Annotated in this window: 49 protein-coding genes, 3 tRNA genes, 2 rRNA genes and 1 pseudogene; 36 read left to right on the plus strand and 19 right to left on the minus strand. The window is 57.8% G+C overall.

All coding sequences use genetic code 11. The features are described 5' to 3' along the window. Window positions 1-45: 45 nt before the first annotated feature. The gene (gene rpmH, locus HMPREF2528_RS02950) at window positions 46-183 is read right to left on the minus strand and encodes a 50S ribosomal protein L34 (protein WP_049332235.1); all 138 of its coding nucleotides are present in this window, start codon (window positions 181-183) and stop codon (window positions 46-48) included. A gap of 569 nt (window positions 184-752) precedes the next feature. Here rpmH and dnaA point away from each other — a divergent pair. From dnaA to rrf (HMPREF2528_RS03030), 16 genes are all read left to right on the plus strand, one after another. Further along, window positions 753-2,453 (plus strand): chromosomal replication initiator protein DnaA, encoded by a 1,701-nt coding sequence (gene dnaA, locus HMPREF2528_RS02955; protein WP_049341944.1) that lies wholly within the window; start codon window positions 753-755, stop codon window positions 2,451-2,453. Window positions 2,454-3,254: 801 nt separating this feature from the next. Next, window positions 3,255-4,379, plus strand: a complete 1,125-nt coding sequence (gene dnaN, locus HMPREF2528_RS02960) for a DNA polymerase III subunit beta (protein WP_070542277.1) — start codon at window positions 3,255-3,257, stop codon at window positions 4,377-4,379. Between the two features lie 116 nt (window positions 4,380-4,495). Continuing rightward, a complete protein-coding gene (gene recF / locus HMPREF2528_RS02965) occupies window positions 4,496-5,737 on the plus strand; it encodes a DNA replication/repair protein RecF (RefSeq protein WP_049349952.1) in 1,242 nt (413 codons plus the stop codon). Then, window positions 5,730-6,425, plus strand: coding sequence for a DciA family protein (locus tag HMPREF2528_RS02970; RefSeq protein ID WP_005504102.1), 696 nt, complete (start codon window positions 5,730-5,732; stop codon window positions 6,423-6,425). Before recF ends, HMPREF2528_RS02970 begins: the two co-directional genes overlap by 8 nt. Window positions 6,426-6,839: 414 nt before the next feature. Further along, on the plus strand, window positions 6,840-8,876 hold the full coding sequence (gyrB, locus tag HMPREF2528_RS02975; RefSeq protein ID WP_049341948.1) for a DNA topoisomerase (ATP-hydrolyzing) subunit B: 2,037 nt from the start codon (window positions 6,840-6,842) through the stop codon (window positions 8,874-8,876). A 79-nt stretch (window positions 8,877-8,955) separates the two neighbouring features. Beyond that, a complete protein-coding gene (gene gyrA / locus HMPREF2528_RS02980; RefSeq protein WP_070542280.1) occupies window positions 8,956-11,586 on the plus strand; it encodes a DNA gyrase subunit A in 2,631 nt (876 codons plus the stop codon). Beyond that, entirely contained in the window at window positions 11,586-12,182 is a 597-nt protein-coding gene (locus tag HMPREF2528_RS02985) for a DUF3566 domain-containing protein (protein WP_012902635.1), read from the plus strand. The genes gyrA and HMPREF2528_RS02985 overlap by 1 nt, the downstream gene beginning before the upstream one ends. Window positions 12,183-12,380: 198 nt before the next feature. Beyond that, window positions 12,381-12,454, plus strand: a tRNA-Ile gene (locus tag HMPREF2528_RS02990). A 144-nt stretch (window positions 12,455-12,598) separates the two neighbouring features. Then, a tRNA-Ala gene (locus HMPREF2528_RS02995) sits at window positions 12,599-12,671 on the plus strand. Window positions 12,672-12,674: 3 nt separating this feature from the next. Continuing rightward, window positions 12,675-12,791, plus strand: a 5S ribosomal RNA gene (gene rrf, locus HMPREF2528_RS03000). Window positions 12,792-13,381: 590 nt separating this feature from the next. Continuing rightward, complete coding sequence (locus tag HMPREF2528_RS03005; RefSeq protein ID WP_012902636.1) at window positions 13,382-14,611, plus strand: inorganic phosphate transporter; 1,230 nt, start codon at window positions 13,382-13,384, stop codon at window positions 14,609-14,611. A 14-nt stretch (window positions 14,612-14,625) separates the two neighbouring features. After that, window positions 14,626-14,919: a hypothetical protein gene (locus tag HMPREF2528_RS03010; protein ID WP_044149971.1), complete on the plus strand. Its 294-nt coding sequence runs from the start codon at window positions 14,626-14,628 to the stop codon at window positions 14,917-14,919. 50 nt (window positions 14,920-14,969) lie between these two features. Continuing rightward, entirely contained in the window at window positions 14,970-15,422 is a 453-nt protein-coding gene (locus HMPREF2528_RS03015) for a DUF3349 domain-containing protein (RefSeq protein WP_049337595.1), read from the plus strand. A 206-nt stretch (window positions 15,423-15,628) separates the two neighbouring features. Further along, complete coding sequence (locus tag HMPREF2528_RS03020; RefSeq protein ID WP_246823859.1) at window positions 15,629-16,828, plus strand: acetamidase; 1,200 nt, start codon at window positions 15,629-15,631, stop codon at window positions 16,826-16,828. 91 nt (window positions 16,829-16,919) lie between these two features. Then, window positions 16,920-16,992 (plus strand) — tRNA-Ala (locus HMPREF2528_RS03025). Between the two features lie 3 nt (window positions 16,993-16,995). Continuing rightward, window positions 16,996-17,112 (plus strand): 5S ribosomal RNA (rrf, locus tag HMPREF2528_RS03030). Window positions 17,113-17,363: 251 nt separating this feature from the next. Here rrf (HMPREF2528_RS03030) and HMPREF2528_RS03035 read toward each other — a convergent pair. Next, window positions 17,364-17,699, minus strand: a complete 336-nt coding sequence (locus HMPREF2528_RS03035; protein ID WP_049345994.1) for a hypothetical protein — start codon at window positions 17,697-17,699, stop codon at window positions 17,364-17,366. 173 nt (window positions 17,700-17,872) lie between these two features. Here HMPREF2528_RS03035 and HMPREF2528_RS03040 point away from each other — a divergent pair, with 173 nt between their 5' ends. The 3 genes from HMPREF2528_RS03040 (at window position 17,873) to HMPREF2528_RS03050 (ending at window position 20,275) form a co-directional block, all read left to right on the plus strand. Continuing rightward, window positions 17,873-18,400, plus strand: coding sequence for a peptidylprolyl isomerase (locus HMPREF2528_RS03040; protein WP_005508008.1), 528 nt, complete (start codon window positions 17,873-17,875; stop codon window positions 18,398-18,400). A gap of 171 nt (window positions 18,401-18,571) precedes the next feature. Then, window positions 18,572-19,396 carry a rhomboid family intramembrane serine protease gene (locus tag HMPREF2528_RS03045; RefSeq protein ID WP_049338659.1) on the plus strand — a complete coding sequence of 275 codons (825 nt, stop codon included), beginning with the start codon at window positions 18,572-18,574 and terminating at the stop codon, window positions 19,394-19,396. 57 nt (window positions 19,397-19,453) lie between these two features. Next, window positions 19,454-20,275, plus strand: coding sequence for a rhomboid family intramembrane serine protease (locus HMPREF2528_RS03050; RefSeq protein WP_070542287.1), 822 nt, complete (start codon window positions 19,454-19,456; stop codon window positions 20,273-20,275). 342 nt (window positions 20,276-20,617) lie between these two features. Here the strand turns inward: HMPREF2528_RS03050 and HMPREF2528_RS03055 are convergent, their stop codons facing one another. The 5 genes from HMPREF2528_RS03055 to HMPREF2528_RS03075 all read right to left on the minus strand — a co-directional run bounded on the left by HMPREF2528_RS03055 (window position 20,618) and on the right by HMPREF2528_RS03075 (window position 25,170). After that, entirely contained in the window at window positions 20,618-21,436 is an 819-nt protein-coding gene (locus tag HMPREF2528_RS03055; RefSeq protein WP_005504124.1) for a shikimate 5-dehydrogenase, read from the minus strand. A 1-nt stretch (window position 21,437) separates the two neighbouring features. Further along, the gene (locus HMPREF2528_RS03060) at window positions 21,438-21,758 is read right to left on the minus strand and encodes a glutaredoxin domain-containing protein (RefSeq protein WP_012902647.1); all 321 of its coding nucleotides are present in this window, start codon (window positions 21,756-21,758) and stop codon (window positions 21,438-21,440) included. 554 nt (window positions 21,759-22,312) lie between these two features. Then, window positions 22,313-22,477, minus strand: a complete 165-nt coding sequence (locus tag HMPREF2528_RS03065; protein ID WP_070542290.1) for a ribosome recycling factor — start codon at window positions 22,475-22,477, stop codon at window positions 22,313-22,315. A gap of 435 nt (window positions 22,478-22,912) precedes the next feature. Further along, window positions 22,913-24,310 carry a galactokinase gene (locus HMPREF2528_RS03070; RefSeq protein WP_070542293.1) on the minus strand — a complete coding sequence of 466 codons (1,398 nt, stop codon included), beginning with the start codon at window positions 24,308-24,310 and terminating at the stop codon, window positions 22,913-22,915. A 257-nt stretch (window positions 24,311-24,567) separates the two neighbouring features. Beyond that, window positions 24,568-25,170, minus strand: a complete 603-nt coding sequence (locus HMPREF2528_RS03075) for a TetR/AcrR family transcriptional regulator (RefSeq protein ID WP_070542296.1) — start codon at window positions 25,168-25,170, stop codon at window positions 24,568-24,570. Window positions 25,171-25,461: 291 nt separating this feature from the next. Between HMPREF2528_RS03075 and HMPREF2528_RS03080 the strand changes: the two genes are divergently transcribed. From HMPREF2528_RS03080 to HMPREF2528_RS03095, 4 genes are all read left to right on the plus strand, one after another. Beyond that, window positions 25,462-26,412 carry a hypothetical protein gene (locus tag HMPREF2528_RS03080; protein ID WP_049340057.1) on the plus strand — a complete coding sequence of 317 codons (951 nt, stop codon included), beginning with the start codon at window positions 25,462-25,464 and terminating at the stop codon, window positions 26,410-26,412. Window positions 26,413-26,661: 249 nt separating this feature from the next. After that, entirely contained in the window at window positions 26,662-28,404 is a 1,743-nt protein-coding gene (locus HMPREF2528_RS03085) for a cation:proton antiporter (RefSeq protein WP_070542299.1), read from the plus strand. A 193-nt stretch (window positions 28,405-28,597) separates the two neighbouring features. Further along, window positions 28,598-29,125, plus strand: coding sequence for a hypothetical protein (locus tag HMPREF2528_RS03090; protein WP_070542303.1), 528 nt, complete (start codon window positions 28,598-28,600; stop codon window positions 29,123-29,125). 11 nt (window positions 29,126-29,136) lie between these two features. Then, window positions 29,137-29,502: a hypothetical protein gene (locus HMPREF2528_RS03095; protein ID WP_012902653.1), complete on the plus strand. Its 366-nt coding sequence runs from the start codon at window positions 29,137-29,139 to the stop codon at window positions 29,500-29,502. A gap of 184 nt (window positions 29,503-29,686) precedes the next feature. On the opposite strand, the gene HMPREF2528_RS03100 is transcribed toward HMPREF2528_RS03095, so the two are convergent. From HMPREF2528_RS03100 to HMPREF2528_RS03125, 7 genes and pseudogenes are all read right to left on the minus strand, one after another. Then, a complete protein-coding gene (locus HMPREF2528_RS03100; RefSeq protein WP_210397090.1) occupies window positions 29,687-30,196 on the minus strand; it encodes a hypothetical protein in 510 nt (169 codons plus the stop codon). A 127-nt stretch (window positions 30,197-30,323) separates the two neighbouring features. After that, window positions 30,324-31,097 (minus strand): HAD-IIB family hydrolase, encoded by a 774-nt coding sequence (locus HMPREF2528_RS03105; RefSeq protein ID WP_070542307.1) that lies wholly within the window; start codon window positions 31,095-31,097, stop codon window positions 30,324-30,326. Window positions 31,098-31,268: 171 nt separating this feature from the next. After that, window positions 31,269-32,123, minus strand: a complete 855-nt coding sequence (locus HMPREF2528_RS03110) for a PTS system mannose/fructose/sorbose family transporter subunit IID (RefSeq protein WP_012902656.1) — start codon at window positions 32,121-32,123, stop codon at window positions 31,269-31,271. A gap of 11 nt (window positions 32,124-32,134) precedes the next feature. After that, window positions 32,135-32,878, minus strand: coding sequence for a PTS mannose/fructose/sorbose transporter subunit IIC (locus HMPREF2528_RS03115; RefSeq protein WP_305793916.1), 744 nt, complete (start codon window positions 32,876-32,878; stop codon window positions 32,135-32,137). Between the two features lie 49 nt (window positions 32,879-32,927). Continuing rightward, window positions 32,928-33,002: pseudogene (locus tag HMPREF2528_RS09315) on the minus strand (hypothetical protein); the annotation flags it as partial. After that, window positions 32,999-33,979, minus strand: a complete 981-nt coding sequence (locus HMPREF2528_RS03120) for a mannose/fructose/sorbose PTS transporter subunit IIA (RefSeq protein WP_049338637.1) — start codon at window positions 33,977-33,979, stop codon at window positions 32,999-33,001. The gene HMPREF2528_RS03120 and the pseudogene HMPREF2528_RS09315, both read right to left, overlap by 4 nt. 688 nt (window positions 33,980-34,667) lie before the next feature. Continuing rightward, a complete protein-coding gene (locus HMPREF2528_RS03125; protein ID WP_049360181.1) occupies window positions 34,668-35,537 on the minus strand; it encodes a PRD domain-containing protein in 870 nt (289 codons plus the stop codon). Between the two features lie 249 nt (window positions 35,538-35,786). On the opposite strand from HMPREF2528_RS03125, the gene HMPREF2528_RS03130 reads away from it, so the two are divergent. From HMPREF2528_RS03130 to HMPREF2528_RS09125, 8 genes are all read left to right on the plus strand, one after another. After that, window positions 35,787-36,530, plus strand: a complete 744-nt coding sequence (locus HMPREF2528_RS03130; RefSeq protein ID WP_012902660.1) for a response regulator transcription factor — start codon at window positions 35,787-35,789, stop codon at window positions 36,528-36,530. Window positions 36,531-36,623: 93 nt separating this feature from the next. Beyond that, the gene (locus tag HMPREF2528_RS03135) at window positions 36,624-38,279 is read left to right on the plus strand and encodes a sensor histidine kinase (RefSeq protein ID WP_083297869.1); all 1,656 of its coding nucleotides are present in this window, start codon (window positions 36,624-36,626) and stop codon (window positions 38,277-38,279) included. Between the two features lie 264 nt (window positions 38,280-38,543). Next, complete coding sequence (locus HMPREF2528_RS03140) at window positions 38,544-39,245, plus strand: TetR/AcrR family transcriptional regulator (protein WP_049352268.1); 702 nt, start codon at window positions 38,544-38,546, stop codon at window positions 39,243-39,245. Between the two features lie 184 nt (window positions 39,246-39,429). Beyond that, on the plus strand, window positions 39,430-42,243 hold the full coding sequence (locus tag HMPREF2528_RS03145; RefSeq protein ID WP_070542311.1) for an MMPL family transporter: 2,814 nt from the start codon (window positions 39,430-39,432) through the stop codon (window positions 42,241-42,243). A gap of 124 nt (window positions 42,244-42,367) precedes the next feature. Next, the gene (locus HMPREF2528_RS03150) at window positions 42,368-42,772 is read left to right on the plus strand and encodes a fluoride efflux transporter FluC (protein ID WP_246823860.1); all 405 of its coding nucleotides are present in this window, start codon (window positions 42,368-42,370) and stop codon (window positions 42,770-42,772) included. Further along, entirely contained in the window at window positions 42,772-43,224 is a 453-nt protein-coding gene (locus HMPREF2528_RS03155; protein ID WP_070542318.1) for a fluoride efflux transporter FluC, read from the plus strand. The genes HMPREF2528_RS03150 and HMPREF2528_RS03155 overlap by 1 nt, the downstream gene beginning before the upstream one ends. Window positions 43,225-43,449: 225 nt before the next feature. Next, on the plus strand, window positions 43,450-44,088 hold the full coding sequence (locus HMPREF2528_RS03160) for a VanZ family protein (RefSeq protein ID WP_070542321.1): 639 nt from the start codon (window positions 43,450-43,452) through the stop codon (window positions 44,086-44,088). A 113-nt stretch (window positions 44,089-44,201) separates the two neighbouring features. Beyond that, window positions 44,202-44,747 carry an ArsR family transcriptional regulator gene (locus tag HMPREF2528_RS09125; RefSeq protein WP_168160857.1) on the plus strand — a complete coding sequence of 182 codons (546 nt, stop codon included), beginning with the start codon at window positions 44,202-44,204 and terminating at the stop codon, window positions 44,745-44,747. A gap of 221 nt (window positions 44,748-44,968) precedes the next feature. On the opposite strand, the gene HMPREF2528_RS03170 is transcribed toward HMPREF2528_RS09125, so the two are convergent. The 3 genes from HMPREF2528_RS03170 to HMPREF2528_RS03180 all read right to left on the minus strand — a co-directional run bounded on the left by HMPREF2528_RS03170 (window position 44,969) and on the right by HMPREF2528_RS03180 (window position 48,364). Continuing rightward, window positions 44,969-45,976, minus strand: a complete 1,008-nt coding sequence (locus HMPREF2528_RS03170; RefSeq protein ID WP_070542325.1) for an MIP/aquaporin family protein — start codon at window positions 45,974-45,976, stop codon at window positions 44,969-44,971. A gap of 495 nt (window positions 45,977-46,471) precedes the next feature. Next, window positions 46,472-47,701: an acetylornithine deacetylase gene (gene argE, locus HMPREF2528_RS03175; protein ID WP_070542329.1), complete on the minus strand. Its 1,230-nt coding sequence runs from the start codon at window positions 47,699-47,701 to the stop codon at window positions 46,472-46,474. 120 nt (window positions 47,702-47,821) lie between these two features. Further along, window positions 47,822-48,364, minus strand: a complete 543-nt coding sequence (locus tag HMPREF2528_RS03180) for a flavin reductase family protein (protein WP_049332296.1) — start codon at window positions 48,362-48,364, stop codon at window positions 47,822-47,824. Window positions 48,365-48,753: 389 nt separating this feature from the next. On the opposite strand from HMPREF2528_RS03180, the gene HMPREF2528_RS03185 reads away from it, so the two are divergent. From HMPREF2528_RS03185 to HMPREF2528_RS03205, 5 genes are all read left to right on the plus strand, one after another. Then, complete coding sequence (locus HMPREF2528_RS03185) at window positions 48,754-50,754, plus strand: DUF6541 family protein (protein WP_070542332.1); 2,001 nt, start codon at window positions 48,754-48,756, stop codon at window positions 50,752-50,754. A 196-nt stretch (window positions 50,755-50,950) separates the two neighbouring features. Further along, entirely contained in the window at window positions 50,951-51,694 is a 744-nt protein-coding gene (locus HMPREF2528_RS03190; protein WP_049340087.1) for a glycosyltransferase family 2 protein, read from the plus strand. 2 nt (window positions 51,695-51,696) lie between these two features. Continuing rightward, complete coding sequence (locus HMPREF2528_RS03195; protein ID WP_049345954.1) at window positions 51,697-52,080, plus strand: DUF2304 domain-containing protein; 384 nt, start codon at window positions 51,697-51,699, stop codon at window positions 52,078-52,080. Between the two features lie 54 nt (window positions 52,081-52,134). Continuing rightward, a complete protein-coding gene (locus HMPREF2528_RS03200; RefSeq protein ID WP_049352287.1) occupies window positions 52,135-53,010 on the plus strand; it encodes a glycosyltransferase family 2 protein in 876 nt (291 codons plus the stop codon). Window positions 53,011-53,162: 152 nt separating this feature from the next. Continuing rightward, a complete protein-coding gene (locus tag HMPREF2528_RS03205) occupies window positions 53,163-54,371 on the plus strand; it encodes a hypothetical protein (RefSeq protein WP_239665171.1) in 1,209 nt (402 codons plus the stop codon). Between the two features lie 310 nt (window positions 54,372-54,681). On the opposite strand, the gene HMPREF2528_RS03210 is transcribed toward HMPREF2528_RS03205, so the two are convergent. Together HMPREF2528_RS03210 and HMPREF2528_RS09130 are read right to left on the minus strand one after the other, a co-directional pair. Continuing rightward, window positions 54,682-54,906 carry a hypothetical protein gene (locus HMPREF2528_RS03210; protein WP_005504194.1) on the minus strand — a complete coding sequence of 75 codons (225 nt, stop codon included), beginning with the start codon at window positions 54,904-54,906 and terminating at the stop codon, window positions 54,682-54,684. Between the two features lie 194 nt (window positions 54,907-55,100). Next, a complete protein-coding gene (locus HMPREF2528_RS09130; RefSeq protein ID WP_141744688.1) occupies window positions 55,101-55,700 on the minus strand; it encodes a DUF7340 domain-containing protein in 600 nt (199 codons plus the stop codon). Window positions 55,701-56,528: the final 828 nt, after the last annotated feature.

Here is a 56,528-nt window from a genome sequence, read left to right on the forward strand (position 1 = left end):
CCCCCGCCGATGCGTGTGCATCGGCGGGCGAACTATATGCCGTGATTAGGCCGAGAGCTTTGCGCGGCCTTTACCGCGGCGGTTCGACAGAATCGCGCGGCCTGCACGGGTACGCATACGCAGACGGAAGCCGTGCTTCTTAGCGCGACGGCGGTTGTTCGGCTGGAAAGTACGCTTGCTCATACTTTGTCTCCTTGATTTTTGCGGTTCGTGCCCTCATGGGTATCGGAACCGTACGCTTCTTGGTGCACGGAGGTACCGCGACTATTCGCAGTAGGCGGTGCACACACAACAGCACAACTTTAGAAGAGTGGAGGGCGTAAATCAAGTTCTTGACGCTTTTTTCCGCGTGATTCCGGGCTCGTTTGTGGTGTGGAGGCGGTGATTGCGGCGGGTGTACAGGCCGTGGAGATACTACGTGCTCTCGGGGTGTAAACCTGGGGATATTTATGGCAGCAGGATATCCACCATGGTGCATATCCCACCCAAACCCCCTACTATCGGTGAGTTATCCACATCCTTGAGCTTTTGGAGTTTTCCGCTAAATATCAGGGAAGAAGCCCCGTTATGCACTTAAATCCACCGCTTATCCACCCCTGTAATTACAAGTTTTCCACCGTGTGGAAAACTCTTGTGGATAACTTTCTCCCCCTGTGTATTAAGCGGGTAGAATCTTAATGACCTCGCGGTGGTTTCCGGCATGATTTCTTTACTGCACCACCGCTTCACATCGAGTGAAAGTAAAGAATTCCATGACCGACTCCCTTCAGGCGCGCTGGGCGCATCTGCTCTCCATTCTTGCCGCCGATCCGGCGGTAACGGCACGTCAGCGCGGTTTCGTGAATCTTGCGCAGCCTCAGGGATTGATGGGTTCTTCTCGCCTCATCATTGAGGTGCCGAATAAGCTCACCCGTGCGGTCTTTGAGGAGCAGATTAGCGCTTCGTTCCGTGCGGCTCTGCACGAGGCATTTGGCCCGTCGACCACCGCGCTTTTCGATGTGAATGAGTCGATGATTCCGGTTGAACCTGCAAATCAGGACGTTTTCCATGGTGAGCGTGAGGTGCCTGCTGAGCAGTCGCACGCACCTGCTGTCGTTCCGGCGGCTTCTGCGCATCCTGAGGCACCCGCCGGTTCGCGCGCTTTTGAGTACTACACGGAGCCACATCCGGGTCCTGACCACTACGAGGTGCCCGCTGATGAGCAAGTCACCCGCCCCTCCCTACACGCCTTGGAGGCGGAGCGTGCAGGATTCCCCTCCGCGCAGCAGGCTGCTCCGGTGGCTCCTGTTGCGGGTGCGCCTCGCGAGTACCCGGCACCCACTTTCGTTCCGGACGCCCCGGCGGTACCGGAGGCCCAGCAGGTGCATCCGCATGAAGACCCGGAAAACGCGCCGACTTGGGATAGCTCTGCCCGACTGAACCCGAACTACACCTTCGACACCTTCGTGATTGGTCAGTCCAACCGCTTTGCGCACGCGAGCGCTTTCGCGGTGGCGGAGCAGCCCGGCATTGTCTACAACCCGCTGTTCATCTACGGCGGTTCGGGCCTGGGTAAGACTCACCTGCTGCACGCAATCGGCCACTACACCAAGTATCTGTACCCGAATTTGCGGGTGCGCTACGTGAATTCTGAGGAGTTCACGAATGACTTCATTAACTCGATCCGTGATGATGAGGGTTCGTCGTTCAAGCAGATTTACCGCAATGTTGACGTTCTTCTGATTGACGATATCCAGTTTTTGGCGGGTAAAGAGGCGACGATGGAGGAGTTCTTCCATACGTTTAACGCCCTGTACAACCACCAGAAGCAGATCGTGATTACCTCTGATTTGCCGCCGAAGCAGCTGACCGGTTTCGCTGAGCGTATGCGTTCGCGTTTCGGTTCGGGCCTGAACGTGGATGTGCAGCCTCCGGAGCTGGAGACTCGTATCGCGATTCTGCGGAAGAAGGCTCAGAACGAGATTTTGCCGGTGCGCGATGACGTCATGGAGTACATTGCTTCCCATGTCACGGCCAATATTCGCGAGTTGGAGGGCGCTCTGATTCGTGCGAGCGCTGCCGCCTCGATGAAGAAGCCGCCGGAGCCTATTACCCTGGCTGAGGCGGAGACCTATCTGAAGGATTTGCTCTCTGATACCGGTGGTGCGGAGATTACGTCGGCGCTGGTTTTGGCGACGGTGGCGAAGTATTTTGATGTGTCCATTGAGGATATGCAGTCGAAGTCTCGCACCCGTACGCTCACGAATGCGCGTCAGGTGGCGATGTATCTTCTGCGTGAGCTGACCGAGATGTCCCTACCGCGTATTGGTAACGACTTGGGCGGCCGCGACCATACGACGGTGATGCACGCGGTGCGTAAGGTGAGCGCGCAGATGGCGGAGCGTCAGACGATTTTCAATCAGGTGACTGAGCTGACGAATTTGATCCGCCAGGAGCAGCGCGCCGCTGGCTAGATGCGCTTTTATTCCTGTCCCGTAGCTTATTTTATGCCTCGACTAGGTGTTTTATAGGCTTTGGGGCGGGGGCTTCACGCTGGATTCAAGGACTTTAGCGACTCTCAACGCTGGATTTTCGGGGTGTGGATAAGCTGTGCTTTAACTCATGCGTTCATGTGGACGTTAAGTGCATGAATATTCAAAAGGTGTGGAATTGAGGAAATGTATAAATATCCATGCACAATGCATCCTCAGCACTGAGTGGATTCTTCCACTTAATGTCCACAGGCTACTTCCGCGTCATTGCAGGCAAGGAAGGGGTTTTCCACCGTTTCCACAAGCGTTAACAATACTACTGTACTTAAAGAAAAAATCCTCCCCATAACAAGTAGCTCTGCTCAACCGACCGAGCCGGTTCAGGTTTTTCTGTGCGCCCCTACTGAAAACGTAGATTTTCGCGGATTTGGATCGATAGCTGCACGCTATCTCTGGGTTTGGATTTGAAGGTTGGGTTTGAAGAAGAAACCAACACCGAACCATTACCTAATTCGAACCTGTTTTCGACTGGGTTTGCTACGCCTTCCGCCTATCTTTGTAATTACAAAAATACAGCGGCTCTGCATGCCTCATCTCACCCGATTTTTCGCTGCAGGAGCGACCTCTGTGTCTCTGTGTAATTACAAAATCCGGTAGGATGGATAGACGCGCGCGCGGAAGATTCACTGCGCATCAGAGCACGCGATATTTCCGGCTCTTTCGCCCATAAGCTTTACGTGCGCCCCAAAATGACTCTCCAATTCCGTGAAAGGCGCCTTCTCGATGAAATTCACCGTTGAACGCGATGTCCTTGCCGAAGCAGTCGGCTGGACGGCACGCTCACTTCCGCTGCGTCCCACCTCCCCCGTACTCAACGGTCTGCTGATTACCGCCTCCGCAGGTGAGGTCAGCATCGCAAGCTTCGATCACGAGACCAGCGCCCGTCAGGTCATTGCAGCCGATGTTGAAGCAGAAGGCGTTTGCCTGGTTCCCGGCAAGATCCTGGCAGAAATTTGCCGCTCCCTGCCGAATGCGCCCGTCGAGTTCACAGCAGATGAGTCCGTAATTCGTCTTCACTGCCGTTCCGCTAACTTCCAGCTGGCTGGCATGCCGGTCGTGGACTACCCCGAGCTTCCCGAGCTTCCCGAAATTTCCGGTACCGTGGACGGCGCCGAATTCGCTGAAGCCGTCAAGCAGGTTCAGATTGCGGTGTCCAAGGATGAGACCCTGCCGCTGCTGACCGGTATCCGCGTTGAAATCAATGGCGACACCATGACCCTGCTCGCCACCGACCGCTACCGCCTGGCAATGCGCGAGATTAAATGGAACCCGCGTAACCCCGATGTTCAGGCGGCTGTGCTGCTGAAGGCTAAGACCGTCTCCGAGGTCGGTAGCACCCTCTCCGGTTCCGGCGAACTGTCTATCGCCCTGCCCGCCGCCGGCGAGCTAATCGGCTTCGCAGCGGGTACCCGCCGCACCACCAGCGTCCTGATGGACGGCGACTACCCCAACATCCGTGCCCTGTTCCCCGAGCAGACCCCGATTCACGCGGTGGTTCGCACCTCCGACCTGGCCGAGGCTGCTCGCCGTATCTCCCTAGTGGCGGAGCGTAACACTCCCCTGCGTCTGAAGTTCACTCAGGGTTCGGTTGCTATTGATGCCGGCCGCGGTGATGAGGCTCAGGCTTCCGAGACTCTGCAGGCGCACCTGTCCGGTGATGACATCACCGTTGCGTACAACCCCGCCTACCTCTCGGATGGTTTGAAGGTTTTCGGTACTGAGTTCGTTCGTTTCTCCTTTACCGATGCGCCGAAGCCCGCCGTGATTTCCGGTCAGGACGAGCCTCTGGCTGAGGATGACCGCAACTACCGTTACCTGCTGATGCCGGTTCGCCTGCCGTCGAACTAGTTTCAGTGTTTGCCGCCCCGCGCGCCTCCCAAGGTTCTGCCCAAGGAAGCCCGCGGGGCTGTGCTTTCTGCCCTCCCGTACCCATCCCCAACCGAACTGCACGAAAGGAGCTTCCGGTGTATATCGACCATATTTCGTTGTTGGATTACCGCACCTACGCTCTGCTGAGCCTGCCTCTTTCGGCGGGAGTTACGGTGTTTCTTGGCTCGAATGGTGTGGGGAAAACCAATATTGTTGAGGCGATTGACTATGCGGCGTCGCTCTCTTCGCACCGTGTGAGCCATGACGGGCCGCTGGTTCGGGCGGGTGCTTCGCGCGCCTATATTCGCACCCGTACGGTGCGCGGTTCGCAGCAGACGGTGACCGAGTTTGAGATTGCTCCGGGGCAGAGCAATCGGGTGCGCATTAATCGTGCCGCGCCGGTGCGTGCCAAAGAGGCGCTGGGTATTGCCCGTACGGTGCTGTTCTCCCCGGAGGACCTTCAATTGGTGAAGGGAGACCCGGCGGGTCGTCGTCGTTTTGTGGACGATTTGGCACGCTCTTTGCGTCCGGTGGTTTCCGGGTACCGTAGCGAGTATGAGCGGATTTTGCGGCAGCGTAATTCGCTGCTGAAATCCATGCAGCGTAACGCGCGGGACGAGAACGCTTTGAGCACGCTCTCGGTATGGGATGAGCAGCTGTCGACTCTGGGCGCTCAGCTGCTTTCTGCGCGTTTTCGTCTGTTGCAGCGTTTTTTGCCGCAGCTTCGCCGCGCCTACGCGGGGCTGACGGACGGCTCTAAAGAGGTCGGTTTCAACTATGAGTCGACTGTTTTTTCGAGCATGGGCGAGCGCTCGATCGAGCATGCGGCGCTGATGCGCGTTGAGGACCTCAAGGAGGCTTTGATGCGTGGTTTTGCGGAGCGTCGACGCGATGAGATTGAGCGTGGTGTGACCCTAGTGGGTCCGCACCGTGAGGATATTACCCTGCTGCTCGGTGGTATGCCGGTGAAGTATTTTGCCTCGCACGGTGAGAGCTGGTCTTTTGCTCTGGCGCTGAAGTTGGCGTCCTGGTTTGTGCATGTTGAGGATGACTCCTCGGTGGGTTCTTCGCCGATTCTGATTCTTGATGATGTGTTTGCGGAGCTTGATTCTGCGCGCCGCCACCGCCTGGGCGCGATGGTTGCCGATGCGGAGCAGGTGCTGATTACCTGCGCGGTGCTCAGCGATATTCCGGAGGAGCTGGGCGACTACCGCCTGGTGTCGGTGACGGCGGGGCGCGCCGAGTATGTGCAGCCTGCCGCTGGTCCTGTCACTGACTCTGCGGGGCAGCCGAATTCGACCGTTTCTGCGCTCGCGGAGGGTGACGGCGATGAGTAACCCCATTCACCCTCAAAACCATGTTTCACGTGAAACATTCGATGAATTCGCGGAACCGCAGTTTGCGGAGCCCCAAAACCCGCGCGAGGTTGACGGCGTGGGTGAGTTCTACCGTGATGAGGTGGACGCCCCCTCCGCCCTACTGACCCGTATGCGAGTGGCGGCTCAAGAACGCGGCGAGGCACCTCTGAACGCCTTCTCTGCGAATAAAATCATGCGCGATTTTGGTGCGGTCATGTCCGGTGTCGCCTCGAAAAAGAAATCACGGCGAGCGCAGGGATGGGACCCCCGCATCATGGGTGGCTATAGCGGCCCCGGAGAGAGCTCTCGTGACCCCAAACCCCTTGGCGGCATTGTTAGTGCTCTGATTCGTTCTCGCGGCTGGAAAGAGCCCGTGGCAGTCTCTAGCGTGCTGGCTCGCTGGGCCGAGCTAGTGGGTCCTGAAATTGCGGCACACACCCGCCCGATCAGCTTCGAAAACTCCATTGTTGAAGTCCAGTGCGACTCTACCGCCTGGACGACTCAGTTGCGCCTGATGCACGGGCACCTCATCGAGCTTTTCCGCCGCGAACTGGGTGAGGGTGTCGTAGCTCAGGTTCGCGTACTGGGCCCGAATAACGGACGCTGGAACCAGCGAGGCTATCGGCGTGCCACCGGTATGCGCGGCGTGCGCGACACCTACGGGTAGCCTTCTGGGTGCCCCCGACCCTCGAGCACCTTCTGGTTGAACGGTGTTAGGTCAAAATAAGCCTTTTTCTGCACGCTATGAAAGCTATAGAAGCGCCGGCAACCCTCACGAGGCTGTGAACTGTACCCCCTACCTTAAGAGGGGGTTGAACCACTCTAAACCGCCTTTGCGGGCTTTTGAGCGGGTAATAGCCTGCAAAAAGCTCAATAAATGACGCCCGTAGATGGTTTTAAGCTCTCTTGCTCGGTAAAATAAAAGAGACAATGCGTAAAGTGTGCCCACCTATGGGCACCACCGGCAACGCGGGTTGTGCAGGCACTTTCTTGTGCCCCTGTGAGGCGTTCTAGGCTCCGCTCTTGGCTACCCGTAACTTTTCTTCGCCGGTTGCATCATCTACTCAAGGAGTTCTGCCTCGTGGCATCTGAACAGAATGCATCTGAACAGCAGCATGAATACGGTGCATCCGATATTACCGTGCTGGAAGGTCTGGAAGCGGTTCGCAAGCGCCCCGGTATGTACATTGGCTCGACCACTGAGCGCGGTCTGCACCACCTGGTCTACGAGGTCGTAGATAACTCGGTCGACGAAGCGCTCGCCGGCTACGCCTCCAAGATTGACGTGACCATCCAGGCTGATGGTGCTGTTCGCGTAGAGGATGACGGCCGCGGTATTCCCGTGGATGAGCACCCCACCGAGCACAAGTCCACCGTTGAGGTCGTTATGACCGTGTTGCACGCTGGCGGTAAGTTTGGCGGCGGCGGCTACTCTGTTTCTGGTGGTCTGCACGGTGTGGGTATCTCCGTGGTGAACGCGCTGTCTACCCGCGTGATTACCGAGGTGCACCGTCAGGGCTACGCATGGCATATTTCCTTCTCCAACGGTGGTGTGCCGGATGGCCCCCTGCGTAAGGGTGAGCCGTCCGATAAGACCGGCACTATCCAGACTTTCTACCCGGACCCCGAGATTTTCGAGACCGTCGAGTTCGACTTTGAGACTCTGCGCGCCCGTTTCCAGCAGATGGCGTTCCTGAACAAGGGCCTGACCATCACCCTGACCGATGAGCGCGAGAAGTTCGTCGGTGACGAGGTTGCTGAAGAGAGTGAGAAGAAGGAAAACATCCTCAACCGCGTGCACGCGAACGCTGAGGGTTTCACGACTGTCACCTACCGTTACGACAACGGCCTGTTCGACTACGTACACTTCCTCAACGCAGGCGCGAAGACCATCGTGAACGAGGAGATTGTCTCCTTTGAAGCCGAAGACACTGAGCGCAATATGAGCCTGGAAGTGGCGATGCAGTGGACTGGCGCCTACAAGGAGTCCGTCTACTCGTACGCGAACACGATTAACACCCACGAGGGCGGTACTCACGAAGAGGGTTTCCGTGCCGCTCTGACCTCGCTGGTGAACCGTTACGCGCGTGAGAACAAGCTGTTGCGCGATAAGGACGATAACCTCACCGGTGAAGACGTGCGTGAGGGCCTGACCGCGGTGATTTCGATTAAGATTTCTGAGCCGCAGTTCGAGGGTCAGACCAAGACCAAGCTGGGTAACTCGGAGGCTAAGTCCTTCACCCAGCGCGAGGTGAACGATCACCTCGGCGACTGGTTCGGTCGTAACCCCGCGGTGGCGAAGGACATCGTGCGCCGCGCAATCACCGCCGCTCAGGCGCGTATTGCAGCCCGTAAGGCACGCGAGACGACCCGCCGTAAGGGCCTGCTGGAGACTAGCTCCATGCCCGGTAAGCTTAAGGACTGCTCCTCGAAGGACCCGTCGATCTCTGAGATTTACCTGGTGGAGGGTGACTCTGCGGGTGGTTCGGCTGTTCAGGGTCGCGACCCGAACACTCAGGCTATTCTGCCGCTGCGCGGTAAGATCCTGAACGTTGAGCGCGCTCGCCTGGACCGTGCCCTGTCCAACGCTGAAATTCAGGCGATGATTACCGCTTTCGGTACCGGCATTGGTGACGACTTCGATATTGAGAAGGCACGCTACCACAAGATCGTTCTGATGGCGGATGCGGACGTCGATGGCCAGCATATTACGACTCTGCTACTGACTCTGCTCTTCCGCTTTATGCGTCCGCTGATTGAGGCGGGTTATGTGTACCTGGCTCAGCCGCCGTTGTACCGCATCAAGTGGTCGAACGCTCCGCACGATTATGTGTACTCGGACGCTGAGCGTGATGAGGCTCTGGCTCGTGGTGCTACGAAGAACCTGCGCCTGCCCAAGGATAACGGTATTCAGCGTTACAAGGGGCTGGGCGAGATGGACTACACCGAGCTGTGGGACACCACCATGGATCCGGCTCGCCGCACCCTGCTACAGGTGAAGATGGAAGACGCAGCGGCGGCTGACCAGATCTTCTCTGTTCTGATGGGCGAGGACGTTGAAGCTCGCCGTGAGTTTATCCAGCAGAACGCAAAGGACATTCGATTCCTCGATATCTAGCCCGAAACGGCATATGCCCCGTATGGAATATGCCAAATGAGCTATATAGCCGAGCGAGTCATTGAGGAATGAGAAAGTAATGAGCGAAGAACAGCAGAATAAATCCACTGAGGTTGATGTAGTTAGCAACGGTGGCGCTGAAAATGTAGACCACCACGGTCACATTGAACAGGTGGACCTGCAGACCGAAATGCAGCGTTCCTACCTGGACTACGCAATGGCGGTTATTATTGGCCGCGCCCTGCCGGATGTGCGTGACGGCCTCAAGCCCGTGCACCGCCGCGTGATCTACGCGATGTACGACGGCGGCTACCGCCCGGACCGATCCTTCAATAAGTGTGCCCGCGTGGTTGGCGACGTAATGGGTCAGTTCCACCCCCACGGCGATATCGCTATCTACGACACTCTGGTGCGTCTGATTCAGAGCTGGATTATGCGTTACCCGCTGGCCCTGGGTCAGGGTAACTTCGGCTCCCCCGGTAACGACGGTGCCGCAGCGCCTCGATACACCGAGACCAAGATGGCTCCCATCGCCCTTGAGATGGTGCGTGACATCAACGAAGACACCGTTGATTTCCAGCCCAACTACGACGGCAAGTCCCTGGAGCCTACCGTTCTGCCCGCGCGCATCCCGAACCTGCTGGTCAACGGTTCTTCGGGTATTGCTGTGGGTATGGCGACCAATATTCCGCCGCATAACCTGCGTGAGGTTGCCGAGGGTGTGGAGTGGTTCCTGAAGAACCCGCACGCCACCAATGATGAGCTGCTGAACGCTCTGATGGCGCGCATTAAGGGCCCCGATTTCCCGACCGGTGCACAGATTCTGGGCACCAAGGGCATTGAGGACGCGTACCGTACTGGCCGCGGCTCTATCACCATGCGCGCGGTGGTCAACGTGGAGGAAATCCACGGTCGTACCTGCCTGGTGGTCACCGAGCTGCCGTACCAGGCAAACCCGGATAACCTGGCGATTAAGATTGCTGAGCTCATCAAGGACGGTAAGGTCACCGGCATCGCGGATCTTCGCGATGAGACTTCGGGCCGTACCGGTCAGCGTCTGGTGATTGTGCTCAAGCGTGATGCTTCCCCGAAGGTTGTGCTGAACAACCTGTACAAGCACACCCAGTTGCAGGAGAACTTCTCCGCGAATATGCTCGCCATTGTGGATGGCGTGCCGCGTACCCTGTCCCTGGATGCGTTTGTGCGTCACTGGGTGGATCACCAGATGGACGTTATCGTTCGTCGTACCCGTTACCGTCTGCGTCAGGCGGAGGAAGAGGCGCACATCCTGCGTGGCCTGCTGAAGGCTCTGGATGCTCTGGATGAGGTTATTGCCCTGATTCGCCGCTCCCCCACCGCTGATGAGGCGCGTAGCGGCCTGATGGAGTTCCTGCAGATTGATGAGGCTCAGGCTCAGGCAATTCTGAACATGCAGCTGCGTCGTCTGGCTGCTTTGGAGCGTCAGAAGATTCAGGATCGCCACGATGAGCTGATGCGCATGATCGCTGAGTACAACGCGATTATTGCTTCGGAGACTCGCCAGCGCGAGATTATCTCTGAGGAGCTGGGCGAGATTGTGAACCGCTACGGCGATGAGCGTCGCACCCAGATTATGTACGGCTACAACGGCGACATGTCCATGGAAGACCTCATCCCCGAGGAAGAGGTCGTGGTTACGATTACTCGCGGCGGCTACATTAAGCGCACCCGCAGTGATCAGTACCGTAGCCAGCACCGCGGCGGTAAGGGCATTAAGGGTGCCTCGCTGCGCGGTGATGACGTGGTGGAGCACTTCTTTGTGACCACTACGCACAGCTGGATTCTGTTCTTCACGAACCTGGGTCGCGTGTACCGTGCGAAGGGTTACGAGCTGCAGGAAGCCGGTCGTGACGCGAAGGGTCAGCACATTGCGAACCTGCTGGAGTTCCAGGGCGGTGAGCATATTGCTCAGGTCATGGAGCTGAAGAGCTACGAGGATGCTGAGTACCTGGTGCTTGCTACTCGCGGTGGCATGGTGAAGAAGAGCCGTCTGAGCGATTACGATACGAACCGTACTGCCGGCCTGATTGCGATTAACCTGCGTGAGGGCGATGAGGTTGTTTCGGCGTTCACCGTTTCGGATAAGGACGATATTCTGCTGGTGTCGCGTAACGGTATGTCGCTGCGCTTCCACGCTGATGATGCATCGCTGCGCCCGATGGGTCGTTCGACCTCGGGTGTGACCGGTATGAAGTTCCGTGAGGGCGATGAGCTGATTTCTGCGAACGTGGTTACTGAGGGCTCCTTCGTCTTCGTGGTCACTGAGGGTGGTTACGCGAAGCGTACGAGCGTGGATGAGTACCGTGTGCAGGGCCGTAACGGCTTCGGCATTAAGGTTGCTAAGCTAGTTGAGGATCGTGGTGCCCTGGTGGGTGGCCTCATTGTGGATGAAGAGGACGAGGTGCTGGTGGTTATGGCCAGCGGCAAGGTCGTTCGTTCGAATGTGAATGAGGTTCCTGCGAAGGGACGCGATACTATGGGTGTTATCTTTGCAAAGCCCGGTAAGGGCGATTCTATTATTGGTGTTGCACGCAACCAGGATCGTCAGCTGGATGATAGCGACGATGAAACCACTGAGAACACCGAGGCTTCGGAGTCTTCTGAGGCGCCCGGTACGGACAACGAGGGTGAAGCGGCGGCTGCCGATCTCACCGCTACTGGAGGTAACTAATGAGCAGCACTCCCGCGAGCTCCTCTCCTGCGTCGGCACAGCGTTCGGCGTCGGCTGGTGCATCTAAGTCTTCGGGTGCGGCTAAGGCTGGCGCGCGTCGCCCGGCTCAGGCGCGTTCGGGCCAGGCTCGTCCTGGCGGTACCGCTAAGCGTCCTGTCGGCAAGCGCCCTGTAAACGCTAAGCGTCCGACCGGTTCGCGCCGTCAGCTGGTGCGTCCGGCGCCGCGTTCGAAGATTCGTCGTGCGCGTCTGGTGGTTCAGAAGGTTGATACGTGGTCGGTTGCTAAGCTGATCTTCCTGCTGTCTATTGCCCTGGGTATCGTGACCGTCGTGGCTTCGGTGATTCTCTGGCTGTTCCTGCAGGCTTCTGGTGCGTTTACCGGTGTGAACCAGCTGATTAGCTCGCTGGGTACCGGTTCGACCACTGTGGATATTTCGCAGATGATTTCGCTGGGTCAGGTTGCTTTGGTGACTACTATTTTTGCTGTGGTCAACACTGTGGTCTTTACTCTGCTGGGTATGATTGGCGCGATTCTGTACAACCTGGCTGCGAAGCTGGTTGGTGGCGTGACCTTGACTCTGAGTGATGAGTCCTAGTTTGTAGCTTTTGAGCTTTGTGTGCGGGCGGTTCTGTCTCTGGTGGAGGCGGTGCCGCCCGTTCTGCATGCCCCGCTCTGTATGCTCGGGAACCCCCAATATTAAAGTGTGATACAGAACATGCTTTTTCGATTTGGTGTTACCTTCAAACACCTGTATAGTTATATCTCGTTCTACGGAAGAAATTCCGCAGAAGGAGGGCGTATAGCTCAGACGGTTAGAGCGCTTCGCTGATAACGAAGAGGTCCCAAGTTCGATTCTTGGTACGCCCACTCCACACTATGAAAGGCAATAATGAAGAAATTATTGATTCTTGCTGTTCTTTCGTGTGTTACTGTGATGGTTCTGAAAAAGTACCAGAGCAATGAGGTCGTGAAGGCTTGGAAAAATAACTAAACAGTGGTTTCCGCTGAGACGGGGGCGTGGCGCAATTGGTAGCGCATCTGCTTTGCAAGCAGAGGGTTAGGGGTTCGAGTCCCCTCGCCTCCACTTTCCGGTGATTATAGCAAGAGGGAAACGCCTGGTTCCATTCCGAACCCAGAAGCTAAGACTCTTCGCGCCGATGGTACTGCACTTTTGTGGGTGTGGGAGAGTAGGTCATCGCCGGTTTATTTTTGAGAAAGACCCCGTATCGAAAGATGCGGGGTTTTTTGTTGTATTCGCTGAAGTTGTTGTATCTGCTGATGTGATGCGGGGGAATAGATGCGAATACCTCGCGAAGTTGATGTGCTGCGTGCGCCGCGGGTATAGATTCAATTCTTCGTGATATTCGAATGTGCACGGCTGTAGGAAACCCCTACTGTGGAGAATGTGCTCCGCAGAAAGCCCCGCGCCGTAAAACCCACAGGGGTGTCCCGTGTGGGTAGCTCGGTGACCTAAATGAGGTCTGAATAATAAAGGTGTGTCACAAAAAGAAAGCTGGGAGGTTCCTGAAAGTGAACACTTGGTGAACACACTTTAGCCTCTTGATGGATATAATCACCCCTCTCCCCCGCACTCTCGCATAAGCCACATAAACCAACTTAAGCATTCCGATAGGTGCACCCTTTTTTCCGCGGAATATCGGGAGAGTTTCCCCTGAAATATGGGCTCTATAGTAAAACCCTCATAAAAATCCGCTCAATGCCGTGGGTTTATCTGTTATTTCGTGTTAATTCGGAATACTTTAGATTTCGCGAAAACCGACAGATAATTTTCTTGTGACTACAGAACTCATTATTCTCGTGATCGTGGTGCTGACCGCGCTCGCCTTCGACTTTACGAATGGCTTCCACGACACCGGCAACGCGATGGCAACCTCCATCGCCACCGGTGCGCTGAAGCCTAAGACCGCCGTGGCGCTGTCTGCGTCCCTGAACCTCGTCGGCGCGTTCCTCTCTGTTGAGGTGGCACGCTCGGTTGGTAGCGGCATCGTGAACCTGGATCGTATCGATGTAACAACAGACGGCCCGGCGCTGATGCTTATCGTCTTTACCGGCCTGGTTGGCGGCATCCTCTGGAATGTTTTGACCTGGCTTCTGGGTCTTCCCTCCTCCTCATCGCACGCTCTGTTTGGTGGCCTGATTGGTTCGGCTATTGTCGCGATCGGCTTTGACGGCGTGCAGTGGATGGGCGTTCTGTCCAAGATTATTGTTCCCGCGGTCCTCTCCCCCGTCATTGCGGCTATTGTGGCGGCAACCGGCACTTGGCTGGTCTACCGTATTGCTGCCCCGGTGGCTGACGACCGTAAGCACGGCGGCTTCCGCAAGGGACAGGTTGCGACCGCATCCCTGATGTCTCTGGCGCACGGTACCAACGATGCGCAGAAGACCATGGGCGTGATCTTCCTGGCTCTGGTTGCTTCGGGCACTCTGAGCAACGATGACGCGATCCCCCTGTGGGTGAAGGCTTCCTGCGCTATTGCTATTGCTCTGGGTACTTACCTGGGCGGTTGGCGCATTATCCGCACCCTCGGTAAGGGCATCGTTGAGGTAGACACCCCGCAGGGTGTTGCTGCTGACGGTGCATCCGCTGCGATTATTCTGACCTCCTCCCACTTCGGTATGGCTCTGTCGACCACTCACGTGGCGTCCGGTTCGATTCTGGGTAGTGGCCTGGGTCGTAAGGGTGCTGAGGTTCGCTGGTCTGTTGCTGGCCGCATGGTGGTTGCTTGGCTGATTACCCTGCCGGCTGCCGCGATTGTGGGTGCTCTGACCTGGTTGATTGGTCACGGCCTGAATGCTCTGACCGGCACCCAGTTTGTTGGCGAAATGACCGTGTTCGCTCTGCTGGTGATCTTCTGCTTCCTGATGTGGCGTCATTCCCAGAAGGACAACATTGACGCTTCGAACGTGACTGGCGACTGGGATGAAAAGGAAGGCGCTGCAGTCACCAGCGCTGAGGCATCCGCAGAAGCCCAGACCCTTGCTACTGAGAAGGCAGGTTCGTAGTCGTGGAATATCTGATGGACATTGTGAACAAGGTTATTCCGGTGCTGATTGCCGGTTTGTTCTTTGGCGCGGGCCTTCCGGCGCTCTATGCGCTGGGTCTGCGTATGCTGGCTGGTCGTACCGAGTACACCGCGGACGGCAAGCTCGTTGAAATTGAGCCTCCGGGAACGGCGGCGAAGATTGCTGCGTTCTGCATTTTTGCTATTATCGTAGCAATCGTAATCATCGGTATTCTCTGGGTCGCTAAGGACTTTATCGACCACACTTTCGGCTGGAATATCTTCGGCGTAACCGGTGGAGGCCACTAATCCCGTGAACACTAAATTGCATATGATGACTGCTTCGAAGGAGGGGCTCGATGCCTGATAAGAGCATGATCTCTCGAGTAATCGACTGGCTGAGCGTCGGGTATCCCAAGGATGTTCCGGTGCAGGACCGCGCGGCAGTGATGGCTATTTTGAAGATGCGTCTGACCGATGAGCAGCTGCAGGAAGTTGTTCGCCAGCTCATGCAGTCCCGTGCTGCCCGTGGTGAGGCGTACGTGAGTGACCAGCGCATTAATGAGTACATTCGTCGAGTGGTGGATCATACCCCGACCCCGCAGGATATTGACCGCGTCGCTAAGATTCTTGGTGCGCACGGCTTCCTGATTGCAGAGAATCACGTGAACGAGGACGCTGAGCCTACGGCTGGCGGTACCGAGTACGTGACCTACGATGATCCGACGACCGGCGAGATCCGTATTGCTGAGTTGGCTGCTGAATCGGCTAATATTCCGGCTCCGAACGCTACGGCTGCGCAGGATAACTAAATAGCCTGCGGTGAGAGTTGAGAGCTCTCATGAAGTTTGTGACCTATGGGGTGGACTGAGTCCACCCCATAGGTTTTCTTTATGCCCTCCGATGGATGTGCCGCGGGTTGCCGGCCTGCGCATAGGTGCGGGCGGTATTCTAGAGGGACTTCACTCCCCTCAAACCGTTGGTGGGCTTTGTGCTCGCCCTGCATCATGGAGATTCTGTGTCTTCTTCCCCTTCTTTGGAACCCGAGAACTCTCACATTCCCGATACTTCTACCCGGGGAGCCTCTCAGGGCTCTTCTGAGGCGGCATCCGTTGCCGCTGAGGACTCTGTGGCTAAGACCCCTTCTACCCGCGTCGATGCCGCTAAAGAGGCTATTGCTGGGCAGGTGCGCCGCCTCGTGGTGCCCCGCCGTTCCCTGCTTCTGACTGGCGGCGTGGTTGCTGCCGCTGGGGTGCTTGCGGCGATGCCGCAGATTGCCGCCACCGGTGTGTTGGGTGAGGATGCGGCGGTGGTGGTTTCAAATGAGAAGCTGCTGGCGCGTCGTGAGCGTCTGGTTCGCGAGAATATTGATACCCGCTACCTGAAGATTGAGTCGCTGGGGCGTATCTATGTGGGTAAGGGGCGTGGTGAACAGGATCTGCGCCTGGTGGGTTCTTTCTCCCTCACGGAGGCGGCGCAGGCCGATTTGGCAGCGGCTGCTACAGCGCTGACGAATCTGTCCGTTTATGGCTCTTTGCATCGGCTGAGCGTCACCTACGGAGGTGTGGACTCGGCGAATGACCCGCAGAACATCGCTAATACCGCTACGGATGCGCCGGTGAGCCCGCTGCGCGTGAATGAATCGGCAACCCTGAAGGAAGAGCAGTGGCTGAAGGTGCTGACCGCTAATGCGGCGTTGGGTACCACCGCGAGCTATGCGCAGGTGGGCCTGTTGGCCGATGAGCTGCGTCTGAACGCCGTTGTGATTGATGAGAACTATGAGTCCCTGCTGAAGCGCTTCCGTACTCTGGCTGAGCTGGATTTGAAGAACGAGCGGGTGCAGCAGGTTCACCTGAATATTCAGTTGGCTCCGGAGAAGGCGCTGAGCCTGCCCTCGGGCGCGCAGTCGAAGATTTCGGTGAGTGTTGCCGAGTCTTCGCGTGTGGCAACGGTCGCTGATGTGTTGTCGAAGGCCGCCACGAAGAAGGAACTGAATACTTTGGCGTCGTTCTCGCTGGTGTGGAATGCTCGCGAGAAATATCCGTCGGCGAGCCAGTGGGATGGGTTCAAATTGGGTTTCACGGCTCCCGAGTCGAAGGAAGAGTCCGCGAAGGAGGCGCAACGCACCGCGGTTCGTAAGTATCTGCAGGAAGTGAGCGGTCCGCTGCAGGCTCTGACGAAGCGTGAGGCGACGGTGCCGGGTGAGGTTATTACCTAAACCCCTCAGTAATGTGATGGGTCTAACTAAAAAAATGTGCCTGGGGATTTGGTGAAGCCGCAAAAGGTGTTATAGACTAGTAGGGCACCGCGGGGGCGTGGCGCAATTGGTAGCGCATCTGCTTTGCAAGCAGAGGGTTAGGGGTTCGAGTCCCCTCGCCTCCACTTTCCGGTGATTATAGCAAGAGGGAAACGCCTGGTTCCATTCCGAACCCAGAAGCTAAGACTCTTCGCGCCGATGGTACTGCACTTTTGTGGGTGTGGGAGAGTAGGTCATCGCCGGTTTATTTTTGAACCGAGAACCCCATGTCGAAAGACATGGGGTTCTTTGTGTATCCGGGAAATATCAAGGGGATACCCGGGGAAGGTTAGCGCTCTAGCTACAGCCACCTCCCCCCTCCAAAACCAAGAAAAACCCAAAACAATAGCCGCCCGCCAGAGCAGAAACTCTAGCGGGCGGCTATCTTTCATAAAGCACTCCCTCACGCCGCCAGCGGCGCCTCAGAAAGCCTTAGAGAAAAAGATACAGGGAACGCTTATGCGTTCTTCCAGGGGTCCTCTACGGGACGAGCTGCGTTGTAAGCTGCTGCGCCTGCAACACCCAGAGCAACCAGCAGACCCAGGAACGCCAGGCCCTTACGGGGGCGCTTGCCGCCGTTACGCTCAATACGAGCCAGTTCCTTCTCAGCGGCGCGAACGGTCTTCGCGGTAGCCTTACGAGCCTTCTTCAGCGCCTTCTTGTTGCCGGTCAGCTTCTCAGCGAACATCTCAGCGGTCTTGCCTTCCAGCGCGGACTCAACAGCAGCCAGGGAAGAGACAACAGCCTGAGCCTTAGCAGCCTTGCGTGCCTTACGCTTCTTGCAGCAGAACATGGGGTGACCTCCATCGGTTGAAATGCGCCAGCGACCAGAAAACGCCGCCGCGCGCGTAGTGTTCACCTCTCAGGATATTCAATTCCCGCCCAAAAAGCCCGCCCAACGGTGCGCCCGGGGCGAAAAAACATGTTAGATGGCGAATGAGCGCCGCCCCGTGCCACAATAGAGCCATGACTAATGCAACTGCTAAGGCAACTATCCACACTAACTACGGTGACATCGTCGTCGAGCTCTTCGGCAACCACGCACCGCTGACTGTTGAGAACTTCATCGGCCTCGCTGACGGCTCCCGTCAGTGGAAGCACCCCCGCACCGGTGAAATCATGAACACCCCCCTGTACAAGGACGTCGTGTTCCACCGCATCATCAAGGACTTCATGATTCAGGGTGGTGACCCCCTGGGCATGGGCGTTGGTGGCCCCGGCTACCAGTTCAAGGACGAGATTCACCCCGAACTCTCCTTCTCCAAGCCCTACCTGCTGGCAATGGCTAACGCAGGCCCCGGCACCAACGGTTCTCAGTTCTTCATCACCACCGTTGAGACCCCTTGGCTGAACGGCCGCCACACCATCTTCGGTGAGGTTACCGACGAGGCATCCAAGAAGGTTGTTGACGCTATTGAGGGCGTTGAGACCGGCTTCCAGGACCGCCCGGTCAAGGACGTTGTCATCTCCTCGATCGACATCGAAAAGCTCTAATAAACCCCATCGGAAGGCTCATACGAGCATTCTGCTGAAGGTGTTGAGAAAACACGTATAGTTCAGGGGCCCGCCAGGATTCTTCCGGTGGGTCCCTGCGCTTATATGCCCGCGCGCGCCATCCCCCGCACACCACCCCGGTTGATCCGGTACACAACCCCTGGAGGTTCAGTGGAGAACTTTCCCAACTACGCAGGCTACGGGCAGACCCCAACCGTCTGCGTCAACCACCCCAACCGCGTTAGCTATGCCCAGTGCAAGCGCTGCAACCGCACCGTCTGCGGCGAATGCCAGGTGGCGCTGGATGTGGGCATGGTCTGCCCCGACTGCTACCGCGACCTCACGGGCGGCAGCTCGAAGGCGCAAGGTTCGAAAGCACAGGGCTCATTCCTGGCGCGCCACTGGCACATTACGTACACGCTCATTCTGATTAACGTCGCGATGTACGGTCTGCAGCAGATCATTCCCAATGAATGGGTGGTTAGGCACGGCAACATCTGGTGGCCCTACGTCCAGCATGGCGAGTACTACCGCATCATCAGCTACGGTTTTCTGCACATGCAGAACGACCCGATGCACCTGGTGTGGAACATGATTAACCTCTTCATCTACGGCGTGTCCCTCGAACGCATGATGGGGCGCTGGAAGTTCCTCCTCGTGTACCTGGGCTCTATCGTCTTCGGCGCCCTCGGCGTGTACGTGCTGGCATCTGACACCAGCGTGGTGGGTGCCTCCGGTGGTCTATTCGGCCTCATGGGCTCTTTCTTGACCCTGCTAATCATCAGGAAGCAGAAGGACACCGCACGAGTGTTCGTCATGATTACTGCCCCGAACATCATCTATAGCATTCTGACCCCCTCGAATATCTCCCACGCATGCCATGCGGGTGGTTTTGTCGGTGGTGTGCTGTTGACACTGCTGTTTGTCCCGCTTGTGGATAAGCCCGAGCCTCCTCAGCAGCAGAGCCCGCAGCAATGGCAAAACGGCAGGTACTAAGCCTGAAAATACGTGAAAAATCTTCGGAAAATCCGGCACACAACCCTTGGAGGGTCAGTGGAGAACTTTCCCAACTACATGAATTACGGGCAGAGCCCCACGGTCTGCGTCAACCACCCCGACCGCGTTAGCTACGCCCAGTGTGGGCGCTGCAACCGCACCGTCTGCGGCGAATGCCAGGTGGCGCTGGATGTGGGCATGGTCTGCCCCGACTGCTACCGTGACCTCAATGGAGGCGCCTCGAGCCCGAAGCGTTCCTTCATCGCCCGTCACTGGCATATTACGTACACGCTCATTCTGATTAACGTCGTGGTGTACGGTCTGCAACAGATTATTCCATTCCGTTGGGTGCACAACCTCGGCATGATGTCTGGTCCCCGTGTTCACCACGGCGAGTACTACCGCCTCATCACGCACGGGTTTGTGCACTCGCAAACTGATCCGATGCACCTGGTGTGGAACATGATTTACCTCTTCATCTTCGGTGTGTCCCTCGAGCGCATGATGGGGCGGTGGAAGTTCCTCTTCGTATATATGGCGGCTACCGTGGGTGCCGGCTGCAGCGTGTACCTCTTCTCCTACTACCGGGGTGCCGTGGGTGCGTCAGGCGGTGTGTACGGTCTCTACGGCGCGTTCTTCGTCCTTCTGCTTCTTCGGAAGCAGAAGGACACCGCGCGCCTCTTTATGCTGCTCATCGGCATTGGTGTGGTGCAGAGCCTCTTCCACCCGAATATTTCCCATGCGGGACACTTTGGCGGTCTTGTCAGCGGCGCGCTCGCGACCCTGCTGATTATTCCGTTCGTGAAGAAGCCCGAGTCATCTGAATCTTCGGAGCCGCCGCAGCAGAGCCCGCGACGGTGGTTCAAGGGTCGCTATTGAGCCTGAAACCCGCGGAAATCCGCCTCGGAGTCGGGTTATCCACAGCAGTTTTCCACATTGTGTATAACTACATTCGTGTAATTCCACGAGTGTGAGTACATGTTAAAAACCTGTGGATACAGGCTAAAACGGCCGAATCACACGGTATGAATTACACGGGTGTAAGAGTTTTCCCCAGATTTCTCCACAGATGTGGAAAACCTTAAGTACCAGGATGTGTGTAATTACAAAAAATTTCGGCGCGAAGCGCCGGATAGAACAAAAAGTGCCCGGAAGGATAAACCTTCCGGGCACTTTTGCGTATCGAGCCCCTCACGGGGCGAAGAAGCAGCGGGCGCGAACCTAGTTCGCCTGAGCCTCCGCCTCCTCAACCTCCTCGGGGGTGAGCTCCACACCGGTGTACAGGCGGAACTGCTCAGCAGCCTGCAGAGCAATCACCTCGCCACCGTGAATAACTTCCTTACCCGCCGCACGAGCCGCACGAACCAGCGGAGTCTCAACGGGCATCGCCACCACGTCAAAGACCACCTGCGCCTCAGCAATAGCCTCCTGCGGGTAGGACAGCTCCTCGCTCTCCTCACCGCCAGCCATGCCAATCGGGGTCACGTTCACCAGAATCGGCGCTCGCAGGTTGCCCACCTCCGGCGCCCAGGCGTACTCGTAACGCTCAGCCAGCGCGCGACCGGTCTCCTCGTTACGGGCAATAATCATGCCCTGCGAGAAGCCCGCATCAAAGAACGCGCCAGCCACAGCCGCAGCCATACCGCCCGAACCGCGCAGCAGGAACGGCAGAGACGGATCCACATTATGCGAACGCAACAGGGAAGCCACCGCAATCACATCCGTGTTGTACGCCTTCAAGAAGCCGTCAGTGTTCACAATCGTGTTCACCGCACCAATAACCGCAGCCGAGTGGTCCATATCGTCCATCAGCGGGATAACAGCCTGCTTAAACGGCATAGACACCGAGCAGCCACGAATACCTAGAGCACGCACGCCGGCGATAGCACCCTCAATATCGGTGGTGGTCATCGCCTTGTACAGGTAATCCAGACCGTGCTTCTCGTACAGGTAATTGTGGAACTTAATACCGTGATTCGACGGGCGACCAGACAAAGAAATGCAGACCGTCGTATCGCGGTTCAGTGCCGGGCGAGCCATCTTAAGCCTCGCCGCCAGCGTCGAGAGTGTTCTGGATCAGCTTCTTCACCTTGTTGCGGCTCACCAAGTCAGCCACCACAAAGTGAGTGTCGCCGGTATCCACAGTGGGGACGGTCGCGTTGCCGTCGTTAAGGGACTTCACGTGCGCCTCAGCCTGCGGATCCTCCCAAATGTTCACCCAGGTAGCGTGGTCGCCCAGCTCGCCCAGCTTAGAATCCAGAGCCTCGCAGTAGGGGCAGCCGGGGCGCCAATAAATGACGACGCCGCCATCCTTCATGACTTCGCGTGCCTTCTGCTGATCGGACTGCTGACGTTCAAACATAGTTCCTCCATAGACGGGGTGCTCCGCGGTCTTCAGGAGGCACTGAAACCTACCTGAGGGCGCAGCTCAATAAGTTGACATATCAAGCATAGCTGAGCGTGCAGGGGTGGGGGAGAGGTCCTCATAGGGCGAACGCCCGCGCCGCACACTCCCACAACCCGTGCAGCACTCTCGTAGAAGCCTTCACCCTGCGCTCCAGAAGCCTCCGCCCCGCCCCAGAAGCCTTCATCCCGTGCATTAACGGCATACGCCCCACACCAAGGTTGCCGGACCAATGATGCGGGGCGTATACAGTTCGCGAGAAAGCGCGAGTACTTGTGCTGAGTAAGAGTAAAAGAAGAGTGAAAACAGGCTACCATGCGGTAACCGAAGCTGAGCAATATGCCGAGTGAGTCGGTGAATGAAAGAACCCAGGCGGGGCAGAATGCCCCATTATTTGAGAGAGATGTTGAGTGAAAGCCGTTGAGTGAAAGCCTGTAATGCAAACCCAGGGAAATGGCGCCCTACCCCACGAGGAAGCGAGGCAGGGCGCCAATCCAAAGGAGGCTATCGCCTTACTTGCCGAACTTCTCGGTCAGCTTGGAGACGTTGTCGGTCACGACCTCTTCAACCTTGGCAACGTGCTCGTCGGTGACGACCTCCTTGCCAGCCTTCTCGTTGATGACTTCCTGAGCCTTGTCGAGGCCCTGCTCAACGGCGCCCTTGATATCGAAGCCCATGGGGGCCTCCTTTCTGCGCTTTCGCGCTCTAAAACCTCACCCTGGGTGAGGGGCCTGCCCGGGGCGGGCAGAAAACTGGAGTGTGATGCTTTGGTGGACGAAACCTGCAAGCTGGGCTTGTATGTGACGGTCGAACCCAGTGTAGATGCTATCCATATGCCGGACTATGCGCATCGAAACTTTACAGCTCACGGATTGCGTCCGTCGATAAGTGTACATACCCGCGAAGGCAAGAAAAACCACCCTCAGAAAACGTGGCGCCACTTTTGACCAACGACCAAAAAATTATGGCTTATCAGCGCGTTATTGCAGGGGATAACCGGAGGAAAATTGCAGAAACTCGCAGGAAACTTCCAGCTATGAATATTGTTCAAAACCCCGAAAAAACGCCCCTGTGACACCCCGCCGATTTATGACAGACCTCAGCGCCCAACCCTACAACACCGGAATATCCGTAGGATCAGCGCCCGCAGCCCAATCATGAGACGCCGCAAAACCAGCAACCATCGGCAAAAAACGAGGCGCCGCATAGCCGCGCACAGCATACGCAGTCGCCACCGCATCCGCGGCAGCCTCCATCTGAGAGGTCGGAATCAGCGCCATCACCGCGCCACCAAAACCACCACCCACAATACGGGCACCCAACGCGCCCCGATCCAGGCACACCTGCACCGCATCATCAATCTCAGGGCGAGAAACACGCAACTCATCACGCATCGACACAAACGACTCCGTGAAAATACGGCCCGCCTCCTCAAACGCCGCAAAGCCCAACTCATCAGCATGCTGCAACAGATAGCTCGCACGACCCACCAGAGTCATATCGTGGAACGCATGACGCACCCAACCACGCGGGAACGAACACGGACGACCCGCGTCCTCCAGAGCATCCAAGGCACGATTCACCGAAGAATCCACCAAATCAGCACGCCACGCCTTTGCCGCACGCGCATCCATACCCGCACACGACAAATCCTCCGGTAGGGCATCACGCAAAAAACGCAGACCCAAAGCATCAGCGCACGCCTCAGACGCCGCACGACGAGCCGCAAAACCGCCATCCGTCAGCTCATGCGGAGTGTTCGTATCAATCACCAAAAAACTCAAGCCATGCTGGGCAATATCCACCGCAACCGGCTCGATCGAAAAATCACGGAAATCAACCACCAGAGCCTGCTCCGGATACGAACGCAATGACGCCGTCTGATCCAGGCCACCCGTATGCGCGCCAGCCATCTTATTCTCAGCCGTAATACACACCTGAGCCAGACGCGCACGCAACGCATCACTATCAGCCGGGGTAGCATCCGCTTCCGGGCACTCATCACGCACCGGACACGAGAGCTCCAACAACGCCAACGCCGTCGAACACTCCAAAGCCGCCGAAGATGACAAACCGCCACCCACCGGAACACGAGAATTAATCAGCAGGTCAGCACCAAACTCATCGGGCAGCATAATATCCCTGCCACCCTCCTGATTCATCGCCCACGCAACACCCGCCACATAGGTGAACCAGCCCTTCAAATGACCCGGTTGAATATCGCGAATCACGACCGTGCGCTCATCGCCGGGCATCTGCAAAGAAGCCGCGCGCAACACGCCATCACGACGCAACGCACCCGCCACATAGGTGCGGTACGGCAACGGCATCGGCAGGCACGAGCCACCCAAAAAATCAATGTACTCGCCCAAAAGATTCAGACGCCCAGGCGCAGACCACACACCATCCGGCTCATAACCATACGCAGTAATAAACTCCTCACGCACACGCGCAATCTCCGCGCTATGGTCCGGAAGAGCCGCCCACTGGGCGGTAGCGGTCATCGACATGGAACACCTCTGATAAAGCCCAACAGGGCACTAAGACATAAACAACACCCCACCCGCACCCGATACACCCCGGATGCGAGCACGTGTCACCTCTAGACTAAAACAGAAAACCAGCAAACATCGACTCAGCCACCAAACCGCACCGGTATCAGCGCGCAGCAGAGCAGCCAGCACCAACGCACGCAAAAGCCCCGCACCCCCACAAGGGGGCACGGGGCACCATACACAACTAATAAACCAAAAGAGGAACAGGCGACTTACGCATCCTGCGTATAAGGCTCCTGCACCACCATCATCGAATCAATCGCAGAAAGCAGATCCTGACGGTAACGGTTAAACGCATTCTCAATCAGAGGAACATCGCCGCTCGCCACAGCCTCCTGCGGAGAAATCAGCGGCAGAGTCTGATACTCCTCCACCAGGCTCAACGCAATATGAGTCAACAAACGAGCACGACGTAGCGCCTCCGCATGACCCAAACCAAGCGCCTGGAACTCATGAGCCATCGCCACCACCGGCTTCAACTCACGCGGGTGCAGAGCCAAGCTCAAACGCACCACCTCAGGGCACTCACGAATCGGGTACAGCAGAGAGAACAGAAGATCACCGCGGCGAATCATCGAAGCGCGAATAGCCTCCGGATTCGGCTCAGCCTCCTCCGACATCGACTTCGGGGCACGAGCCAGAATGTAATCCGCCAACAGAATCAGAAGCTGCTGCTTATTCTTCACGTGGTAGTACAGAGCGCCGGGAGCCACGTGAAGCTCCTGAGCAAGTCGGCGCATGGAAAGGTCCGCCAAACCGTAGGTCGCCAAGACCTCGTAGGCGGTATTTAGAATCTTTTCACGGGAAAGTACCACCCTTTCATTTTAGGGTGTTCAAATCTGTTGCGGGAGCAAGATGCACCCCGTGGCAAACAAAAACCCCACAAATACGCGGTACAAACCCAAAAAGCAATGTTGATTCTCACTCACCCGGAGCGAACGGTTCGCGTTTCACGAGCACTTTTGCCACCAAAAACGCTTCAGCACACACAGAATAGGTAGCCGCCCACGCTCTCGGCATAAAATCACGTCTTAAACCGCCCAAAACCGCCAAGACAGGTAAACCTCGCGGGCGAACGCCCCAAAATCAGGTGTTTAATATTCGGTATGAGCAATGCATTTTCTGAACTAATCGAGCGCGCCACCGCAGGCGAAGGCCTCAACCGCGAAGAAATCCACACCCTCCTCGTGGACGGTGACGGACAGGACTTCACCCTTATCGAGGCAGCCTCCGTCGTGCGCCGCAACGAATTCCGCAACATGATTGCGATCCACACCGAAGATGAAGCACTCGCCGACGCCCTCGGCACCCGCTCCATCGCCGTGGACTCCTACGAAGTACTGGATATCTCCCGCGATATCGACTCCGAAGAACTCGCGGCAAGCATTGAACGTATTGCAGAATCCTCCGCCATCGGCGTGACCGTACTACTGCCCGAAAATGCAGTACCCATGATGCTCATGCGCGTGCTGTCCATCCTGCGTCTGGCAGCACCCGCCAAGGTCATCCACCTGCCCGAAGGCTACGAACAGTCCCTGCGCTCGCTGACCTCCCTCGCAATGCACGTGGTCAGCGCCATCACCATTACCGATGATATTGAGCAGTGGCCCATGGTCAACGAGGTACTCAAAGCACTGCGTCACGGCGGCATCGTCATCTCCGGCACCGGTGGACGCGACGCCCTCGCAGGCTACCTGCGTTACCTCTCCGACCTCGGCGTGGACCTCATGGGTCACCGCGACGCACGCGGCTCCGCCTGCGGTTCGGTTGACGGTGGCGGTTGTGGCTGTGGCTCGGGTGGCTGCGGTAGCCACGAGGAGCCGGCACCTTCCGCCGGTGGTTGCGGTTGCGGCTCGGGCGGATGCGGTTCCTCCGCTGAAGCTCCGGCTGAGGCTCACGGTCACTCCCACGGTGGTGGCGGTTGCTGCGGCGGCCACGACGAACCAAAGGAAGAAAAGGGTGGCTGCTGTGGTGGCCACGACGAGCCTGAACCGGTCGTGGAGGAAGCTCCCGCTGGCGGTTGTGGCTGCGGTGCTGGTGGATGCGGCTCTAAGTAATCTGCTAGAGGTAGCTACCCCAATCGATATATTCCAAATATAGAATTTTCCCCTGAATAACCTGCTGAAAAGCAGAGATATTCAGGGGAAAACTCTATATTCCGTAAAGAGCATTAGGCTTAGAGGTAAACAACACCACAATAAACGCTGCAGAACCCCCATATCCGAAAAGCGGAATGAGCCCCTCCGGTAGAGTAGAAAGACGTAGCCGACTAACCCTAGCCGCGCGAAAGGAACAACACCGGACCAATGCTTTACCTCTCCGTTATTGTCATCATCCTGATTGCGACCGTGTTTATGGTCAGCGTCGGTGATCGACTCAACCTCCCCTGGCCGGTCATGATGACCCTGCTCGGCACCGCCGCGCTCTTCATCCCCAACCGACCGGACATCACCATCGACAGTGACATCATCCTGCCAATCTTCCTTCCGCCGCTACTGTGGGCCATCGGCGTTAAATTCTCCTGGGGCACCCTGCGCCGCCGCTGGAGATCCGTACTGCTCTACTCGGTCCTTCTCACCACCGTCTCCGCCCTGGCAATTGCCAGCGCAGCCATGTGGTGGGTCCCCGGCATGACCATCGCCGTCGCCCTTGCCGTCGGTGCCGCCGTCTCCCCGCCCGACCCCGTCGCCGTGGAAGCAGTCGCTGAGCCCGTCGGCATTCCCCGCCGCCTCATCGGCACCCTGCAGACCGAAGGTAGCTTCAACGACGCTATCGCAATCGTTCTCTTCCACGCCGCAATCCACTCCATGACCAGCGGCCACCACATCGAGCCGCTCTCGGTCGCCAAGGACTTCGTGCTCGGCTCGATCCTCGCGGTCATTATTGGTTATATCTTCGGCTGGCTTGGCGGCTACGTTCGCCAGCGTGCCCACGACGTGGTCACCAGCAACGCCGTGACCCTCATGATCCCCTTCGGCGCCTACCTCGCTGCTGAAAGCGTGCACGCCTCCGGCGTTATTGCCGTGGTCATCGGCGCTATCCAGTTCACCAGCACCAAATACATGGCGGCACTCGAAGCGGAAGAACGCCTCTCCTCCACCTCCTTCTGGCAGATTATTGAGCTGCTCATGACCGGTGTCGCTTTCGGCCTCATCGGCCTGCAGGCAAGTAGTATCATCGCCACCGCCGACCCCTCCCGTATCGCAAGCCTCTTCGCTGACGGTGCCCTGGTCGCACTGGTCGCCATCCTGGTGCGCCTCATCTGGTTCACCATCGTCTGGCTGGCAGGACGCAAGAACCCCATCCACGAGGGTGCACCCGAAAGCTTTGCTGAAGTTATCGTTATGACCTGGTCCGGCATGCGAGGCCTCGTGACCCTGATTCTTGCCCTGTCCATCCCCGTGGTCAACGGCACCGAACAGGTACGCCAGGACGCCATCGTCATGATGCTCTCCGTACTCTTCTTCACCCTCGTGCTGCCCGGCCTGACCCTGCCCCTGCTCGTGAAGGTCCTTGGCGTGCAGGCTAACCATGAAGAAGAAACCGCCGTACCCGAGCTGCTCCAAATTGCGCAGGACGCCGCCCTTGAAGCGCTACAGGCTGAAGCGAAGGCAACCACCGACCCGGAAACCTACGCTCGCGTGAAGGAAATGTGCTCCGCCATTACCCGCCGAGACGAAATTAGTGAGGCACTGCCCGAAGAATACAAGCAGTACATGGAGAAACTTAAGGACAAGAGGAACGACTTTGTACGCCTGCGCGACGCCGCCCTCGTCGCCGCGCAGAATGAGGTCATTGCGGCGCAGGACCGCTACGACTCCCACGACGTGACCCGCGTGGTGCGTAAGCTGGACATCCTGGCGCAGGCTGAAAGCATCCGCTCCTCCGGCATGTTCATTCTGCCCGCCATGACCGCCGGCGCGGTCGCCATGGAACGCTACAACCTCTGGAAGAAGCACCAGGGCACCCTGAGCACCCGCGCAATCCCCGTGGTGGAGAACGCGCCCGCCTCGCCCCTGGTCACTAACGAGGTAACCCCCAAGTCCTAGCCGGTACGCCCGTGCGCGAACACTACGTTTCTGCCCCTGCCTACGCCACCGAGATAAGCCATCTGGTCTTTAGCTCACAGGCGATAGACAGGGGCAGAAGCAGATTAAGCCTCAACTATCACCTAAAATGAGACAGGAAACGTAGTGAACGTACGTTAGCTCTCTCAAACTCACGAACACATTGAAAGTAGACATGGATTTCAAGACTCTCTCGCCTGCGTACCTGACCTCCCTCGGCGTAATTTTTTGCGGCGCGCTCATGGTCGGATCCTCTAGTCCCTGGCTCATCTGGCTGGGCTGGATTCTTCTGATTCTTGCGTTGGGTCTGAACGTCCTTGCCTTTGTGCTGTCCGTGGGTAAGGCGAAGGGTGACCCGATCCCCGCACTGGTGACCAACCTGGACGGTTTCGAATCCTCCGTGGAGAACCGTATCCGCGAGCGCGCAGAGCACCGCCGTGAAGAGCGTGAAGCTGCTGAGCACGAAGCTGCTGAGCAGTCAGCGGAAGCAACCGCAGAGGCTGAGCATGAAGTGGCTCCCGTTGAAGCCGCTGAGGCTGTTGAGGCGACCGAGCACGCTGAAACTGCAGAGGCTACCGAGGTTCGTGAGGAAGAGCCCACCGAATCCCAGCCGATTGTTGAGCGTGCATCCGGCCGCATGAGCGTTCTGCCCTCGCGCCCCCGTTCGGGTCGCGCCACCAAGCCCCGCTCCAATGCGCGCTAGGTAGGTCGGTAGTGAATACGAAGTTTTTGCTCTCCCCGGCGTACCTCGCCTCTATCGCCCTGATGCTTTCCGGTGCGGTGCTTTCCGGTGGTCGGTTCATGCTGATCGGCTGGATTCTGTGCATTGTGGGTGTCTGCCTGAATGCCATGACCCTGGTGGTGCTGACGAACCGCGAGCAGCTGTACAGCCTTGACGCGAAGGCTGCCCGAGGCACCCGCCGCGGCTTTGATGACCGCCCCGCTGTAGTGCAGCGATTGGACGACGCCCCGGTCACTGACGACGCCCCGGTCACTGACGAAGCAGTCGAAGAACCTGCGGAGTCTGTCGAGGAATCCGCAGAAGAGCCCGCTGAAGCACCCGCGCAGAAGACCAACTAGGGTGTAACCCCCTAAGACGTAAAAGACCCCCGCAGAGAGTATCTGACGTGAATAAAAGACCGTAACCGCCCCCCGTACAGGGGAGTGGTTACGGTCTTTTGGGTGCCTGAACGCTCACCTCGACTAACGCTCGTCGAATACTTTTGTTTTGGAGAGGAGGGGCGAGCGCAGCGCAGCGGGGGCTTTAGCGCTGAGCACCCAGCTTCTGCGCCGCGAAATCCGCGTACTCCTGCACATGCGCGCGAGCCTGCTTGGTCAGCGCCTTATTTTCGTTCAGGATGCGCTCGGACTGCGCCGCCATGAGTTCCAGATACTGGCGATCCCGGGTCTTCTTCCATGCGGTGCGTGCCGCCTCCAGCTCCGCAAAATCCCTGAGAGCCTGACGCTGCATCGTGTAGCGCACCCACATGAGCACCAGAATCAGCACCAGCGGAATGAGGCACGCCCAGCTCTGCCACAGCCCGTACAGCGCCGCCGCAATGGCACCCAAAACAATCAGCACCGGGGAAATGGAAACGATGGGGGAGTCCGGGCGGTTCTTCTGGTTCTTCACGAGTGATTCACGCGCCATAGCGCGGAAGGTGTCAGAGAAGCTGGACGGGTCGTAGGACTGAGCAGGCTCGGCCTGCTGGCTCTTCCGGGACTGATTCTTGCTGGGCTGGTTCTTACTGGGCTGAGAAGCGGACGGGCACATGGAAAACCTGACTGGGGTAAAGAAACGTAACGGGTGTTTCACGTGAAACGGGGGAGTGGGCGGCGAGCACGCGGAAGTGGCTGGCAGGCTCAGCGCTCGCCGCGCCTAAATGCTGCCGAGAGAGCTTCTACAGGGAAGCCTCAATAAACTCGTACGCCTTATCCACACAATCGGTGGTGACGGCCTTGACTTCGTCGGGGGAGTAGCTGAACGACGCCGAACGGTCAGCGTAGCGGTGCATGTCGATATCGTTCCACGAGTCACCAATCGTGTACACCTCATAGGAGGTGCCCGGATGCTCCGACTGCAGGTACTCCACCAGATGCTGCAGACCGGTGCCCTTCGTGCAGGCGGGTGGCACGATATCCAGGAAATCCTGGTTCTTGTGGCAGTCCACCGAGTTGCCAAAACGCTCAAGAATCCAGGCGTACGCCGCCTCGCGCACCTGCGCATCCGGAATCCACAGGGGCACACCCACGTACTCGTGGTTCTGCAGGTCATCAGCCGGCAGGGGAGTGAACTCCGGCAGAATGTTCGTCGAGGAGCCCACCCGGTCGCACAGGCTGTAATCGTTATCCAGAGTGGTCGTGAACAGGGCGACACCGTCCACGGTGCTGAAATGCTCGTAGCACGCCTGCACAACACTCACCGGAAGAGGCTGATGGTAGATCACCCGGTACTCCCGGTCGGTAATCACCGCACCCGTGTACAGCACGTGATAGTCGAAGCGGATGGCGGTCGGCTCCAGCGCCAGTTGCGTGGCAAAGATGCTCTTGCCCGTGCACGAAACCGCCAGGTTCCCCTCCGCCTGCCAGCGGGCAATCGCCCGCTCATTGGCAGGCTCCACGGCTCGGTTAAACAGGATCGTGCCGTCCAAATCGAAAGCCATCAGCTTGGTCATAAAAACTCCTTCACGGAAGGGCTACGTTGCCGCGAACTGCGCGCCGCAACCCATAAAAAACGGGGCGCGGCCGGTACTTTTAAGTGTACCGACCGCACCTCCGCCACTTGAGATATAGCCCCTGAATCTCACGCTCTCATAGAAGGGTGAAAGGGTTCATCCCTCAGATTTTTAGAGGGCCAGGAATCCCAGGTAGGAACCGAGGATGCCCACGCCGAAGAGGGCGAAAATCAACCAGATGGCGTTAATCTTCTTCTTCAGAAGCCACATGCACAGGAAGCACAGACCCAGCGAGGCCAGGCCCGGCAGCAGATCGTTCAGCACGGACTGGACGGTCACATTTACCGTCTCGCCCGCCTGGTTTGTGTAGCTAGTCAGCGGCAACGGAATGTTCACGCTCGTCCAGCGGTACACCAGAGCACCCATCACGAACAGGCCCATCACGGAGGCGCCCTGAGTAATCTTCTGCAGGGTGTTGCCGCCCGCCTCGGTCACAATCTGGGTGCCCTTCTCGTAGCCGTACTTGAAGCCGTACCAGCGGGTTGCCCAACGAATTGCGGTCATGCCGAAGAAGAACAGCAGCGGGCCCAGAATATTGCCGGTCACCGCCAGGGATGCGCCCAAAGCCGCCAGCACAATACGTGCGGTACCCCAGAAAATCGGGTCGCCCACACCGGCCAGTGGGCCCATCAGGCCCACCTTAACGTTGGTGATGGCGGCTTCGTCGATATCCTTACCGGCTGCCTTCTCACGCTCCATCGCAGCGGTCACACCCATAATCGAGGATGCAACCCACGGCTGGGTGTTGAAGAACTCCAGGTGGCGGGTCAGCGCCTCCGCCTGGTCTTCTTTCTTGGTGTAGAAGCGCTTAATGGCCGGAATCATGGAAACCGCGAAACCGATGGACTGCATGCGTTCGAAGTTGAACGAACCGAGCAGGAAAGTGGAGCGGATGTAGGTGTCGACCTTATCGCGCTGGGTGAGCTCGGGAACTTCAACGAGCTCGACGTTCTTGTTTTCAGTCATGGTAATGCTCCTTATTCGAGCTCGTTGTCGAGGTCATTGGCGGCGGCCGGTGCTACGGCGGGTGCCTCACTCTTATGGAAGAGCGGGTTCAGCTGCGTGTACAGCAGACCCAGGCAGGCGCCGACCAGGCCGATAGCAACCAGGTTGAACTGTGCCGGGGTGGACAGGGTTGCGACAAGGTCCTTCGCGCCCTCGGTGCCAGCAATCGAAATCGACTGGGTTGCCGGGATAGCGGCAGCGGCAATGAAACCGAGGAAGAAGAAGGGCATGAGAGCCTTCGAACGCATCATGTTGATGACCATCGCGAAACCGACCACGGTGATCATGCCACCGGCAATACGCAGACCAACGGTCACCTCGGTGGGAATCATGTTCAGCAGGCGGGTCAGCTCTTCGGAGCTAATCAGCGCCACAATAGCGGTCGGGATAGCCACACGCAGACCCTGCAGAGCCATACCGCTAATGTGCATCAGCTCAATACCGCGGAAGTTCGCGGTTTTCGCGAAATTATCAGCCTGATGTTGGAAGAACACCGTAATGGTACGAACGAAAATGGTCAGAACCTGACCTGCCGCAGCCAGCGGCACAGCAATAGCAATACCGGTGGTGATGTCCTGGTGACCCTGAATCACAACAACAGCGGAGATGGTGGATGCCAGGGCCGAGTCGGGAGCCATAGCCGCACCGACGTTCATCCAGCCCAGGGCGATGAGCTCCAGTGCGCCACCGAGCATAATGCCGGTAGTCGGGGTCACCCAGCGCAAAACCCATCAGGGTACAAGCGACCAGGGGGCGGTGGAACTGACGCTCGTCCACCACGGATGCGACGCCCGCAATGAACGCCACGAGAACAACGAGAATAAACGTCAGGGCGCTCATGCGTCCAGGCCTTTCTGCTTGAGGATCTTTTCCAAATCAACCGGGGAGTGGTTGGGCAGCTGCTGCACCGTCAGCTTCACACCGCGCTTAATGAGTTCGCGGTAGGCTTCCAGGTGCTCCTCGGAGGCGTACACTGCGTCCGAGAGCTGAACCATGCCGGTCTTGAAGGTGACGCCACCAACGTTCACTTCGTTGATCTTGACGCCTTCGTCGAGCAGTCGCACCACGTCAACGGGGGATTCTACGACGAACATGGTCTTCATGCCGGTGTACTTGGGGTTGTTGTACACGCGGCCAGCTTTAGCGATGTCCAGGACATTGGTCTTCACGCTGGTCGGCGCGACCTGCAGCAGCAGGGACTTGCGCAGCTGATCGTGTGCCGCATTATCGGATGCCGCGATGAAGGTCTGCGGTGCGATATGCGGAACCCAGGTGCCTGCCACCTGACCGTGAATCAGGCGGGAGTCGATGCGGGTGAAGATAGCGTCCATGGTGCCGCCGGGAACCTGCTGAGCAACCGGAACCTCGACCGCCTTGGTCTCTGCGGGCTTCGCCTCGGCGGGCTTGGCGGCTGCGGGCTGATTCGCCTCCTGGAAGGAGCGAATACCCTTAGTGCCAGCTTTGTGCGCCTTAGCGACCAGGGACTTGAGGGTTGCGTTCTTACGGCCTGCGCCGGAGATGACCTCAATAAGCATCGGTACGTTGACACCGGAGACGACGTCGACGCCCTCGCGGGTGGCTGCGAACTGCGCACCGGCGTTGTAGGGGCTACCGCCGAAGAGATCGACCAGCAGCAGGGTTTCTTCTGCTTCAGACGCCTCAACGATGCGGGTGTACTCTTCGACGAGATCTTCGGGGCCCTGACCCGGCAGGAACGTGACCGGGTGGACGTTTTCGAAGTTACCGAGGATCATGCCGGCGGTCTTCAGCAGAGCCGGAGCCGACTCGCCGTGTGCCGCCACAATGATAGTGACCATAGTGGTCCTCTCGTGTTCGTGACATGGTGTGTAGTGGCCCCGTGAGGAGCCTCATAATTCTCAGATAGTAACACGTTGTTTTTGTGTTTTGTGGGTTTTTTCTGAGCATGCACACTTTAGGTTCTTGTGACATTTTTTCAAGTGTTGGAATATGGGTTTTTGATGTCAAAACACGTATTTATTGCCAGGGTGTAAAAAATTTAAACAGAACACCGAAAAATGCTTGTCTGCGCGAAGGGGTTAGCGTTACTCTCGCGAAAATTCGGGAGTATTGGCGTCTTGCTGATGGACTGGCGAGGTGTTTGACGTGGAATATGTGGAGCGCACGAGTGCGAGAAAATGATTTACAAAGAAAATACCGAGCAAAAAATGAGTGTGCGAATCAAAAGATGTGGGATTAATAAAAAACCCACATTTTCCTGCGGTCTGTCCACAGAATGGTATTTCTGGAATACGCCGCTATAAACCGTCATTTCAAAATTTAAATCGACGCGCTAACGCGCGAAGGAAAACCCGGGAAAACGACAATTTAGTGACAGGTTGTATATATAAATAGCAACCCACCTTTAACGGCCACGTTCCGCCCGGCGCGCCCCCAAACCTGGATACAGAAAAGCGGCGGATACAGAAAAGCGGCCGGAGTACCCTCCAACCGCTTTCGCCCCTGCATTTTTTGGAAGCACCAACGCTAGGCGTTAATGCCCCACATATCCCGCGCCAGGCGCGCAATATGAATCGTCAAATACGTCAACTCATCACGAGTCAGGGTCTGCTTCAACTGCATCTGCAGCACCAACAAAACCTTCTGTGCACACGCGTAGGCGCGCGGTGCATCCGCACGAAGAGCAGCCAACAAACTCGGCTGCGACACCTCATCAACATCCTCCGCACGATTTGCGGAGGCGCGGCTCGCCCGCACAAACAGGTACCGCAGGTGCGTCACAAAACGTGCCGCACTCATGGAATCCGGGTCGAGCTTGCGCTCGTAGCTTGCCTCAATAATTTCAAAAACCTGCGCGAAAACCTCAGTCATGCGGAATGCCTGAGACATGTCTGCCGTCGCAAATTGTGCATTGACCAGGTGCAACGCGAGGGGGATAGCCTCGTTCGGGTCCAGCTCAACCTGCAGGCGCTCGCGAACCATCGCCAACACTGCGCGGCCGTACTCCACCTCGCGTGGGTAGAGAACAGTCACCTCCGGGGCGAGCGGATACTGCACCCGCACCCCGTCACGCGCACGAACCACCGCATAGTGCAGGTGATCAGCCAGCGGAAGAATAAACGAGTTCGACAGCTCCAGCGCACCCTCGGCGCGCACCTTCGACTCCAAAAGCGTGGCAATCGACAGAATCTCCGCCGGAATCTCAGACAGAGTCATACTCAAACGCTCACCCGACATGCCCTGCTCCGGCACAAACGTCTGCTCCACCGCAGACGGGTCAATCAGCTGACCCTTACGCTTACCAAAGGCAATGCCGCGACCAATCATCACGGACTCCTTGCCCAAATGATCCACAGTGAGGACAACATTATTGTTATAGATACGGCTAATGCGCATGTGTCCTCCTTTGCGGGTGTTGGTCGCCGGAACAGAAACGGCAAATTCAAAAGATACGCAAAGGTGATTGAGCGTTACCTAAGCTAGTACAAATTCTACCGAAAGTTTGAAGCTGTCATGAAGGGTTGACGCGCAAATGCGGGGTAAAGCTGTGCCCCAGCTGTGACGCGGGCAAGCATTCCATAAGTTTGCGGCTGAAAACCGGCTCCCGCCTCACCGCGAACCCTAAATCGCGATACCCTTAATCACATGAGCAGCAAAGCAACCGAAATCGCAAAGAACCTTCCCACACTAGAGCATCCGGACGGTAGCCCCATCCGCGCCCTCGTTGTTGATGATGAGGAGATGCTCAAAGAACTCGTCAGCATGGGTCTGAAAATGATCGGCTGGGAGGTGCAGTCCGCAGGCGACGGCCCCTCCGCGCTCGCGATTGCGCGCGATTGGCGCCCCGACGTGCTTGTGCTGGATATTATGATGCCCGGCTTCGACGGCCTGGAGTTGCTCTCCCGTATCCGCAAGTTCTACCCCGAGGTTCCCTGCCTCTTTCTGACCGCTAAGGATTCGGTTGATAACCGTATCGAGGGCCTTGCCGCCGGTGCGGACGACTACGTGACTAAGCCCTTCTCCATGGAAGAGGTCATGATCCGTTTGCACCGCCTGGTGCAGCGCTCCGGTGTTGCCTCCATTGATGATGCTGAGCTGGTCGTTGGCGACCTGGTGCTGAACCAGGACACCCGCGAGGTGACCCGCGGTGGCGAGCAGATTAACCTCACTGCAACCCAGTTCGACCTGCTGCGCTACCTCATGGAGAACGCGAAGCGCGTGGTCTCCAAGAGCCAGATTCTTGATAACGTCTGGAACTACGATTTTGGTGGTCAGGCAAATATTGTGGAGCTGTACATCTCGTACCTGCGTAAGAAGATTGATGTGGGTCGCGAACCGATGATTCACACCGTGCGCGGTGCCGGTTACGTGCTGCGTCCCGCCGTCTAAGTTTATTCTCTGCTCTTCATATGGCGCGGTATAACACCCGGTTATACCGCGCCATATCAGTTATATTCTGTATTTCGAATATAGAAAGAAAGGATGTTCGTGGGCTCCTACTCACCCGGTGAAACCGCCTCCCCGGATAACGAAGCAACCCGCCCCCTACGTGCGGGTTCCCCCGCGCAGGATGGTTCCGCACCCTCCCCGGGGAACTTCTTTGTGCGCCTACGCGCAGCCTGGAAGAGCATGAGGAACCCCGAGGCATCCCCCGAAGAGCTCGGGTACGTACCCCACCTGCGTTCGCGCCTTATCGCCATCCTCGTGACAGCCCTCGGCATTGCATGCCTCATCATTGGCCTGTCCACCTACGTGACCCTGCAGAACTCCCTCTACCAGCAGGCACAAAGCGACCTCAAAGAAACCAGCCACCGCGTAGTGCAGCCGACCTCCCGAGACGGCAAGCGAGAAGAAGTGGACTGCAGCGACCTGCAGAAGAGCAGCTCCCTCTTTGCGCCCGGTCAGGCGTCCGGAACTATCATCACCTGCGTGGAATCCGAAGGTGCCGTAGAAATCGCCAGCAAGCTCACCAAGGAGGGCACCGTACAAACCCTTTCCGCCAACGACCAGGTAACCCTCGGAACCATGGCACTGAATGCCACTAGGGAAGAAGTCCAAGAGGTCAAGCTGGAATCCGGCCTGTACCTCATCAAAATCACCCCGAAGGCTAATAGCAGCGCCGATGCCCAGGTGGTTGGTATTCCGCTCGCCAACGTACAGCAGACCCTCACCATCTTCGTGATTGTGGTAGCCCTCGGTTCCATCGCCGTGATGGTTGGTGCCGGCGTGGCGGGCTCCTACATTATTCGCGGCACCATGAAGCCCCTGGAGCGAGTCTCCGCGGTGGCAACCGATGTTGCGCACCTGGACCTGGAAGAGCACACCATCTCCTCGGCGGTGCGAGTGGAACCGCGTGATTCCGATCCGCGCACCGAAGTGGGTGCCGTGGGCTACGCCCTCAATCAGCTGCTGGATAACGTGAACTCCGCCCTCGAGGTGCGCGAACGTACCGAACACCAGATTCGCGCCTTTATTGCGGACGCCTCCCACGAGCTACGCACGCCCCTTGCCGCCATTAAGGGGTACTCCGATATGCTCCGCTGGACCGAGCCGCTCAGCGAATCCGGCCAGTCCTCCCTGGCGCGTATCGACTCGCAGACCGAACGTATGTCCCGCCTAGTTGAGGATCTGCTGACCCTCGCTCGCCTGGACGAGGGTCGCGAACCCAAGTTTGAGCAGGTTGACCTGACCGAGCTGGTGCTTGAATGCACCTCCGACATGCAGGCGGCAGCGCGCACCCACGAATGGCACCTGAACCTGCCTGACGAGCCGGTTGAGGTTGTTGCCGACCGCTCCCAGATTCAGCGCGTGATCTTGAACCTGCTCTCGAATGCCCGCAAGCACACGGACGAGGGTACTCGAGTGACCGCTGGCCTGGCCGTGGATACTGCACGCCGTGAAGCCGTGGTGACCGTGACCGATAACGGTCCGGGTATTGCCCCGGACTTCTTGCCGAAGATTTTTGACCGCTTCACCCGTGCCGATAAGGCGCGTTCCGGTTCGGATGGCACCACCGGCCTGGGACTGGCAATTGTGCAGGCGATTGTGCAGGCGCACGGCGGTTCGATTCAGGCGCAGAGTCAGCCTGGGCATACGGTCTTTACGGTGCGTCTGCCTTTGGAGGCGGCGCGCGCCTAATGCGCCTGCTCGGTGGCTTGCTGAGCGGCTCGCTGAGCGGGGAGCCGGGGGAGTGCTCGAGGGGGTGGGGTGTGTTGTGCATACCCCGCCCCTTGGTGCGCGTTTTTGGGGTGTTATAGCGCCCTGACGTGCTAAAACACTAAATTGCTTGTTGAGTAAAGATTAAATCTGCACTTCAAGTTTATTGCCTTGAGTGCAAATATGTGGTGAATCTAACCCCCAAATAGTTACTCCCGGTGAAACATTGCGCGTATTGTAAAAAGCATGGCTAATCTTGTTGAATCCCCCGCAAACATCACGGACAAGCGTTCCGCCCGCAAGGCAGAGAACCGCATCGCAATCGTTGAGGCAGCAGAATCCCTCATCCTCGAGGGCGGCTACGGCGCCCTCAACGCAGAAGCACTCGCGGAACGCGCAGGCGTCTCCCGCCGCACCATCTTCAACCACTTCGCCTCCGTAGACGACGTGCTGGTCACCCGCATGAACCAGTACTTCAACCGCATCTTCGAAGAATGCGACTTCACCATCTCCGGTGAAAACGCAAGCATGGAAGCCGAAATGCTCTCCATTGCCCGCAAGGTCTTCATGAGCAACACCCTCGAAGAGTACATCGCACCCTTCGCACACCTGCTCTACGCCCTCGAAATGGACAGCCCCGCGAAGTTCGAAGAATATTCGCACGTCATCCTCGAGCGCACCTACGACATCTTCCTTGAGCAGTACCTCGAGGCGTACCCCGACCTGCCCTACCTGCGCGTGGCAGTCTTCGCCTCCAACCTCGCCGAAACCATCGGTGAAGGCGTCTACTACTACCTCACCCGCGCCGAAGAAATGACGGTCAAGGTCGCAGCGGAAGCCCCCGAAGGCACCCACCCCGAAGCACTCGCCATTGAAGCAATGCGCCAGTGCGTACTCGAAGCACTCGACTACCTGGGTCGTCTGGTCCAGGGCGAATTCGCAAGCTAAGCCCCATAGCGTTAACGCTCAAACACTCTCGCTTCGGGCACCTCATCTGCAGGTGCCCGGGGCGGGGTGTTTTTTGCCTAAAAACAGGACACAGCGTTCGTCGTACAGGGCAAACCACACGCCGTATTCACACGCACCCAACACCCCAAACTCTTCACTCGCTCAACTTCAAAAGGACTGAATCATGGCTACATGGCTCTACCGCATCGGTGAAGCTGCCGCCCGCCGCGCATGGGCTGTCATCCTCACCTGGGTACTCATCGTCGCCGGTGTAGCGGGTGCCTACACCGCGTTCCACGGCAAGCTCAGTAACACCTTCACCATGCCCGGAACGCAGACCCAGCAGCTCTCCGACGAGCTCGCACAGCGCTTCCCCAGCGCCAACCGCGGCTCCGGCCAGATCATTCTCACCGCCGGTGACGGCACCGCCCTCACCGAAGAGCAGAAGCAGGCATTCTCCGCCGCACTGAGCGCACTGCCCAGCGAGGTGCCCTCCGTTGATGCGGTCACCGACCCGTTCACCACCACCTCCAAGCTTGCAGAAGCGAAAACCCAGCTCGACGAGGCGCACGCCAAGATTGCTGCCGCCCCCTCCCAGATTGAGGATGGCAAAAAGCAGCTGAACGCCGCTACCTCGCAGATTGAGGACGGCACCAAGCAGATTGCCGAGAACGAGAAGAAGCTCGACGACTCGCAGGCGCAGATTACCGCAGGTCGAAAGCAGTTGGACGAGGCGCAGAAGCAGCTCGACGACGCCCAGGCACAGCTGAAGGACGGCTACGCCCAGGCGGAGGCGGCAGGCTCACCCGCCGCCATGATGGAGCAGCTCAATGCCCAGCAGGCGCAGCTGACCGAGCAACAGAACGTGCTCAATCAGCAGCGCGATACCCTGACCGAGAGCCAGAAGCAGGTTGATGCGGGCCGCGCAGAGATCGCCTCCAAGAAGGACGAACTGGCTGAAGGCAAGAAGAAGCTGGATGAGCAGCGCAACCAGCTTCAGAAGACCGAGAGTGACCTGCCGGCACAGCGTGAGCAGCTGGAGCGTCAGCAGAAGCTCTACGACTTCACCTCCGGCTACCGTATGGTCTCTGAGGATCAGTCCACGGCGATTGCGACTGTCTCGTTTAAGAAGAAGATTTACGAGGTGCCGTCCGCCGAATTGCAGAAGGTCATGTCCGACATTGAGTCGGCGAACCTGCACGGGGCGACCGTACAGTTCGACGTGAACCTGAGCGAATCCGCGCTTGGTGGCGGCTCACACACCGGTGAGGTTGCGGGTATGGCCATCGCCTTCATCGTGCTGATGGTTATGCTCGGCACCCTCGTGGCTGCCGGCCTGCCGATTCTCATGTCTTTGGTGGGCGTGGTGGTGGGTGTGCTCGGCACGCTCTCCCTCTCGTCCGTCGTGGAGATGAGCTCCACCGCCTACACCCTGGGCCTGATGCTCGGCCTGGCAGTCGGTATCGACTATTCGCTGTTCATTCTGAACCGCTACCGAACGAACCTGCTGGACGGCATGCCGAAGGTCCAGGCGATTGCCCTGGCGAACGGCACGAGCGGTAACGCCGTGATTTTTGCGGCGAGCACCGTGATTATTGCGCTCGTGGCGCTGAACGTGACCGGTATTCCCTTCCTGGGCGTGATGGGTAATGCCGCCGCTTTCTGCGTGGTTGTTGCCGCCCTGATTGCGGTGACTCTCACCCCGGCGGTGCTGTCCCTGGCGGGTACCAAGATTATGTCTAAGAAGCTGTGGGCTTCCATCGATACCCCGCAGAAGATTGCGGAACGCCGCGTGCAGGATGCCGAACGCACCGAGAAGCCGAACGGTTGGTTGCGCCTCGTGCTGGCGCGTCCGCTGTTGACCCTGGTGGTGGGTACGCTGGCGCTGCTGGCGGTTGCCGCCCCCATGTCTCAGATGCGCCTGGGTCTGCCGGACGCCTCGAACTACCCCTCCGATAGCGCCGCGTACAAGTCGTATGCGCTGGTCAAGGACAAGTTCGGTGAGGGTATGAGTGCCCCGCTGGTTGCGGTCGCGCACACCCCCGCGAATATGAGCGAGGAGCAGGCTCAGCAGGCGCAGATTGATATCGCCTCTGCGGTCAAGGAACGCGGCGGCGCGAACGTGCAGGCTGTGGTTCCCGGCGGTATGACTGATGACCGTACCCTGATGATTTTCCAGGTGATTCCTGCCCACAGTGCAAGCTCCGTGGAGACTGAAGAGCTCGTCCACGAGCTGCGCGCCGTGACCGTTCCGGTTCAGGGCTCTGAGGTGTCTCTCGGTATTGCGGGTCAGACCAGCGGCAATATCGACGTCTCCGAGGTGCTTGCCCAGAAGCTGCCCCTGTACCTGGGCGTGGTGATGGGCCTGTCCTTCCTGGTGCTGATCCTGGTGTTTCGTTCGATTATGGTTCCGCTGGTTGCCTCAGTGGGCTTCCTCTTCTCGGTGCTGGCGAGCTTCGGTGCCGTGGTGTCGATTTACCAGTTGGGCTTCATGAGTTCCCTCTTTGGCGTGGACCATCCGGGTCCGGTGTTGTCCTTCTTGCCGACCCTGCTCATCGGTATTCTTTTCGGTCTTGCGATGGATTACCAGATGTTCTTGGTGACCGGCATGCGTGAAGCGTACGTGCACGGCAAGGATGCGGCGACCGCCATTGTGAGCGGCTACAACCATGCGGTGCGTGTGGTGGTGGCTGCCGCGATCATCATGATTTCGGTGTTTGGCGGCTTCATCTTTGCTGATTCGACGATGATCCGCCCGATGGGCTTTGGTTTGGCGTTCGGTGTGCTCGTGGATGCGTTCATTGTGCGCATGACGCTGACCCCGGCGATTATGGCTCTGCTGGGCGATAAGGCGTGGTGGATGCCGAAGTGGCTGGATCGCCTCACTCCGAATATGGATGTTGAGGGCGCCGCTCTGAGCGAGAAGATGAGCGAGAAGATTCAGCACGAGCGTGAGTCTGCTGCCGCCGACTCGGGTAGCAAGCTCGGGTCAGAGTAAAGTATTAGTGTGCGTTTGTGCGCTACGGCGCACTCTGAAGACTAATACGAGACGAAAGGGCAGGTGCACGGCGATGAGGAACCGCGCGAGTATCCGACAGTGGATAGGAGGCGTTCTGAACCGTGTGCCTGCCCCTTTTCTTGTCTTTTTGGGCGGCGGCACGGGTGCGCTGTGCCGCGTGTACACTCCCGGCGGCGTGCTGGTGGCGAACCTGCTGGGCTCGTTCACGCTAGGTCTGTTGACGATGGTGTGGAATGCCTACGCGCGCCGTGATGGTGAGGACCGGATTCATTCGTTCCGCCTGCTCTTTGGTGCCGGCATGATGGGCGGCTACACGACGTATTCTTCAATTGCGGCGGTTTTGGCGCAGACGATTTTTCTGCCGTACACGGTGCATAGTGGGTATATGGTGTTGGCGGTGCTGGTGCTGCTGGTGGGTGGTTTGGTTGCCGCCGCTGCGGGCATGCTGACGGGTCGTTTTGTGGCGTCCCGTCTGGTCTCTGCCCGTGATGTTGAGGAGGACCGCTAATGTTTTTCGCTCTGATGGTGTTCCTCTGCGGCGGCTTGGGTGCGATGACCCGCTTCTTCCTCGATAAGGCGATGTCGCCTCGCTTGCGTACGGAGTCGTCGATTATTAGCCCGGTGTTCGTCATTAACCTGGTGGGTTCGTTCCTGTATGGTCTGCTGATTTTGCCGGTGTCTAATCCTCGCGCGCTGGGTGTGCACTATAACGCCATGGATCAGGTGGCGTTCTGGTGCACGGTGATTACGACCGGTCTGCTGGGTGGTTTTACGACGTTTTCGACCGCTATGGTGGAGGCGCTGACCGCCCGTTCTGAGGGCAAGATGGTGAAGTTCCTGATGCTGTGGTTGGTGCAGGTGGTTGGTGCGATGGTGGCTGCGATTGCGGGTGCGTTGCTGTTTGTGCTGTTGTTTGGTCGGTATATTGCGCCGGTGTTCCCGCCGGATGTTCTGTACTGACGGCACCAGCTGCGGTGGTTCTCGTGGGGTGTTTGGGTGCGTGTACAGCTTTTTCACAGTTTCGCCTAGGGTGAGCCATAGGGCGGTCTTTTACACTGGTGGTGAACGATATGCGGCGGGTACGAACATTAACCCGCTATATGCCACCAAGAATATATGTTAGAACAGGCATATATGCAGGTGGATTTCATATAACTCACTCTCACGACCCAAGGAACACACGGCATGCAGGAACTGCTCAGTAAACACATGATTGGCACTTTCGCCATCGAGATTGCGGCACTCACAGCAGTGCTCTCCATCATTGGATTTATTGGTATGCGCCTGCGCGCCAAGAAGACCGGTCGAGCGCACGGCATCCGCCAGTACCTGCTGACTGCGTCCTTCGCGCTGTTCCTCGCCTCGATTCTTTCTCTGACGCTGACTCCGATTGGTAGCGCAAATAGCGTCACGAACCCCGAGCTCTACTACCCGCGCTTCTACGTGGGCTGGAGCTGGCAGCAGGCGTGGGAGTTGACTGCCGGCATGGGTCTGCGCCGCTTCGCAACCACCGTGTATGCGCAGCTCTTCTTCAATATTGCGATGTTCATCCCCCTGGGCTTCTTCACCGCGGGTTGCCTGCGCTGGGGTCTGCGCGCCACGGCACTGAGCGGCTTCGCGCTCTCAAGCTTCATTGAGTTGAGCCAGCTGACCGGTAACTGGGGTCTGGCGGGCTTCACCTACCGCACTTTCGATGTGGATGACATTGTGAATAATACTGCCGGTGCGGTTCTCGGTGCGGTCTGCATCTGGGTGGTGCGCGCGATTCAGAAGCGCCGCGCGGCTAAGAATGACCGGGCGCTGGCAATGGCTACCGCCGCCTAGTAGATTCTCGGATTGCCAGACGTTTTCATAACATGATTGATATAATTCATGTTATGAAAACGTCTGCTCCTAGCCTCCTTCCCATCTTGCGTAGCGACCTGCAGGGTGAAGTGATGGCATTGCTGTTCTCTCACCCTGAGCAGCAATACACGGTGTCACAGATTGCTGATGCGACACGTGCATCATTGCCGACTGTTTCCCGAGAAGTGAATCGTCTAAATCAATCCGGTTTGGTGACTGTCCAGAATGTTGGTAGGACCCGTATGGTGCAAGCCAAGGTTGATAATCCGGTGGGCCAGGCGATGCGTCAGTTGATTCTGGTAACGTATGGCCCCGTTCCGGTGCTCCGGGATACTTTGCAGGGCGTTTCCAATATTGAGGGTGCTGCTATTTATGGTTCGTGGGCTAGCCGTCGTTCTGGGGTGGCGGGGCACGTGCCGAATGATATTGATGTGCTGGTTGTGGGCTCCCCTTCACGGCAGAAGCTGTATGAGGCTATCGATGATGCTGAGCAGAAGCTTGGCTATGAGGTGAATGTGAAGCGGCTATCTCCTGAGGCTTGGAACTCGCAGGATGGCTTCGTGCAGACTGTGCGGTCGCGTCCTATGGAGGTTCTCTTTGGGCAGCTGGAGGTGAATGATGTCCACGCTGAAGCCTAAGCTAGGACCTTTCTAGACTGTATTTCTTGTTGGCACCTCTGAATGAACCTCCTTCCGTGAGGTAGACGCAACGGACCCCTCATTTTCATAACCTGACCGATATTGTGCAGGTTATGAAAATGAGGGGTTCGCTGTTTTTAGATGAAACCTCGCCGGATAAATCTATTCAGATAAACCCGGCTCTATGAAACCCTAGACAGGGAAGTTCTCGGGTGGGAAGACTACTCGTCCTCGGTCAGCCGGTTCACGACGCGGGTGCTACGGTTGCCCTTCACCTCTTCGGGGAGCAGAATCGGCATGGAACCGGTCGGAGTGTAGGTTGCCGCGCGTGCCGCCGCGGTAGCGTGGGTGTCCTCAAACTCGGGGATAACCTCGGCGCTGGGTGCACGGTACAGGTGGCTATTAGCCCACCACGCGAAGAGCAGAACCACAATCGCCAGAGCGCTAGAGACGAACAGCCACGGGCTGACCTGACCCTCGTAGTAGAGCTTGAAGAACGCGCCACCCATGAAACCGCCGGCAATCGGGCCGCAGATCGGAACCCACGCGTAGAACCAGCGCGAGGAGCCCTTATCGTGGATGGGCAGCAGGGCGTGCATGAGGCGCGGACCGAAGTCACGGGCGGGGTTCAGGGCGTAGCCGGTCTGACCGCCCAGGCCGATGACGAGTACGGTGACCATGAAGCCGAAGGCGAGGGGCTTGAGCACGTCGTTGAGGTTGAGAGAGAGTTCCACACCGCCGCTGATGGACGGCTTGAAGTTTACGCCGGTGTACAGTGCCGAGAAGACCAGCATGAACGTGCCGATCATTTCGGAGAGGGCGTTGGTGAAGTAGTTGTGAATAGCGGGGACGGTGCCGAAAACGCCGAGCTTAATCTTCTTGTCGGCGGTTGCTTTCCAGTGCGGCAGGTAGTTGAGGTAGACCAGTCCGGCGCCGACCATTGCGCCGAGTACCTGGGCGATGATGTAGCCGGGGACCTTCTCCCAGGAGAACTCGCCGAACGCTGCCAGGCCGATAGACACAGCGGGGTTGAGGTGGCCGCCGGAATAGGCGTGGGAGGCGTAGACGCCGAAGGTGACGGCGAAGCCCCAACCGAAGGCGATGGTGAAGAAGTTGTCGCCGTGGCCTTTGGATCGGCGAAGTTCGACATTGGCGATGACGCCGCAGCCGATGGTGCACATGATGAGCGTGCCGAGGAATTCGGCGAGGTAGGGGCTGATGGTGTACACGGGGTGTCCTTCAGGTAGTGAACTGCGGGTGGTAAACCGGGATTCGGTCGGGTGCGCAGTGCCGAGCGTGAGGGAGGTGTGGTTTTGTGTGGGGTTATGCCGCCCGAGTGGCGTGTTTAAACCTTTGGCATCTATGGAACCCTGAATGCCCTAGAAGGGCAATACTTTTGTGTTATTTCACCCTTAGACATAAGCGGTTTTTCGGGTTTTTCGTTTAAAAATAAATGTGGCGAATGAGGGGAAAATCGGTCATAGTCCACAACTTGGACTCATTCCATAAACTCGCGGTTGAACCCATGGAGAAACTCACGAATAAACCCGCGATCAAACCAACACTCACCCCCGCCATCAGCACCCGCCCACACCACTTGCCATCAGCATAAAAATGCCCGGGCACCTCACGGGGTACCCGGGCAGTTTCTGTAATTTTTATGCGGCTCTAACTGCGGCTCTTGCGAACCGCGGTGGACTGGCTGTTACGCCGCTACACGGCTACTACTTGGCGCTCGCCCAGTCGAGAATCGCCTCGAAGAAGCGCTCGCATTCGCTCAGCTGCTCCAGCTCAATCCACTCGTTGGGGGAGTGAGCCTGCGCAATATCGCCGGGGCCGCAGATGATGCTCTCCACACCGGCGCGCTGGAACTGGCCCGCCTCGGTGCCGTAGGTGACCTTCTGCGGCGCATCGTTGGTGCCGAGCCACTCGTGGGCGAGACGCACGATGGGCGCATCGTCTTCGGTGCCCAGGCCCGGCACGGCGGCTAGCAGTTCGTGCTTCACGCCCACGCGGGAGGTGAGGCTACCGGGCTCCGCGCCGGTCAGCTTCTCGGCGCGTGCGGCGCGCGCCTGCAGGTCGGGCAGAATCACCTCGGAAATCTCGCGGTCGATGCGCTCGACGAAGGACTCGGTGGTCACCCGCGGCAGGGTGCGCACATCGTACTCGAGCACGGCCTGCTCGGCGACGATGTTGTACTGCAGGCCGCCGTTTGCCAGGTTCACGCTGCCGGTGGAGTGGGGAATGATGAACGCCTCGTCGAAGGGGCCTTCCTCCTCCCACTCATCGGCCATGTCGGTGAAGAAGGTGATGAACTCGCCGGCGGCGGCGACGGCGTTCACGCCGTGGGTTGCGAGGGAACCGTGCTTGGGCACGCCGGTGATGGTAACGCGGCCGCGGTGCGCGCCCTTGTGTGCGTCGATGATGCGCATGCTGGAGGGCTCACCGACGATGGCATACTCGGGGGCGAGATCGCGGGCCACGAATTCCTCGATGAGGGAGGGAGCGCCGACGCAGCCGATCTCCTCGTCGTAGGAGAAGGCAAAGTGCAGGGGCACGCGCAGCTTCGCCTCGGCAACGCGCGGCAGCAGCCAGAGCGCGACAGCGATGAAGCCCTTCATATCGCAGACGCCGCGGCCGTAGGCGCGGGTACCCTCCACGCGCAGGGTGAACGGGTCGCTGGCCCAGTCCTGACCGGCGACGGGCACGACGTCGGTGTGGCCAGAGAGGACGAGCCCGCCGCGAGTGGTGCCGTTCGCGGCGGGGACGGTGATGAAGAGGTTAGCGCGGGTGCGGTCCTCGTTGTAGGTGCGCACGCCGCTGTAGCCGTAGCGGCCGAATTCGGCTTCGAGAAGCTCGATGAGTTCCAGGTTGGAGCTACCGGAGACGGTGGGGATAGAGACAAGCTTTTCGAGCCAGGGGAGGGACGCCGGCTGAGTGGTCTGTGCGGTCATGAGGAACCTTTCTGCTGTGCGTTTGTGCCCGGGGTGGCTACGTTCAGGGTACGCCGCGGGGCGGTATTCGTCGCGTGGTCGCCGCCGAATACCGCCCCGTGAATGGCCTGAGCGGCCGGACTAGATGACGTAGTTGTTGACGTTGGAGTGATCGCCGAGCGCGTGGAAGTTGCGCGAGTGGTAGACGAGCGGGGTGCCCTCGCAATCGTTGCGGATAAACTCCTCAACCTGGGCGGTGAAGACGAGCGCGGGGCCCGCCTCAACGCGGCTGAGGGGGGTTGCGCGCAGCACGCGGCGCACGCCGTGGACGAGGGGCTCACCGGTGTGGACGAATTCCCACGCGGCCGGGTCGGCGAAGCGGGGGTAGTCGTGGGTCGCGAAGTTCTTAGCGAGGGTGACATTCTCAGCGTCGAGCATGTGCACGAGGAAGGAGGAAGCCGCAGCAATCTTTGCCGCGGAGCCGCTGTTGGCCTTGAGGGAGAAGGCGATGATGGGCGGTTCGGCGGCGACGGAGGTCAGGGAGGAGGCGGTGAATCCCGCGGGTTCGCCGTTTTCGTCGGTTGCGGTGATGATGGCGACGCCGGCGGGCTGGTGGCCGAAGGCGAGCTTGAACTGCTCGGTGGTATCGGCGAGGGTCGCCTGTGCTGCAATGGTTTCGGTCATGATCGACCCTTTCTTCTGCGGCTGCGTGGGTTCGGCCCGGGTTGTGTGTGCGGGCGGTTCCCGTGAGTAGGGGAGATATGTTCAGGGTAAAGCTTTGGTGTAGCGAATACCTTATTTATTGCCCTATGTTTCTTAGGCCTACCTTTCATGACGGGAGGGGCGAAATATTACGTCATATTCTTCGCTGTTTGGGGGCTTCCGGGAGGTGTTCCACTGGGTGCCCCGTGAAAGGTGCGGAACGCTTGGTTTTGGGTGCTGTCCCTCTCTCTTCCGCGGGGTTTCGCGGGGGTGAAGAGGCCTCTGGGGTATCCTTGCTAGGTACTCAAAAGCGCTCCGCGCCCCGTATTTGAGGGGTTTTCGGTGCGTGAACTGTGGGGAGAAGAGGGTTAATGAGCTGGTTGGCAACTATTCCGCTGCTACTTTTTGCGGTCGTGTTGGCTTTTGGCCCCGGCTATGCAATGGGCTGGGCGCTGCGTGTTCCCGCACGTCTGCGCGTTTTTTATGCGCCGCTGCTGTCCTTCGCTTTGGTGGCTGTTTCCGCGATTGTGCTGGGTAAGACCGGTATTCCGTGGAGCCTGATTTCTTTCGTGCCGGTTGCCGCCGTGCTGGTGGCTGCCGCCGCGGGTGTGATGCACCTGGTGGGCCGCCGCTGGCCTGCTCTGGCGTCTGCCTCGTGGCCGGGTAATGATGTTCCTGTGGCATGGCCGGTGGTGGGTGCTGTGTTAGGCGGATTCCTGGTGCTGCACATGACCGAGGACATGGTCTACGGGCCTGAGGCGTTCTCGCAGAGCCTGGATAACTCATTCCATATGAATGCAATCCGCTGGATTCAGGAGCACGGGGACGCCTCGAGCCTGACCCTTGGAGCAGTCGCTGCTGTGAACCAGGAGCCGACGTTCTACCCGGCGGGTTGGCACGATTTTGTGTCCCTGATTTATAGCACCACGGGTACGAGTATTGCGACTGCCACCATTGTGACCGTGCTACTGGCTTCCGGCATTTTGTGGCCCTGCTCGCTGGTTGCGCTGAGCCTGAGCATCCCGAAGCTGCGCCGCCTGCAGGCCCTAGCTATTCCGGCGATGATTTGCGGTTTTGCGGCTTTCCCGGGCCTGCTACTGCGCTGGGGTGTGCTTTTCCCGAACCTGCTGGGCTATGCCCTGCTACCTTCATTTGTGGCACTCATGGTGTACCTGGTACAGGTGATGGTACGCCGCGAGTATTCGGCATCCCTATCGCTGGGTTTAGCCTCCCTGGTGGGTCTTGCGGGTCTGGCGCTGGTGCATCCGAATGCGGTGGTTTCTGCCGCAGCCTTTGCTGTACCCCTGCTACTGGCTGGTGTGGCGCAGGTCCTGCGTTCGCATGAGTTGATTGCTCGACAGAAATGGGTGGGTTCCATCCTGCTACTGGCTTTCCTGGTTGGTTGTGTAGGGGCCTGGCGTGTATTACGTCCCGCTGAGTTTGCAAGTAATACTTGGTCGCCGATTCTGACCGAGGGTGAGGCCCTCTATCAGTTCCTCTTCCTGGGCCTGGAGAATGGTAATCAGCTGGGTGATAAGTTTAATCCCTCCTACTTGGCGGGTTTCCTGGTTCTGTGGGGTGTGGGGTACCTGCTGTACAAGCGCCGTAACCTGTGGCTGATTGCTAGCTGGGGGCTGATTGGTTACCTGTGGATTGTATCCGCCTCGGTGCCGCGCGGTGAGTTCCGCCTGTTGATGGTTGCTCCCTGGTACACGGATCATTTCCGTCTGGCGGCTCTGGTGGTATTCCCCTCAGTGATCCTAGCTGGTATCGGTTTGGGTGGCTTCGTAGAAGGTCTGCTTACCTGGGTTGCGCGCCGAGCACCACGCCCGGCACGCTTGAAGGTTGCGACCATCGGCATGGGTGTCGCGATGATCCTGGTACTGGTAGTTGCTGGTCTTTCTTCGCGTGTTCCTTCGGTGCAGGAGACGACCCAGGCGGTCTCTCGTGAATACCGCCTGACCCCGACCTCTGTGGTGTTGAATCAGGACGAGATGAACGTCATTAATGAAATCCCGAAGATCGTACCGAAGGACGATGTGATCGTGAATAACCCCTGGGACGGTAGCGCCTATATTTACGCGCTGGCGGATCGTCACCTGACGGGATACCACTTCGAGTTTGAGACCTCACCCAAGTACTCGGCGATTATGCACAACCTCAAGGACGCTCGTACAAACCCGGAGGTGTGCCGCGAAGTGAACGAGTACAAGGCCCACTGGTACGTTCACCTGGAGAACCAGCTGAACTTCGGCCCGGACGCCCAGAAAAACTACGACGGCCTCGTGGCTGCTATCGATACGGATGTTCTGACTCCGGTGTACTCCTCGGGTCCGATGACTCTGTACCGTATTAGCGCGTGCGATAACTAATGCGATAACTAAACGGTGCCTCAGCGCTCCTACGGGGGTGCACGCATCTGCAGAAATTCGTGCAGTGGTCTGCATTCTGGCGCTAAATCTGAGATACTGCGGAACCACTGATATGATGAAAGTCGGTATGTCTACTAGGGCATGCCGGCTTTCACACGCACGGTAAGACACATTCGTTAGGAGGGGTAGCTGCCCTATGGGTTCTCCCACATCGCCTCTTACCCCCCGCACGTATCCTCGTACGCTGGTGATTATGCCCGCCTGGAACGAGGAAGAAGCACTGCCCGGCACTATTACTGAGCTGCAGGAGACGGTGCCCTTCGTGGACCTGGTGGTGGTCAATGATGGCTCCACCGACAACACCTCCGCTGTGGCTCGTGAGGCGGGTGCTTTTGTGATTGACCTGCCCTACAACATGGGCGTGGGTGCCGCCATGCGCACCGGCTACAAGTACGCGCAGCGCATGGGTTACGACTACGCCATGCAGGTGGATTCGGATGGTCAGCACCACCCCGAAAGTATCCCCACGCTGATTGAGGCAATCAAGGACTACGATATTGTAATTGGTTCCCGCTTTGCGGAGGGGGCTGCCGACTATGAGGTGTCAGGTCCACGCAAGTGGGCGATGGGCCTGCTATCGTTCCTGTTCACCCGCTCGGCGGGCACCCCGTTCACGGACGTGACCAGCGGCTTTAAGATTGCTAACCGCCGCGGCATCGACTTCTACTGCCGCAACCTGCCCGCCGAATATTTGGGCGACACAATCGACATCACCGCCATGGCTATTAACAATGGCTTGAAGGTGCGTCAGGTGCCGGTGAATATGCGTGAACGTCAGGGAGGTACCCCCTCCTCCGGTCCGCTGAAGTCTGCTGTCTATCTGGTTCGTTCACTGTTTGCCTACGGCATTTCGGTGAGCCGCCGCCCCGAGGAGAAGTAATCATGAGCGCGAGTGTTTTTTTCCTCATTCTGTCCGTACTGGTGTGTGCCTTTGTGATTGTGCAGGTGCGTCACCAGCGCATGAAGGAGCGGTACGCCGCCCTGTGGCTGATTATCGGCGCGGTCATTATCGTGCTGGGCGCTTTCCCGAGTCTGCTAAACGGTGTGGCGGACTTTGTGGGTGTTGCCCTGCCGGTGAATCTGTTGTTCCTGCTGTCGATTCTTTTGCTCATGGGCGTCAGTATTCACCTGACCCTGGAGCTGTCGCGCCTGTCGGAGAAGACCCGTATCCTGGCTGAGGAAGTCGCCATTTTGAAGGCGCTTCAGGAGCAGCCGGAGGGTGCATCTGGCTTAGGCCGTAAATCCTCTGCACGGGGCGAGCAGTAGGAACCATAATTTTCTTTTAGTATTTTTTACCCCTTTGACCTGGAGTAATACCTTATGACCGTTGATATTCTGTTCCCCTACTACGGCGACGTCGCCATGATGAAGCAGGCTGTACTGTCTGTGGTCGGTCAGACCAACCCGGACTGGCGCCTGATTGTTGTCGATGACGGCTACCCGGACGACTCGATTCCTGGCTGGTTCGAGTCGCTGAAGGACGAGCGCATCACCTACATGCGTAATGAAACCAACCTGGGTGCGAACGCGAACTACCGCAAGTGCCTGACCTTCGTGGAGAACGAACTGGTCACCGTCATGGGTGCTGACGACGTCATGCTCCCCAACTACGTGCAGTGGCTCGTGGATGCAGCGGCTAAGCACCCCGAGGCGTCCATTTTCCAGCCCGGCGTGGTCGTGATTGATGAGAACAACGGCCTGTCGAACACTCTGGTGGAGCAGACTAAGGCGTTCTACCGTCCCAAGGGTGAGGCTGTTCTGCAGGGTGAGGAGCTGGCTACCTCCCTGCTGCGCGGCGCGTGGTTCTACTTCCCGTCCCTGGGTTGGCGTAAGGACGCTATCGTGGGCACCGGCTTCCGTGAGGGCCTGAACGTTATCCAGGACATGGCGCTGATTCTCGACATTACGATGCGCGGCGGCTCCCTGTACTACGACCCGCAGATTGCGTTCATGTACCGCCGTCACGGTGGTTCTGACTCGTCTTGGCGCGCCCTTGAGGGTACCCGCTTTGAGGAGGAGCGCCGCTACTACAACACCATGGTTGAAGAGATGACTGCCCTGGGTTGGACGAAGGCTGCCCGCGTGGCTCGTATTCGCTTCTCTTCGCGTGCTCACGCGCTGACTCTGCTACCGAAGGCGGCTCTGGCGAAGAAGTGGCAGGGTGTTAAGAACCTTGCCGAGCACGTCGTAAAGTAAAGACTTCAATTCTATAGGTGCGACCAGTAGAGAACGGAGATAGCGTGGAATCATCGGCAGAGTCCCAGCCGAAGAAAATGACTCGTGGTCATTCGATGGCAATTTTGGGATCGTCCGGTTTAGCTGCACTATCTTCTCTAGGAATTACCGTTGTGGTGAAACGGTTTCTGGAGGGCGAAAGCCTGACGGAGTTCCTTCTCTTCTGGTCGCTTCTTTTTGCCCTCTACGGTGTGGTGGTAGGTATCCAGCAGGAAGCTACCCGCGCTGTGGGTACTGCACGCCGCGACGGTAAAACTGGTGCACGTATTGCACCCGTGGGTGCTCTAGTGGGTCTTGTTGTGGGCGGGTTGACCTTAGTGACGAGCCCTCTGTGGGCTCCTGCCCAGATTCCTTTGAGTGGGTTTAGCGGTGTGCTGCTCCTGAGTGCCGGTGTGGCCCTCTACGCCATGCACATGACTCTCTATGGTGCGTCTGCTGGCCAGGAAAGCTGGTACCTCTTCGCGAGTGTGTCGGGGTTCGACGCTATTTGGCGTATCGTAGCTATCTGTGCGGTCGGTCTGGTCTCTGCACATCTCATCGGTCTTGAAGCCGCAGCGGTTTCTCCGGTACTTCTGTGGCTGCTGATGGTGCTTCTGCTTCCAGAAGCTCGGCGAGTTTTTAGCTCTCGTGCGGATGTTTCCTCGGGCCGTCTGCTGTATAACTACACGCTGTCGATGGGGTCGTCGACTGCTAATGCGGTTCTTATGATGGGCTTGCCGCTTCTGCTGAACGTTAGCATCGATTCAAACGACCCGCTACAACAGGTTATTTTGGCGGTTCTGATTCTGGCGATTTCGATTACGCGCTCGCCGATTATGATTCCTTTGCAGGCTTTTCAGGGCGTGGCGGTGTCTGCTTTCTTGAAGCAACAGAATCATCCGTTGCGTGCTTTTGCGAAGCCTGCTGGTGCACTGTTGGGTGTGGGTCTTGTGGGCGCTGCGGCGGCTTACGTGCTGGGGCCGTGGCTGTTTGGTCTGCTTTATCCGCCGAAGCCTTCAGAGGTTGAAGCATACGCTCAGGTGGTGACTTCTCCGGTGCTTGCACTTCTGGTGTTTGCTTCTGCTTTCCTGGCGCTTCTGGTGCTGTCAGGGTCGCTGGTGATTGCATTGAATATGCACCGTTCGTATGTGGCTGGTTGGGTGCTGGCGGCTGCGGTTGCTTGTGTGGTGGCGGTGTCGCCGTTGCCTCTTCTGACTCGCACTCTTCTTGCCCTGTATGCGGGGCCGACGCTTGGCCTGCTAGTACATGTGGTTGCGATGGTGTGGCATGCGCGTTCTGTGTCGAGTAGCGGCAACGCTGAGATGGAGAATATTGATAAATAAATGATGAGGGGTTGAGCAAACAAATAGTTATGCTCAACCCCTCATTTCTAGTAGAGTGAAGAACCTCTAGGTCTCCGGGTTATACAAAGTAACCTTATGCTGTGGTGAATTGGCTGGATGCTTCATCCGTCGCGTAGGAGGGCATCTACTGTGGTCAGTATTCACCCATGCCATCCACAACCCCCAAAGGGCTATCGCGAGACCAGCCCACACACTAGCCTGCTCCTGCGATAGAATGCCGTAGGTTTGTAGAACAGCAGTGGCTGCTGGAATCACTGCATAGAGTTGCTTACGCCACCCCGGACGATGCCTAAGCACGACGCTTCGACTTCACGAGGTTCTCCAAATCCGCAATTTGCTTGTGAAGACGTAGCATATTCTCATCGAACCATTCCACGATAGCTCGAGTGCTGACTTTTGCCTGACCGAAGCGCTGTACGGCAGGGTCGCCTTCACGCACAAAAGGCGCATCATACACATCAGTCAGAGCTCGATGAGCTGCCTGGTATGCAGTATTTTCAGAAATAGGTGCCATGATAATCTCCTTGGCGGTTGGGCAGCTATGATAGCTGCGGTTTAACAGAAAACCCCGCCAGGATAAACCTGACGGGGTGAACTACAGCAGTGAAATAACAGCTTCCTGCGGTAGCTTTATCTGCCTGGGAAAATGATGTAATCCTACTGGAACGGTTACCTATTTTCACAGGCAGAAGTTTAATACGGACGGTATCAGTCCTGGCTATGAAGTAATAGGGCTAAGGCCTTCATACCTTCCAACCCTTCCCACACAGCAGAGCAAGAACGACAAGACGCCCTTTCAGCGGTGTAATACAGTGCAGATCGGCGTATTGATGTTGAGCCGTCGCAGCTTGTTTTCATGACTTCCTGCTCCCCGCAGTTAGGACAAAATCCCTGCAAATCATGACTGGGATGGCGCAACGCAACAATGGCCCGAATCCAACTGGTCGTCGTAGCCAACGCCTCATCATGAAGCTCCTGATGTAGGTGATTGCGAATCCACGCAGAAACCTGATTTTTCAGCGGTGCACCTGGGAATGAGGGCATTACAACGGAACGAATAGACTCTTGAATTTCTAACGCATTAGCAGAAATAGGTATGCGACATCCAAAGCGGCTGGCGCTAGATGCTCCTCCGGTACGCGAACCACCGGCGACATAATCTGCCAGCTCATCCAATAATGCCTGATGGCGTGGAATACGGAACTTTGCGCGGTGCAGACAATGACGGTCTGCGTCCTTCACTGGCGTGCCCACGGTTAGAGCGATTAGATGCTGCTGCAGTTGCTCGCCAGACGAAATGGTAGCCATATGATGTAGCCTCTCTGCTAAATGAGTGAATTATTGATATCCGCTACAGTGCGGAAGGTGTGTGAACCATAGTGTTGGCTCTACAAAGAGTTGTCCTGCTTCTGCTTCTTGGCAGCGAAGCTGAAGCGTGTGACAGGCGTTTTCTCCGTGCGCGTAGGAATGACGCTAGGCCAGTATCATGAACGACCCATTCATCCTGTCCACTCTTCTTGCCGATTGGAGCTTCAGTATCCTGGTGCGCATTCTGTCGCTTCAGTTGCCGGTAGTGCTTGCGGCATAAGGGGTGCCCGGCATGTCGAGAATCCGCATCTATTGGCTTCTCACAACGCGTGCAATGAGAAAGCGCAAGAAAAAGAACCGGATTTGCTCGCGAAGGGTAAATTCGCTGCTTTGAAGTTCGTCGAGCTCGAGGGTTGATAGGAAGGTAGACCCGCGGTGAATCAAGAGGGACGGTACCCTCTGGTGCGTGGATACATGCACGGCAGATGGAATAGATGGGATTCCACTGATTCTCTATTGCGATGCGTTGTCCGTAATTTTCAGGGTGGATACTACAGGCTGGAAGAGAGATGCCAGCGGTTCTCCAACATCTAGGACAAATAGGTTGCCCTGATGATATGCGGGGATTCTTGTGGAGGCGTATCGCCCTATGCCGCGCTTGGCATGTGCGGCAACCAGTGCGATATGTGTCTGTCGGCTCGTGGCATCCTTTGCATAGCCGGGATGGGTACTTCATGAGTCCTCCTTGGAATCAAAACCTAGCAGAAGATTAATCCGATGTTTATAAAAGACGTAAATCAGCCTTTAATATTCATCGGGGGGGGGGGG

The sequence above is a fragment of the Rothia sp. HMSC078H08 genome, from assembly GCF_001808955.1.
Lineage (GTDB): Bacteria > Actinomycetota > Actinomycetes > Actinomycetales > Micrococcaceae > Rothia.

What these genes read in the sequence shown, in the direction of transcription:
- rpmH (WP_049332235.1), bottom strand. Translation starts at nt 183, where the DNA reads ATGAGCAAGCGTACTTTCCAGCCGAACAACCGCCGTCGCGCTAAGAAG.
- dnaA (WP_049341944.1), top strand. Translation starts at nt 753, where the DNA reads ATGACCGACTCCCTTCAGGCGCGCTGGGCGCATCTGCTCTCCATTCTT.
- dnaN (WP_070542277.1), top strand. Translation starts at nt 3,255, where the DNA reads ATGAAATTCACCGTTGAACGCGATGTCCTTGCCGAAGCAGTCGGCTGG.
- HMPREF2528_RS02970 (WP_005504102.1), top strand. Translation starts at nt 5,730, where the DNA reads ATGAGTAACCCCATTCACCCTCAAAACCATGTTTCACGTGAAACATTC.
- gyrA (WP_070542280.1), top strand. Translation starts at nt 8,956, where the DNA reads ATGAGCGAAGAACAGCAGAATAAATCCACTGAGGTTGATGTAGTTAGC.
- HMPREF2528_RS02985 (WP_012902635.1), top strand. Translation starts at nt 11,586, where the DNA reads ATGAGCAGCACTCCCGCGAGCTCCTCTCCTGCGTCGGCACAGCGTTCG.
- HMPREF2528_RS03010 (WP_044149971.1), top strand. Translation starts at nt 14,626, where the DNA reads ATGGACATTGTGAACAAGGTTATTCCGGTGCTGATTGCCGGTTTGTTC.
- HMPREF2528_RS03015 (WP_049337595.1), top strand. Translation starts at nt 14,970, where the DNA reads ATGCCTGATAAGAGCATGATCTCTCGAGTAATCGACTGGCTGAGCGTC.
- HMPREF2528_RS03035 (WP_049345994.1), bottom strand. Translation starts at nt 17,699, where the DNA reads ATGTTCTGCTGCAAGAAGCGTAAGGCACGCAAGGCTGCTAAGGCTCAG.
- HMPREF2528_RS03040 (WP_005508008.1), top strand. Translation starts at nt 17,873, where the DNA reads ATGACTAATGCAACTGCTAAGGCAACTATCCACACTAACTACGGTGAC.
- HMPREF2528_RS03055 (WP_005504124.1), bottom strand. Translation starts at nt 21,436, where the DNA reads ATGGCTCGCCCGGCACTGAACCGCGATACGACGGTCTGCATTTCTTTG.
- HMPREF2528_RS03060 (WP_012902647.1), bottom strand. Translation starts at nt 21,758, where the DNA reads ATGTTTGAACGTCAGCAGTCCGATCAGCAGAAGGCACGCGAAGTCATG.
- HMPREF2528_RS03065 (WP_070542290.1), bottom strand. Translation starts at nt 22,477, where the DNA reads ATGGGCTTCGATATCAAGGGCGCCGTTGAGCAGGGCCTCGACAAGGCT.
- HMPREF2528_RS03070 (WP_070542293.1), bottom strand. Translation starts at nt 24,310, where the DNA reads ATGTCGATGACCGCTACCGCCCAGTGGGCGGCTCTTCCGGACCATAGC.
- HMPREF2528_RS03080 (WP_049340057.1), top strand. Translation starts at nt 25,462, where the DNA reads ATGAGCAATGCATTTTCTGAACTAATCGAGCGCGCCACCGCAGGCGAA.
- HMPREF2528_RS03085 (WP_070542299.1), top strand. Translation starts at nt 26,662, where the DNA reads ATGCTTTACCTCTCCGTTATTGTCATCATCCTGATTGCGACCGTGTTT.
- HMPREF2528_RS03090 (WP_070542303.1), top strand. Translation starts at nt 28,598, where the DNA reads ATGGATTTCAAGACTCTCTCGCCTGCGTACCTGACCTCCCTCGGCGTA.
- HMPREF2528_RS03100 (WP_210397090.1), bottom strand. Translation starts at nt 30,196, where the DNA reads ATGTGCCCGTCCGCTTCTCAGCCCAGTAAGAACCAGCCCAGCAAGAAT.
- HMPREF2528_RS03105 (WP_070542307.1), bottom strand. Translation starts at nt 31,097, where the DNA reads ATGACCAAGCTGATGGCTTTCGATTTGGACGGCACGATCCTGTTTAAC.
- HMPREF2528_RS03110 (WP_012902656.1), bottom strand. Translation starts at nt 32,123, where the DNA reads ATGACTGAAAACAAGAACGTCGAGCTCGTTGAAGTTCCCGAGCTCACC.
- HMPREF2528_RS03120 (WP_049338637.1), bottom strand. Translation starts at nt 33,979, where the DNA reads ATGGTCACTATCATTGTGGCGGCACACGGCGAGTCGGCTCCGGCTCTG.
- HMPREF2528_RS03125 (WP_049360181.1), bottom strand. Translation starts at nt 35,537, where the DNA reads ATGCGCATTAGCCGTATCTATAACAATAATGTTGTCCTCACTGTGGAT.
- HMPREF2528_RS03130 (WP_012902660.1), top strand. Translation starts at nt 35,787, where the DNA reads ATGAGCAGCAAAGCAACCGAAATCGCAAAGAACCTTCCCACACTAGAG.
- HMPREF2528_RS03135 (WP_083297869.1), top strand. Translation starts at nt 36,624, where the DNA reads ATGTTCGTGGGCTCCTACTCACCCGGTGAAACCGCCTCCCCGGATAAC.
- HMPREF2528_RS03140 (WP_049352268.1), top strand. Translation starts at nt 38,544, where the DNA reads ATGGCTAATCTTGTTGAATCCCCCGCAAACATCACGGACAAGCGTTCC.
- HMPREF2528_RS03145 (WP_070542311.1), top strand. Translation starts at nt 39,430, where the DNA reads ATGGCTACATGGCTCTACCGCATCGGTGAAGCTGCCGCCCGCCGCGCA.
- HMPREF2528_RS03155 (WP_070542318.1), top strand. Translation starts at nt 42,772, where the DNA reads ATGTTTTTCGCTCTGATGGTGTTCCTCTGCGGCGGCTTGGGTGCGATG.
- HMPREF2528_RS03160 (WP_070542321.1), top strand. Translation starts at nt 43,450, where the DNA reads ATGCAGGAACTGCTCAGTAAACACATGATTGGCACTTTCGCCATCGAG.
- HMPREF2528_RS09125 (WP_168160857.1), top strand. Translation starts at nt 44,202, where the DNA reads ATGGCATTGCTGTTCTCTCACCCTGAGCAGCAATACACGGTGTCACAG.
- argE (WP_070542329.1), bottom strand. Translation starts at nt 47,701, where the DNA reads ATGACCGCACAGACCACTCAGCCGGCGTCCCTCCCCTGGCTCGAAAAG.
- HMPREF2528_RS03180 (WP_049332296.1), bottom strand. Translation starts at nt 48,364, where the DNA reads ATGACCGAAACCATTGCAGCACAGGCGACCCTCGCCGATACCACCGAG.
- HMPREF2528_RS03185 (WP_070542332.1), top strand. Translation starts at nt 48,754, where the DNA reads ATGAGCTGGTTGGCAACTATTCCGCTGCTACTTTTTGCGGTCGTGTTG.
- HMPREF2528_RS03190 (WP_049340087.1), top strand. Translation starts at nt 50,951, where the DNA reads ATGGGTTCTCCCACATCGCCTCTTACCCCCCGCACGTATCCTCGTACG.
- HMPREF2528_RS03195 (WP_049345954.1), top strand. Translation starts at nt 51,697, where the DNA reads ATGAGCGCGAGTGTTTTTTTCCTCATTCTGTCCGTACTGGTGTGTGCC.
- HMPREF2528_RS03200 (WP_049352287.1), top strand. Translation starts at nt 52,135, where the DNA reads ATGACCGTTGATATTCTGTTCCCCTACTACGGCGACGTCGCCATGATG.
- HMPREF2528_RS03210 (WP_005504194.1), bottom strand. Translation starts at nt 54,906, where the DNA reads ATGGCACCTATTTCTGAAAATACTGCATACCAGGCAGCTCATCGAGCT.
- HMPREF2528_RS09130 (WP_141744688.1), bottom strand. Translation starts at nt 55,700, where the DNA reads ATGGCTACCATTTCGTCTGGCGAGCAACTGCAGCAGCATCTAATCGCT.